The 55,609-nt window shown below is 64.2% G+C and carries 56 protein-coding genes and 1 pseudogene (1 of these 57 cut by a window edge); 30 read left to right on the top strand and 27 right to left on the bottom strand.

Going from position 1 to position 55,609, the window contains the following annotated elements; translation table 11 throughout:
* Positions 1-88 precede the first annotated feature (88 nt).
* Complete coding sequence (locus tag AC1DGP_RS15955) at positions 89-1,336, bottom strand: NAD(P)/FAD-dependent oxidoreductase (RefSeq protein ID WP_441506204.1); 1,248 nt, start codon at positions 1,334-1,336, stop codon at positions 89-91.
* A 263-nt stretch (positions 1,337-1,599) separates the two neighbouring features.
* Here AC1DGP_RS15955 and AC1DGP_RS15950 point away from each other — a divergent pair, with 263 nt between their 5' ends.
* From AC1DGP_RS15950 to AC1DGP_RS15925, 6 genes are all read left to right on the top strand, one after another.
* Complete coding sequence (locus tag AC1DGP_RS15950) at positions 1,600-2,580, top strand: hypothetical protein (RefSeq protein ID WP_476832305.1); 981 nt, start codon at positions 1,600-1,602, stop codon at positions 2,578-2,580.
* 45 nt (positions 2,581-2,625) lie between these two features.
* On the top strand, positions 2,626-3,303 hold the full coding sequence (locus tag AC1DGP_RS15945; RefSeq protein WP_441506202.1) for a glutathione S-transferase family protein: 678 nt from the start codon (positions 2,626-2,628) through the stop codon (positions 3,301-3,303).
* Positions 3,304-3,356: 53 nt separating this feature from the next.
* Positions 3,357-4,040: a ribulose-phosphate 3-epimerase gene (gene rpe / locus AC1DGP_RS15940; RefSeq protein ID WP_441506201.1), complete on the top strand. Its 684-nt coding sequence runs from the start codon at positions 3,357-3,359 to the stop codon at positions 4,038-4,040.
* Between the two features lie 146 nt (positions 4,041-4,186).
* Positions 4,187-5,488: an adenylosuccinate lyase gene (gene purB / locus AC1DGP_RS15935; RefSeq protein ID WP_441506200.1), complete on the top strand. Its 1,302-nt coding sequence runs from the start codon at positions 4,187-4,189 to the stop codon at positions 5,486-5,488.
* A gap of 9 nt (positions 5,489-5,497) precedes the next feature.
* Positions 5,498-5,650, top strand: coding sequence for a hypothetical protein (locus tag AC1DGP_RS15930; RefSeq protein ID WP_441506199.1), 153 nt, complete (start codon positions 5,498-5,500; stop codon positions 5,648-5,650).
* A gap of 78 nt (positions 5,651-5,728) precedes the next feature.
* Entirely contained in the window at positions 5,729-6,280 is a 552-nt protein-coding gene (locus AC1DGP_RS15925; RefSeq protein ID WP_441506198.1) for an RBBP9/YdeN family alpha/beta hydrolase, read from the top strand.
* Between the two features lie 77 nt (positions 6,281-6,357).
* On the opposite strand, the gene AC1DGP_RS15920 is transcribed toward AC1DGP_RS15925, so the two are convergent.
* The 8 genes and pseudogenes from AC1DGP_RS15920 to AC1DGP_RS15885 all read right to left on the bottom strand — a co-directional run bounded on the left by AC1DGP_RS15920 (position 6,358) and on the right by AC1DGP_RS15885 (position 14,013).
* Positions 6,358-7,473, bottom strand: coding sequence for a branched-chain amino acid ABC transporter substrate-binding protein (locus AC1DGP_RS15920; RefSeq protein WP_113514109.1), 1,116 nt, complete (start codon positions 7,471-7,473; stop codon positions 6,358-6,360).
* Between the two features lie 150 nt (positions 7,474-7,623).
* Entirely contained in the window at positions 7,624-7,977 is a 354-nt protein-coding gene (locus AC1DGP_RS15915; RefSeq protein ID WP_441506197.1) for a DUF6867 family protein, read from the bottom strand.
* Positions 7,978-8,048: 71 nt separating this feature from the next.
* Positions 8,049-8,780, bottom strand: coding sequence for an ABC transporter ATP-binding protein (locus AC1DGP_RS15910; protein WP_113514113.1), 732 nt, complete (start codon positions 8,778-8,780; stop codon positions 8,049-8,051).
* Between the two features lie 26 nt (positions 8,781-8,806).
* Positions 8,807-9,616: pseudogene (locus AC1DGP_RS15905) on the bottom strand (ABC transporter ATP-binding protein); the annotation flags it as partial.
* A complete protein-coding gene (gene livM / locus AC1DGP_RS15900; protein ID WP_113514117.1) occupies positions 9,616-10,998 on the bottom strand; it encodes a high-affinity branched-chain amino acid ABC transporter permease LivM in 1,383 nt (460 codons plus the stop codon). The gene livM and the pseudogene AC1DGP_RS15905, both read right to left, overlap by 1 nt.
* Positions 10,999-11,001: 3 nt before the next feature.
* Complete coding sequence (locus AC1DGP_RS15895; RefSeq protein WP_113514119.1) at positions 11,002-11,919, bottom strand: branched-chain amino acid ABC transporter permease; 918 nt, start codon at positions 11,917-11,919, stop codon at positions 11,002-11,004.
* A gap of 538 nt (positions 11,920-12,457) precedes the next feature.
* Positions 12,458-13,690: an NAD(P)/FAD-dependent oxidoreductase gene (locus AC1DGP_RS15890; protein ID WP_476832304.1), complete on the bottom strand. Its 1,233-nt coding sequence runs from the start codon at positions 13,688-13,690 to the stop codon at positions 12,458-12,460.
* The gene (locus tag AC1DGP_RS15885; RefSeq protein ID WP_441506195.1) at positions 13,687-14,013 is read right to left on the bottom strand and encodes a cupin domain-containing protein; all 327 of its coding nucleotides are present in this window, start codon (positions 14,011-14,013) and stop codon (positions 13,687-13,689) included. Before AC1DGP_RS15885 ends, AC1DGP_RS15890 begins: the two co-directional genes overlap by 4 nt.
* Before the next feature lie 509 nt (positions 14,014-14,522).
* Here AC1DGP_RS15885 and AC1DGP_RS15880 point away from each other — a divergent pair.
* Entirely contained in the window at positions 14,523-15,221 is a 699-nt protein-coding gene (locus AC1DGP_RS15880) for a GntR family transcriptional regulator (RefSeq protein WP_441506194.1), read from the top strand.
* Between the two features lie 145 nt (positions 15,222-15,366).
* Positions 15,367-15,885 (top strand): flavin reductase family protein, encoded by a 519-nt coding sequence (locus AC1DGP_RS15875; RefSeq protein ID WP_441491450.1) that lies wholly within the window; start codon positions 15,367-15,369, stop codon positions 15,883-15,885.
* A 7-nt stretch (positions 15,886-15,892) separates the two neighbouring features.
* On the opposite strand, the gene AC1DGP_RS15870 is transcribed toward AC1DGP_RS15875, so the two are convergent.
* Genes AC1DGP_RS15870 through pcaB form a run of 5 tightly spaced genes read right to left on the bottom strand, consistent with a single transcriptional unit; the run spans position 15,893 to position 20,124 of the window.
* Entirely contained in the window at positions 15,893-16,288 is a 396-nt protein-coding gene (locus AC1DGP_RS15870) for a carboxymuconolactone decarboxylase family protein (RefSeq protein ID WP_476832303.1), read from the bottom strand.
* Positions 16,289-16,298: 10 nt separating this feature from the next.
* The gene (gene pcaD / locus AC1DGP_RS15865; RefSeq protein WP_476832302.1) at positions 16,299-17,078 is read right to left on the bottom strand and encodes a 3-oxoadipate enol-lactonase; all 780 of its coding nucleotides are present in this window, start codon (positions 17,076-17,078) and stop codon (positions 16,299-16,301) included.
* Positions 17,079-17,097: 19 nt separating this feature from the next.
* Positions 17,098-17,508: an aconitase X swivel domain-containing protein gene (locus AC1DGP_RS15860; protein WP_476832301.1), complete on the bottom strand. Its 411-nt coding sequence runs from the start codon at positions 17,506-17,508 to the stop codon at positions 17,098-17,100.
* Positions 17,499-18,758: an aconitase X gene (locus tag AC1DGP_RS15855; protein ID WP_476832300.1), complete on the bottom strand. Its 1,260-nt coding sequence runs from the start codon at positions 18,756-18,758 to the stop codon at positions 17,499-17,501. Before AC1DGP_RS15855 ends, AC1DGP_RS15860 begins: the two co-directional genes overlap by 10 nt.
* Position 18,759: 1 nt before the next feature.
* Positions 18,760-20,124 (bottom strand): 3-carboxy-cis,cis-muconate cycloisomerase, encoded by a 1,365-nt coding sequence (pcaB, locus tag AC1DGP_RS15850; RefSeq protein ID WP_476832299.1) that lies wholly within the window; start codon positions 20,122-20,124, stop codon positions 18,760-18,762.
* A 166-nt stretch (positions 20,125-20,290) separates the two neighbouring features.
* Between pcaB and AC1DGP_RS15845 the strand changes: the two genes are divergently transcribed.
* Complete coding sequence (locus AC1DGP_RS15845) at positions 20,291-20,743, top strand: SRPBCC family protein (protein ID WP_069880024.1); 453 nt, start codon at positions 20,291-20,293, stop codon at positions 20,741-20,743.
* A 106-nt stretch (positions 20,744-20,849) separates the two neighbouring features.
* On the opposite strand, the gene AC1DGP_RS15840 is transcribed toward AC1DGP_RS15845, so the two are convergent.
* On the bottom strand, positions 20,850-22,193 hold the full coding sequence (locus AC1DGP_RS15840; RefSeq protein WP_441506187.1) for a methyl-accepting chemotaxis protein: 1,344 nt from the start codon (positions 22,191-22,193) through the stop codon (positions 20,850-20,852).
* 358 nt (positions 22,194-22,551) lie between these two features.
* On the opposite strand from AC1DGP_RS15840, the gene AC1DGP_RS15835 reads away from it, so the two are divergent.
* The 7 genes from AC1DGP_RS15835 to AC1DGP_RS15805 all read left to right on the top strand — a co-directional run bounded on the left by AC1DGP_RS15835 (position 22,552) and on the right by AC1DGP_RS15805 (position 29,463).
* Positions 22,552-23,052: a (2Fe-2S)-binding protein gene (locus tag AC1DGP_RS15835; RefSeq protein WP_476832320.1), complete on the top strand. Its 501-nt coding sequence runs from the start codon at positions 22,552-22,554 to the stop codon at positions 23,050-23,052.
* A gap of 84 nt (positions 23,053-23,136) precedes the next feature.
* Positions 23,137-25,500 (top strand): xanthine dehydrogenase family protein molybdopterin-binding subunit, encoded by a 2,364-nt coding sequence (locus AC1DGP_RS15830; protein ID WP_441491444.1) that lies wholly within the window; start codon positions 23,137-23,139, stop codon positions 25,498-25,500.
* Between the two features lie 17 nt (positions 25,501-25,517).
* Positions 25,518-26,321 carry an FAD binding domain-containing protein gene (locus AC1DGP_RS15825; protein ID WP_441491443.1) on the top strand — a complete coding sequence of 268 codons (804 nt, stop codon included), beginning with the start codon at positions 25,518-25,520 and terminating at the stop codon, positions 26,319-26,321.
* Between the two features lie 79 nt (positions 26,322-26,400).
* Entirely contained in the window at positions 26,401-26,784 is a 384-nt protein-coding gene (locus AC1DGP_RS15820) for a RidA family protein (RefSeq protein WP_441491442.1), read from the top strand.
* Positions 26,785-26,814: 30 nt separating this feature from the next.
* Positions 26,815-27,723: an AAA family ATPase gene (locus AC1DGP_RS15815; protein ID WP_113514152.1), complete on the top strand. Its 909-nt coding sequence runs from the start codon at positions 26,815-26,817 to the stop codon at positions 27,721-27,723.
* Between the two features lie 108 nt (positions 27,724-27,831).
* A complete protein-coding gene (locus tag AC1DGP_RS15810) occupies positions 27,832-28,206 on the top strand; it encodes a nuclear transport factor 2 family protein (protein ID WP_162768090.1) in 375 nt (124 codons plus the stop codon).
* A 54-nt stretch (positions 28,207-28,260) separates the two neighbouring features.
* Positions 28,261-29,463: a vWA domain-containing protein gene (locus AC1DGP_RS15805; protein WP_441491441.1), complete on the top strand. Its 1,203-nt coding sequence runs from the start codon at positions 28,261-28,263 to the stop codon at positions 29,461-29,463.
* On the opposite strand, the gene AC1DGP_RS15800 is transcribed toward AC1DGP_RS15805, so the two are convergent.
* On the bottom strand, positions 29,460-30,107 hold the full coding sequence (locus AC1DGP_RS15800) for an esterase/lipase family protein (protein WP_441491440.1): 648 nt from the start codon (positions 30,105-30,107) through the stop codon (positions 29,460-29,462). The two genes, AC1DGP_RS15805 and AC1DGP_RS15800, sit on opposite strands and share 4 nt — an antisense overlap.
* Before the next feature lie 210 nt (positions 30,108-30,317).
* Here AC1DGP_RS15800 and AC1DGP_RS15795 point away from each other — a divergent pair, with 210 nt between their 5' ends.
* The 6 genes from AC1DGP_RS15795 (at position 30,318) to AC1DGP_RS15770 (ending at position 34,730) form a co-directional block, all read left to right on the top strand.
* On the top strand, positions 30,318-30,641 hold the full coding sequence (locus tag AC1DGP_RS15795) for an XdhC family protein (RefSeq protein WP_441491439.1): 324 nt from the start codon (positions 30,318-30,320) through the stop codon (positions 30,639-30,641).
* On the top strand, positions 30,641-31,270 hold the full coding sequence (locus tag AC1DGP_RS15790) for a LysE family translocator (RefSeq protein WP_441491438.1): 630 nt from the start codon (positions 30,641-30,643) through the stop codon (positions 31,268-31,270). The genes AC1DGP_RS15795 and AC1DGP_RS15790 overlap by 1 nt, the downstream gene beginning before the upstream one ends.
* Before the next feature lie 3 nt (positions 31,271-31,273).
* The gene (locus AC1DGP_RS15785; RefSeq protein ID WP_441491437.1) at positions 31,274-31,966 is read left to right on the top strand and encodes an XdhC family protein; all 693 of its coding nucleotides are present in this window, start codon (positions 31,274-31,276) and stop codon (positions 31,964-31,966) included.
* Positions 31,963-33,564, top strand: a complete 1,602-nt coding sequence (locus AC1DGP_RS15780; protein ID WP_476832298.1) for an NTP transferase domain-containing protein — start codon at positions 31,963-31,965, stop codon at positions 33,562-33,564. The genes AC1DGP_RS15785 and AC1DGP_RS15780 overlap by 4 nt, the downstream gene beginning before the upstream one ends.
* A 222-nt stretch (positions 33,565-33,786) precedes the next feature.
* Positions 33,787-34,056, top strand: a complete 270-nt coding sequence (locus AC1DGP_RS15775) for an usg protein (RefSeq protein ID WP_043237212.1) — start codon at positions 33,787-33,789, stop codon at positions 34,054-34,056.
* A 77-nt stretch (positions 34,057-34,133) separates the two neighbouring features.
* Positions 34,134-34,730, top strand: coding sequence for an exopolysaccharide biosynthesis protein (locus AC1DGP_RS15770; protein ID WP_113514166.1), 597 nt, complete (start codon positions 34,134-34,136; stop codon positions 34,728-34,730).
* A 12-nt stretch (positions 34,731-34,742) separates the two neighbouring features.
* Here AC1DGP_RS15770 and AC1DGP_RS15765 read toward each other — a convergent pair whose 3' ends face one another.
* The 5 genes from AC1DGP_RS15765 to AC1DGP_RS15745 all read right to left on the bottom strand — a co-directional run bounded on the left by AC1DGP_RS15765 (position 34,743) and on the right by AC1DGP_RS15745 (position 41,246).
* A complete protein-coding gene (locus AC1DGP_RS15765) occupies positions 34,743-36,968 on the bottom strand; it encodes a putative bifunctional diguanylate cyclase/phosphodiesterase (protein WP_441491435.1) in 2,226 nt (741 codons plus the stop codon).
* Positions 36,969-37,053: 85 nt separating this feature from the next.
* On the bottom strand, positions 37,054-37,803 hold the full coding sequence (locus tag AC1DGP_RS15760; RefSeq protein WP_476832297.1) for a proteasome-type protease: 750 nt from the start codon (positions 37,801-37,803) through the stop codon (positions 37,054-37,056).
* 100 nt (positions 37,804-37,903) lie between these two features.
* Positions 37,904-38,731 (bottom strand): transglutaminase family protein, encoded by an 828-nt coding sequence (locus AC1DGP_RS15755; RefSeq protein WP_476832296.1) that lies wholly within the window; start codon positions 38,729-38,731, stop codon positions 37,904-37,906.
* 84 nt (positions 38,732-38,815) lie between these two features.
* On the bottom strand, positions 38,816-39,757 hold the full coding sequence (locus AC1DGP_RS15750) for an alpha-E domain-containing protein (RefSeq protein WP_069882628.1): 942 nt from the start codon (positions 39,755-39,757) through the stop codon (positions 38,816-38,818).
* Positions 39,758-39,830: 73 nt separating this feature from the next.
* On the bottom strand, positions 39,831-41,246 hold the full coding sequence (locus tag AC1DGP_RS15745) for a circularly permuted type 2 ATP-grasp protein (RefSeq protein WP_476832295.1): 1,416 nt from the start codon (positions 41,244-41,246) through the stop codon (positions 39,831-39,833).
* Between AC1DGP_RS15745 and AC1DGP_RS15740 the strand changes: the two genes are divergently transcribed.
* Complete coding sequence (locus AC1DGP_RS15740; RefSeq protein ID WP_476832294.1) at positions 41,245-41,466, top strand: hypothetical protein; 222 nt, start codon at positions 41,245-41,247, stop codon at positions 41,464-41,466. The genes AC1DGP_RS15745 and AC1DGP_RS15740 overlap by 2 nt on opposite strands.
* On the opposite strand, the gene AC1DGP_RS15735 is transcribed toward AC1DGP_RS15740, so the two are convergent.
* Positions 41,463-42,047, bottom strand: coding sequence for a TetR/AcrR family transcriptional regulator (locus tag AC1DGP_RS15735; RefSeq protein ID WP_476832293.1), 585 nt, complete (start codon positions 42,045-42,047; stop codon positions 41,463-41,465). The genes AC1DGP_RS15740 and AC1DGP_RS15735 overlap by 4 nt on opposite strands.
* 128 nt (positions 42,048-42,175) lie before the next feature.
* On the opposite strand from AC1DGP_RS15735, the gene AC1DGP_RS15730 reads away from it, so the two are divergent.
* Positions 42,176-43,183, top strand: coding sequence for an NAD(P)-dependent oxidoreductase (locus AC1DGP_RS15730; RefSeq protein WP_476832292.1), 1,008 nt, complete (start codon positions 42,176-42,178; stop codon positions 43,181-43,183).
* A 146-nt stretch (positions 43,184-43,329) separates the two neighbouring features.
* Here AC1DGP_RS15730 and radC read toward each other — a convergent pair whose 3' ends face one another.
* The 4 genes from radC to AC1DGP_RS15710 all read right to left on the bottom strand — a co-directional run bounded on the left by radC (position 43,330) and on the right by AC1DGP_RS15710 (position 47,053).
* Positions 43,330-44,067 carry a RadC family protein gene (gene radC, locus AC1DGP_RS15725; protein ID WP_476832291.1) on the bottom strand — a complete coding sequence of 246 codons (738 nt, stop codon included), beginning with the start codon at positions 44,065-44,067 and terminating at the stop codon, positions 43,330-43,332.
* Positions 44,064-44,888, bottom strand: a complete 825-nt coding sequence (map, locus tag AC1DGP_RS15720) for a type I methionyl aminopeptidase (protein ID WP_476832290.1) — start codon at positions 44,886-44,888, stop codon at positions 44,064-44,066. Before map ends, radC begins: the two co-directional genes overlap by 4 nt.
* A gap of 112 nt (positions 44,889-45,000) precedes the next feature.
* Entirely contained in the window at positions 45,001-45,618 is a 618-nt protein-coding gene (locus AC1DGP_RS15715; protein ID WP_476832289.1) for a hypothetical protein, read from the bottom strand.
* 40 nt (positions 45,619-45,658) lie between these two features.
* On the bottom strand, positions 45,659-47,053 hold the full coding sequence (locus AC1DGP_RS15710) for a selenium-binding family protein (protein ID WP_476832288.1): 1,395 nt from the start codon (positions 47,051-47,053) through the stop codon (positions 45,659-45,661).
* A 206-nt stretch (positions 47,054-47,259) separates the two neighbouring features.
* Here AC1DGP_RS15710 and AC1DGP_RS15705 point away from each other — a divergent pair, with 206 nt between their 5' ends.
* The 4 genes from AC1DGP_RS15705 to gpt all read left to right on the top strand — a co-directional run bounded on the left by AC1DGP_RS15705 (position 47,260) and on the right by gpt (position 51,896).
* Positions 47,260-48,117 carry an FkbM family methyltransferase gene (locus AC1DGP_RS15705; protein ID WP_476832287.1) on the top strand — a complete coding sequence of 286 codons (858 nt, stop codon included), beginning with the start codon at positions 47,260-47,262 and terminating at the stop codon, positions 48,115-48,117.
* A 220-nt stretch (positions 48,118-48,337) separates the two neighbouring features.
* Positions 48,338-49,096, top strand: a complete 759-nt coding sequence (locus tag AC1DGP_RS15700) for a competence/damage-inducible protein A (protein WP_441491425.1) — start codon at positions 48,338-48,340, stop codon at positions 49,094-49,096.
* Positions 49,097-49,435: 339 nt separating this feature from the next.
* Positions 49,436-51,271 carry a methyl-accepting chemotaxis protein gene (locus AC1DGP_RS15695; protein WP_476832286.1) on the top strand — a complete coding sequence of 612 codons (1,836 nt, stop codon included), beginning with the start codon at positions 49,436-49,438 and terminating at the stop codon, positions 51,269-51,271.
* 115 nt (positions 51,272-51,386) lie between these two features.
* Positions 51,387-51,896 carry a xanthine phosphoribosyltransferase gene (gene gpt / locus AC1DGP_RS15690; protein ID WP_069880047.1) on the top strand — a complete coding sequence of 170 codons (510 nt, stop codon included), beginning with the start codon at positions 51,387-51,389 and terminating at the stop codon, positions 51,894-51,896.
* A 71-nt stretch (positions 51,897-51,967) separates the two neighbouring features.
* Here the strand turns inward: gpt and AC1DGP_RS15685 are convergent, their stop codons facing one another.
* The gene (locus tag AC1DGP_RS15685) at positions 51,968-52,897 is read right to left on the bottom strand and encodes a DMT family transporter (RefSeq protein WP_476832285.1); all 930 of its coding nucleotides are present in this window, start codon (positions 52,895-52,897) and stop codon (positions 51,968-51,970) included.
* A 454-nt stretch (positions 52,898-53,351) separates the two neighbouring features.
* Between AC1DGP_RS15685 and AC1DGP_RS15680 the strand changes: the two genes are divergently transcribed.
* Both AC1DGP_RS15680 and AC1DGP_RS15675 read left to right on the top strand, forming a co-directional pair.
* Entirely contained in the window at positions 53,352-54,239 is an 888-nt protein-coding gene (locus tag AC1DGP_RS15680; protein WP_476832284.1) for a hypothetical protein, read from the top strand.
* Between the two features lie 286 nt (positions 54,240-54,525).
* Positions 54,526-55,609: the 5' portion of a hypothetical protein gene (locus tag AC1DGP_RS15675; RefSeq protein WP_476832283.1), read on the top strand. Its footprint extends 242 nt past the window's final position; only the first 1,084 of its 1,326 coding nucleotides appear in the window; its start codon is at positions 54,526-54,528; its stop codon lies off the right edge, out of view.

The raw sequence follows: 55,609 nt of genomic DNA, 5'->3' as shown, positions 1-55,609 counted from the left end.
GGCGTCAGGCCCGAGCCTGACCCGGTCTCCTGGCGAAGCATAATTCCCGGCGGCGGCAAGCGCCCCCGGGAATGACGGCATCTTCGCCTCAGGTGAAACGGGCCGGTGCAAACGGGGCAGGATCGACGAAGACCTTCTCGCCGGTCACCATCTCGGCAACCATGCGCCCGGTCACTGCGGCCAGCGTCAGCCCGTGATGGGCATGACCGAACGAGAACCAGAGATTGCGGTGCTTCGGCGCCGGGCCGATGATCGGCATCATATCAGGCGTGCAGGGGCGGTTGCCGAGCCAGGGCTCGGCATCGACCCGCTCGCCGAGCGGGAACAGCGTCTTGGCGATCGGTTCTGCGCGAGCGAGCTGAACCGGCGTCTTTGGCGAGTCGCGCAGCGCGAACTCGGCGCCCGTGGTCAACCGAATGCCCTTCACCATCGGAGCCAGGAAATAGCCGCGCTCGGTGTCGAGGACAGGGTGGTTCAGCACGGCGTTGCCGAGCGGCTTGTAGTGCATGTGGTACCCGCGCTTGACCGCGAGTGGCAGGTGGTAGCCGAGCCGGTTGGTCAGGACATCGGCCCAGGGGCCGAGCGCGATCACTGCGTCATGTGCGCTGGCGCGGGTGCCGTCGGCGAGCGCGATGCTCCAACCCTGGCCGTCCTGCGCGAGCGTGCCGGCATCGCCCTGCGCAAGTTGTCCGCCGAGCTTTTCGAACAGAGCGACATAGGCCTTCGACAGGCCAAGCGGGTCGATCACCGTGACCGGGTCGGTCCAGTGCAGGCCGCCGATCAGGCTCTGGTCGAGATGGGGCTCCTCGGCTCGCAGCGTCGCGACATCGAGCGGGCGGTAGTTCAGCCCGAATTCCTTGTTCCACTTGGCCGCCTCGGCCAGCCTTGCATCCTGCTCGGCCGCAGAGCGGAAAACCTTCATCCAGCCCTTGCGGCGCAGCAGATGCGTCGCCCCGGCTTCGGCCGCGAGCGCGTCATGCTCGGTGACGCAATGCTCGATCAGGGTGGCGTATTGGTGAGCGATCGCCTCGTGCTTGGAGGGGCGCGAATGCAGCCAGTAGGACAGCAGGAAGGGCGCGAGCTTGGGAATCGCGTTCCAATGATAGGACGCGTCGATGGTGTTGTTCATCGCGTAGCGGAACAAGGCGCCGAAATCATGCGGGAAGCCGTAGGGATAAACGCCTTCGCGCTGGATCAGTCCGGCATTGCCATAGCTGGTTTCCTCGCCTGGTCCGCGCCGGTCGACCAGCAACACGGACCGGCCGGCCTTCTGCAGGTGCAGCGCCACCGAGATGCCGACGATCCCCGCGCCGAGAACAATCGTATCGGTCCGCATTTTTACGCTCCTGTCAGCCCTGTTGCCGCGCTCAAAATACCGCTCTGCGCCGCGATGTCAGCGGCATGGTGTATCTTTGCGGTCGAACGGCGAAAGTTTCGCAAGTTTTGCGCCAACCAGGTGCGGATCGCGCGCTGCGCTTACAAACTGTTCCCTTCCGCGCAAGATTCTGCGCCACGCAGAACCGGTCTTCCCGAACGGCGGGTGACGCCGGCGCCGGGATCGGCCAGTGTGGCGCAGTTGTCGCACCGATTCAGGCCTTCATGCTCTCGCGTTTCGCCGCCTTCCTCGCTGCAGGCCTTGCCCTTCTCGGCCGCTACGGCACGCAGGGCTTCGCACTTTCAATCTTTCTGGGGCTGGCACTGCCGCAGTTCTCGGCGGCGGCGCGGCCGCTGCTGCCGGTCACTATCTTCTGTTTCACCACGGTCGTCTTCCTGCGCGCCGATTTCAGCATCATAACCGGGCTGATCCGCCGTCCCGGCAAGCTGATCGTCACCTGCCTGTGGCTCATTCTCGGCCCGGCGGTGCTGATCGGCGCTGCGTTCCTGCTCGTCGATCGCGCGGCACTCGATCCCGGCCTGATCCTCGGGCTTGCCATCATGGGCGCGGCGCCGCCGATCATGTCTTCGCCGGCGGTCGCGATCCTCTACGGCTTCGAGCCTTCGCTGATCATCGCGGGCGTGGTGGTGACCACGGTGCTCAGTCCGCTGGTGGCCCCGGTGGTGGTGGAGCTGCTGGCGGGGGCTGCCGTGCCGCTCGATCGCTGGGCGCTGACGCTCCGTCTCGTGCTGTTCGTCGGCGGCGGCATGGTGGTGGCGGCGATCCTGCGGCACTGGCTCGGCGCAGCCCGGATCCGGGCGATGAAGGCCAATCTCGATGGCTTTGGCGTGCTGATGTATTTCATCTTTGCCATTGCGGCGATGGATGGCGTGACGCGGACAGCCATGGCCAATCCCGGACAGGTCATGCTGTTCCTGGCCATCGCCTTTTCGGTTTCCGCCGCCGGCCTTCTGCTCACGACACTCGCCTTGCGGATGTTCAAGCGCTCGGAACGCTTCATGATCGGCTATGGCACCGGTCAACGGAACATGGGGTTGCTGGTTGCGGCGCTTGGGGCCGGCGTGCCGCAGACGACTTTCCTGTATTTTGCGCTGGCGCAGTTCCCGATCTACCTGCTGCCCTGGCTGCTGCGCGGCATCGCCGGGAAGATCAAGCGCGCTGAAACGCCTGCTGACGCGGGTTGACGATCCGGCCTGAGACGATCGCTCCAGCAATCCAGGAGCGATGCCATGATCACTCTCTATTCCGGGCCTCTGAGCCTGTTCTCCCGCAAGGTCGAGATCGCGCTGCGGGAGAAGGGCCTCGCCTTCGAGCGTATCATGGTGCCGTTCAACCAGGTGACTGGCTACGATCCGCGCCACCCCGAAGTGCTGGCGCTCAACCCGAAGCGGCAGGTTCCGGTGATCAATGACGAGGGGCTCGTCCTCTACGATTCCACCATCATTCTCGAATATCTCGACGAGGCCTATCCCCAGCCACCGCTCCTTCCCCGCAATCCAGCGGCCAGAGCGCGCTCGCGGTTGGACGAGCTTTTCGCCGACGAGATCCTGTTTGCCGCGCTGCGGCCGCTGATGCACCGTAACGAGCCGCCGACGACGGATCGCAACAAGCGCGCAGCACAGGAGACGGACGCGCTGATCGCCGAGGCCGAGCTCGAGCAGCGCTATTGCGGGCTCAACGAGAGGCTGGCGGGTCGCGATTATTTCGGCGAGGCCCTCTCGGTGGCCGATATCGGCATGTTCATGAGCGTGTTCTGGGCCGTGCGCCTCGGCGGCCCGGCGCTTGCACGCTATCCCGACCTCTCAGCCTGGTTCAGCCGGTTGGGCAGTCGGCCGGCCTTTGCAACAGCGGTGGAGGAGGTCGAGGAAGCGGACCGGCGACTGTCCTACCCCGTCAAACGCCGCTGAAAGCTCCCGGTTTCGATTGCAGCGCTGGCCTGCGGGCGCTAAACGCTTCGCGCATGACCAGCCCCATCCGCATCGCCCCTTCCATCCTCTCCGCAGATTTCTCGAAACTCGGGGAGGAGGTTCGCGCCATCGATGCGGCGGGCGCCGACTGGATCCATTGCGATGTGATGGACGGGCATTTCGTGCCGAACATCACCTTCGGCCCGGACGTGCTGAAGGCGATCCGCCCGCACACCAAGAAGTTTTTCGACGTGCATCTGATGATCGCGCCGGTCGACCCCTATGTCGAAGCCTTCGCCAAGGCGGGCGCTGACCTGATCTCGTTCCATGTCGAGGCCGGCCCGCACGCGCATCGGACCCTGCAGGCCATCAAGGCGCAAGGCAAGCAGGCCGGCATCGTGCTCAATCCCGGCACGCCGGAAAGCGCCATCGAGCCGCTCCTGAACGATGTCGACCTGATTCTGCTGATGACCGTCAATCCGGGCTTTGGCGGCCAGAGCTTCATCCATTCCGTGGTCGAGAAGATCGCGCGGGTGCGCGCCATGATCGGCGAGCGTCCGATCGCACTCGAGATCGATGGCGGCGCCACGCCGGAAACGGCACCATTGGCCGCGAAAGCCGGCGCCAACGTGCTCGTCGCCGGCTCGGCAGTGTTCAAGGGCGGGCCATCGGCCTATGCCGGCAATATCGCCGCGATCCGCCAGGCGGCGGAAGCCGCCCGCGGCGACTGGGTTTGAATTTGTAACTGCGCCGTCATTCCGGGCGCAGCGAAGCGAAGCTCCGGAGCCCATTGCAGTGCGCCTTGCTCTGCGATGGTGTCTGGATCGGCGTGGCTTCGCCGCTTGTCCGGAATCACGTCGCGCGCTGTCCTGAAAGGCCAACCATGATCCCGCGCTATTCCCGTCCCGAGATGGTCGCCATCTGGGAGCCGCAGACGAGGTTCCGGATCTGGTTCGAGATCGAGGCGCATGCCACCGACAAGCTGGCCGAGCTCGGCGTCGTGCCGAAGGAGGCCGCGGCGACGATCTGGGCCAAGGCCAGGGACGCGGTCTTCGATGTCGCCCGCATCGACGAGATCGAGCGCGTCACCAAGCATGACGTCATCGCCTTCCTGACGCACCTGGCCGAGATCGTTGGCCCCGAGGCGCGTTTCGTGCACCAGGGCATGACCTCGTCGGACATTCTCGACACGACGCTGTCGGTGCAGCTGGCCCGCGCCACCGATATCCTGATCGCCGATGTCGATGCGCTGCTGGCCGCGATCAAGCGCCGGGCGTTCGAGCACAAGTTCACGCCGACGATCGGCCGCTCGCACGGCATCCATGCCGAGCCGGTGACCTTCGGCCTCAAGCTGGCGCAGGCCTATGCCGAGTTCAGCCGCTGCCGGGACCGTCTGGTTGCGGCGCGCTCCGAGATCGCGACCTGCGCGATTTCCGGCGCGGTCGGCACCTTCGCCAATATCGACCCGCAGGTCGAAGCCCATGTCGCCGAGAAGATGGGCCTGGCCGTCGAGCCGGTCTCGACACAGGTGATCCCACGCGACCGTCACGCCATGTATTTTGCGACGCTTGGCGTCGTTGCCTCCTGCGTCGAGCGCTTGGCGACCGAGATCCGCCATCTCCAGCGCACCGAGGTTTATGAGGCGGAGGAGTTTTTCTCGCCGGGCCAGAAGGGCTCTTCGGCGATGCCGCACAAGCGCAATCCGGTGCTGACCGAGAACCTGACCGGTCTTTCGCGGCTCGTTCGCGGCATGGTGACGCCGGCGCTCGAGAATGTCGCGCTCTGGCACGAGCGGGACATCTCGCATTCCTCGGTCGAGCGCATGATCGGCCCCGATGCCACGGTGACGCTCGATTTCGCGCTCGCGCGGCTTACAGGCGTCGTCGACAAGCTGCTGGTCTATCCGCAGAACATGCGCAAGAATCTCGACCGGCTCGGCGGCCTGCATAATTCGCAGCGCGTCCTGCTCGCCTTGACGCAGGCCGGCGCCAGCCGCGAGGAGAGCTATTCGCTGGTTCAACGCAACGCGATGCGCACCTGGGAACATGGCGAGGATTTTCTCACCAATCTCAAGACCGACAAGGACGTGACGGCGAAGCTCTCGGCTGCCGAGCTCGAGGCGATGTTCGACGAGGGCTATCACTTCAAGCATGTCGATACGATCTTCGCGCGCGTCTTCGGGTAGCCTGAACCCATGCGGATTGCCGTCCTCGCCGATATCCATGGCAATCTCGCTGCGCTCGCAGGCGGAAGCCCGCATGCGCGCTACGGCATTACCGAGCGCTGCCGCGCGGGCTGGCGCTTTTCGTTTCACACCCTACGTTACGACCTGGTCCGCTGCGGCTGACCTTGCCCTGTCCCGGGGCCGACGCGACTAGGCTTATGCCCTGTCGCGTGGCCTCGCCCTGAAACCCGATTGATTGCAATGCGCTCGTCCGACGCCGACATCCTCATCATTCCTGGCTGGTCCGGCTCCGGCGCGGACCATTGGCAGAGCCGCTGGGAGGCCAAGCTCACCACCGCCCGGCGCATCGAGCAGGACGATTGGTACAAACCCGCCCGGGACGCCTGGGCAAACCGGATCGTCGCCGCCGTCCGCGCAGCCAAGCGGCCGGTGGTTCTGGTTGCCCATTCCGCCGGCGTCAGCGCGGTGGCGCATGCGGCAGAGCATCTGAAGCCCGGCGAAGTCGCGGGAGCTTTCCTGGTTGCGCCGGCCTCCGAGCGCGCGAAGCAGGCGATCCCCGGTATGGCGCACGACTTCATCGCGCATCGGCGCGAGAAACTGCCGTTCCCCGCCATCCTCATCTCCAGCACGACCGATCCCTACTGCACGCAGGATGAAGCAAGGGCGCTGGCCGAGGCCTGGGGCGCCGAGTTCGTCGATGCCGGCGATGGCGGCCATCTCAATTCAGAATCCGGGCATGGTCCCTGGCCGGACGGTCTGCTGCGCTTCGCAACCTTCCTCAAGACACTGTAGTACTGCCCGGCAAACGAAACCCGCCCCGGATCGCTCTGGGACGGGATGGTCGGATCAGGATCGATTAGCAGCCGAGATCAATTCTCGACGTAGGTTATCTTGCCGTCGGCGCCCTTCTTCCAGGTGTAGACGGTGTAGTCCGGACGGGTGATGTCGCCCTTCTTGTCGAAGGAGATGTCGCCGATCACGGTCTTCACGGCCTCCCCACCATGGAGCGCGGCGGCTATCTTCTTCGGGTCGGTCGAGTTCGCGCGCTTGGCGCCTTCGGCCATGATCTGCACGGCGGCGTAGCTGTACAGCGTATAGGCTTCCGGCTTGAACTTGCGCGCCTCGAACTTCTTGAGGACGGCAGCCGCCTCGGGTCGCTTCTGCGGGTCCGGCGGGAAGGTCATCAGCGTGCCTTCAACGCCGGGACCGCCGATCGTGGCGAACTCGTCGGTGGTGATGCCGTCGCCGGAGACCAGCACGGTCTTCAGGCCCTGGTCGCGCATCTGGCGTACGATCAGGCCGCCTTCGGTGTGCAGGCCACCCCAGTAGAGGTAGTCGGCACCGGCCGCCTTGATCTTGGAGACGAGGGCCGAGAAGTCCTTCTCGCCCGCATTCACGCCTTCATAGAGCACTTCCTTGACGCCGCCGGCATTGAGGCCCTTCTTGGTCTCGTCTGCGAGGCCCTGGCCATAGGTCGTCTTGTCGTGGACGACGGCGATCTTCTTGTCCTTGAAGTTCTTCAGAAGATAGGCGGCGGCGACGCTGCCCTGCTGGTCGTCGCGACCGCAGGTCCGGAAGGTGTTCCAGAGACCGCGCTCGGTAACCTTCGGGTTAGTGGCCGAGGGGCTGATCATCAGGATGCCGTTCTCGGCATAGACTTCGGATGCCGGCATCGTGACGCCGGAGTTGAAGTGACCGACCACCCACTTGACGCCGTCGCCGACGAACTTGTTGGCGACAGAGACGCCTTGCTTCGGATCGGAGACGTCGTCGCCGACCGAGACGGTGATCTTCTGGCCGAGCACGCCGCCGGCCGCATTGATATCCTCCACCGCCTGCTCGACGCCGTTCTTGAGCTGCGCGCCAAAGGCTGCGTTCGGGCCGGTGATCGGGCCGCCTACGCCGAGCTTGATCTGAGCATTGGCCACGCCGGAGAAGGCGAGGACCGCGCCGAGCGCGATACCGCCCAACAGCAGTTTCTTCATGAGATGAGACTCCCCTGTATTGTCACTATGAACGGGCCAAAGTTTCGGCCCGTCTCGGCGCGTGGTGCCACCGTGAAATGCAGTCTTGCGCTTTTTCGACGGTCTGTCACGCGGCAAGCTCGGTGTGGTTTTTCGCTCTTTCGGAGGGGGTTAGCCGCCTTCCCGGGGCTTCCAGCCGAAGGGTCCGGTGCGCTCATAGAGCCAGCGATATTGCGTCGTCATCTGCCGGGCGCGGTTGTAGCGCCAGCCGGCGAAGCCGAAGGCCATCAGCACGATCGTGTCGATGATATAATAGTGCAGGGTCAGCAGGGTGGCCTGGAACAGGGCAAAATGGATGAAGCGGACGAAGAGGCCCAGCACGAGAATATAGAGCACCAGCTGGAATGCCGGCCGCCAGGTCATCGCCACCGCCCGCCCGGTCATCCAGGCCGCCCAGCCGCCCATGATGACGGTGACCAGCAGGAACAACCAGATGGTCGGCTCCTCGTAGATTATGCCTTGCATCGTTGTGCTCCTAGGATCGTGAGCCTGATGTCGACCGCATGTCGCTCTGAAACGCGATACGTCATACGGCTCTAGTGCCGCCCGCCTTCGAGATAGGCGGCGCGCACCTGCGGGTTCGCCAGCAGTTCCTGGCCGGTGCCGCTCATGGTGATGACGCCGTTGACCATGACATAGCCGCGATGGGCGAGCTTCAGGGCGTGGAAGGCGTTCTGCTCGACCAGGAACACGGTCAGCCCCTGCGTCCGGTTGAGTTCGCGGATCGCCTCGAAGATCTGCTTGACGATCAGTGGCGCCAACCCGAGCGACGGCTCGTCGAGCAGCAGCAGCTTCGGCCGCGCCATGAGCGCGCGCGCGATCGCCACCATCTGCTGCTCGCCGCCCGAAAGTGTGCCGCCGCGCTGCTGCAGGCGCTCGCGAATGCGCGGAAAGAGCTCGCAGATCTTTTCGAGATCCTCTTCGAAATGGGCGAGGTCGCGCACTGCGGCGCCCATCTGCAGGTTCTCGAACACGGTCATGCGCGGGAAGATGCGGCGTCCTTCCGGCGATTGCGCGATGCCCAGCCGGGCGATCTCGTGGCTCGGCAGCTTCGTGATGTCCCGGCCCTCATAGGTCACTGTGCCTTCGCGGGCCTGCGGATTGCCGAAGATCGTCATCATCAGCGTCGATTTGCCGGCGCCGTTGGCGCCGATCATCGTCACGATCTCACCCTCATGCACGTCGACATCGACGCCCTTCAGAGCGATGATCTTGCCGTAATAGGTCTTGACCCCGCGAACGGAGAGCAGAGGCGCGGCGTCCGTCATCACAATCCGACCTCTGCTTCCACTTTGGCGACTTCCTCGTCGTCGACGCCGAGATAGGCCGCGATCACGCGCGGATCGGCCTGCACCTCGGCCGGGGTGCCGTCGGAGATCTTGGTGCCATAGTCGAGCACCACGACGTGATCGGAAATCTGCATCACCACCGACATGTCATGCTCGATCAGCAGCAGGGCCGTGCCGATATCCTTGCGGATCGAGAGCAGAAGCGTGTTGAGATCGTGGCTCTCGCGCGGGTTCAAGCCCGCCGCGGGTTCGTCCAGGCAGAGCAGCACGGGGTCGGTGCACATGGCGCGCGCGATCTCGAGGCGGCGTTGATCGCCATAGGGCAGGTCGGCGGCCGGATCGTCGGCGCGATCGATCAGGTTGATCTTCTCCAGCCAGAACTTGGCCTTCTCGATCGCTTCCTTCTCGCGCGCCTTGTAGCCGCCGATGCCGAGCACGCCGAGGAAGGTGAAGCCCGACGCGATCATCAGCGGGTTGTGCTGCGCGATAAGCAGATTCTCCAGCACGGTCATGCCGCCGAACAGGCGAATGTTCTGGAAGGTGCGGGCGACCTTGGCCTTCCAGGAAATCCGGAAGTCGGGCATGCGCTCGAGCAGGAAGCTCGCGCCGCTGTCCTGGGTCAGCGTGATCATGCCTTCGGTCGGCTTGTAGAAGCCCGTGATGCAGTTGAAGACGGTGGTCTTGCCGGCTCCGTTGGGGCCGATCAGGGCGGTGATGTCGCCCTTGCGTGCCTCGAAGGAAAGATCGTTGACGGCGGTCAGGCCGCCGAAGCGCATCGTCAGATGTTCGACCTGAAGCAGAGGAGGGGTTGTCATCAGCCGTGGCCTTCCTGGACCATATCGGCCGAGATCGCCTTCTTCTCCTTGAGAAAGGCTGTCGGCTCGCGTGTCGATATCAGTCCGCGTGGCTTCCAGATCATGATTACGACCATGGCGAAGCCGAAGATCAGCATGCGGTATTTGGTCGGATCGAAATCGGGGCCGAAGATCTGCTTCAGCCAATCGAGTTCGCGCAGGAGTTCGGTGCCGCCGATCATCACGCTGGCCGCGATGGCGACGCCCCAGAGCGAGCCCATGCCGCCGAGCACGACGATGGCGAGAATGATCGCCGATTCCATGAAGACGAAAGACTCAGGCGAGATGAAGCCCTGGCGTGCAGCAAAGAATGAGCCAGCGAAGCCACCGAACATTGCACCGAGCGAAAAGGCCGTCAGCTTGGTGTTGGTGGTGTTGATGCCGAGCGAGCGGCAGGCGATCTCGTCCTCTCGTAGCGCCTCCCAGGCGCGTCCGACCGGCAGGCGACGCAGCCTCAGCGTGACGAACGCTGTGAGCAGGGCCAGTCCGAGGATGACGTAGTAGAGGAAGATGGTGCGATAGAGCGGCGAGAATTCGAGCCCGAACACTGCGGCAAAGCCATCATCGGCGGCCGTGAACGGGATGCCGAAGAAGGTGGGGCGCGGAATCCCGGAGATGCCGGCATAGCCGTTCGAAAACTCGACCCAATTGATCAGGATGAGGCGAATGATCTCGCCGAAGGCGAGGGTGACGATAGCGAGATAGTCGCCGCGCAACCTGAGGACGGGGAAGCCGAGCAGCATGCCCCAGAAGGCCGCGAGGATCCCGGACATCGGCAGCAGGATCCAGAAGGACAGGCCGAAATTCTTGGCGAGCAGCGCGTAGGAATAGGCGCCGACGGCGTAGAAGGCGACATATCCGAGATCGAGCAGGCCGGCGAGGCCGACAACGATGTTCAGCCCCCAGCCGAGCATGACGTAGATCAGGATCTGAACGCCAAAATTGTCGATCCACTTCAGCGCGCCGCCCCAGCCCGCCAGCGTGATGGCAATGATCGGGAAAGTGACGAGAAAGCCGAGCCCGGCCAGTGAGAACAGGCGCGAATGGCGCTGGAAGAAGCCGATCGTGCCATGTGGCAGCAGCCGCACCACCGATTTGCCTTCGCCGCGCTTCTGCTGGCGCAACGCCATCAGGAAGCGGCCGACGAAGATGATCGCAACAGCCCAGGCGACGGCGTCCCAACGTGGATCGAGGACGAGGACGTTGTCGAGGTTCTGGCGTGTGCCCCAGGCGATGATGGGGATGCACAGGCCGAAGGTGACGACGGCGGCGAAGGCGGCTTCCTTCAGCGCCTTCATCATGTCGAGTTGGCGTGCGGCCGGTAACTGTGTGACGGGAGCCATGCGTCAGACCTTCTCGACTTCGGGACGACCGAGGATCCCGGACGGCATGAAGACGAGCACCACCGCAAGGATGCAGAAGGCGGCGACGTCCTTGTAGTCGATGGTGAAATAGGCGGACCAGAACACTTCGATCAGGCCGATCAGCAATCCGCCGATCACGGCGCCGGGAAGGGAGCCGATGCCACCCAGAACCGCCGCGGTGAAGGCCTTCACGCCTGGCGTGAAGCCGTCGGCGAAATTCACGACGCCGTAGAGCACGAGGTACATCACACCGGCGACGGCGGCGAGCGCTGCGCCCATCACGAAGGTGATGGAGATGGTGCGGTCGACGTCGATGCCGAGCAGGCCGGCCATCTTGCGGTCCTGTTCGCAGGCGCGCTGGGCGCGACCCAGAGAGGTCTTCTGCACGATGAACCAGAAGGCGGCGAGCAGGATCGCGGTGGTGAGGATGATGACGATCTGCTTGTAGGAGATCTGGACCGTGTAGGTCGCGCTGTCGATCAGCGTGATCGACTTGTTCAGCATTGGCGGGATCGACTTGTTGCGCGGGCCCTGCACGACCTGGACGAAATTCGTCAGGAAGATCGACATGCCGATGGCCGAAATCAGTGGGGCCAGTCGGAAGGAACCGCGCAGCGGCCGGTAGGCGACACGCTCGATCGTCCAGTTCCACAGCGACGTGAAGAACATCGCCAGCACCAGCACGAAGATCAATGCCAGGACGATGAGGCCGGCGCCGAACCAGGAGGCGATCAGCATGAAGAAGATCAGCGCAATGAACGCGGAGAGCATGAAAACGTCGCCATGGGCGAAGTTCACCATGCCGATGATTCCGAAGACCATCGTGTAGCCGATGGCGATGAGGCCGTAGATCGACCCCAGGGTCAGCCCGTTGATGAGCTGCTGGAGGAATACTTCCATTGACGACGTCTAACCCCTCGAACCAGCTCCCGTTCTCTTCGCCGGCATGACGCCGACGCATGCGGGATGCGATTGCTATGCAGAGCTACCAATGGCTTGCGCCTGCGACAATCCACCCATGCCATATTTCTGTCAAAAGCAATCTCGGACCGCTTGCTCTCGAAACAGGCAGAATTCTGTGCAGTGCAGCGCCAATTTGGCGCAAGATGATTGTCTGTTGTGCGGTGCGGCATCCTCCTTCGTGCAAGTAAAACGGGTGTTGGCAGGGGCTGTCGGGTGCGATCGGTCACCTTGCAGCCGCGGGTCTGCGGGGCGCGATCGTCGGTGACGATCGTGCTGTCGTCGATCATCCGGGGCCAGCCCTCGATCGAAGGTATAATAACGTCCTGGCACTGCCGCCCTTGGCGGCATGGTCGTGCGTCGGGGGATGTGAGGGGCGCGCCCAGCCGCTTCGCCAGCTCGCGGCCGATGGTCAGTTTCCCGCAGCCCGGCCAACCATTGATATGGATGATCAGGTCGGGATCAGCCATGCCGCCCCTCAGAACCGGTTCGGGCTGAAATGGCCGAGATCAATCGCCGACGGGCGACCGGCGATCAGATCGGCGACGAGGCCGCCGGTCACCGCAGATTGCGTCATGCCGTAATGGCCGTGTCCGAAGGCGAGCACGACGCTTGGGTTGCGCGCTGCCTTGCCGATCACCGGTAGGGAATCCGGCAATGACGGCCGGAAACCCATCCAGAGACGGCCACTGCCGAAGGCAGGCAAGCCGTCGACGAGGTTGGCGGCCTTATCATAGAGCGCCCGCGTCCGCGCGGGATTGGGTGGTGCATCGAGGCCACCGAACTCGACCGCGCCGCCAATGCGCAAGCCGCTGTCGAGCGGGGTCATGACGAAGCCATGCCCTTCGAAACCGATGGGCCGGGATGTCAGCCCCGTGCTGCCGGGGAAGCTGACATTGTAGCCGCGCTCGGTCTCGAGCGGCACAGCGTTTCCGAGAGCGGCAGCGAGCGGCCTCGACCAGGCTCCTGCGGCGATCACGGCGCGGTCGACCACGCGCTGCCAGCCGTCGCGGCCGATCAGGGCAGGGCGCGCGGCCATTGAGAGGTTGATGACCTCGGCCTTCTCGAATTGGGCGCCGCGCGCCAGCGCCGCCTCGAAAAGGGCGAGCGACAGTTCGAGCGGGTCGCTGATATGGGCGGTCTCGGGGTGGAACGCTGCTCCGACGAAGCGGTCCTTCAGGGCGGGTTCGAATTGGCGAAGCACGTCAGGGCCGATCATCTCGACCTTGATGCCAAATTCGGCCTGCCGCTGCGCAATACGCCTAGCTTCCGCGAAGGCGGCGTTGTCGGTGAAGGCGTAGAGACCGCCATTGCGATGAATGTGGCGGCTGAGATGCGTGGTCTGGGCCAGTTTCAGCCAGGCCGGCAACGCCTGTTGCTGCAGGGCGCCGAGGCCCTGGATCGAGCGTTCATAGGCGGCTGGGCGCGCGGCCAGGATGAAGCGGACGAGCCAGGGCAGGAGCTTTGGCAGATAGACAGGGCGGATGGCGAGCGGTCCAAGCGGATCGGCCAGGAATCTCAGCACCTGCCGCAGGTTCTTCGGGCTCGCAATCGGCAGGATGTCCGTGTGTGCCATCCAGCCGGCATTGCCGCGTGAAGGGCCGAAGGCCGGCCCTTCCTTATCGATGATCAGAACCTCGTGACCGTCGTCAAGCAGGGCATGCGCAGTGGCGATGCCCACAATGCCTGCTCCGACGATCGCGATCTTCATGAAAGGCTGAGCTCCTTCAGGGCGCCCGGCTTCTTCACCTCGATCTCGATAAAGGCGATCGGATGGTCCGAGCCGTTCATCACGTCATGCTGGATGCCGGCCGGGCGCATATAGGCCTGGCCCTGAGCCAACGGAACGTCGGTGACATTCGTCCCGTCATGGATGCGCAGCGTGCCGTCGAACAGCATGATGACGAAATAGGGCCAGCCATGGCTGTGCCAGCCGGTCACGGCACCGGGCTCGAAGTCCCAACGGGTGATGCGGATCGTCTCGTCGTCCTGCTGGACGGTTGGAACGGCGGGTGTCGTGCAGGTAAAGGCCACGGTACCTCCCGGAGAATGGATCAGAGTTTCGGCAGGCTAGCCACTTGGCTTTCGCTGCCTTGACGACGGCCGCAAGGCAGGCGCGCTCCGCACCCTCCCGTGCGATACATGTGGCGATCACGCGAGTTGATCACCGCCGCCTCGACCAGCTTGATGTTCTGGCCGAGTCGCGCCGCGACGTCGAGCCGCGAATAGGTCCAGCGACGGATTGCTCCGGTCTCGGCCCTGCAACCAGATTTGGCGAGAGATCGTCGACGCCGATATGCGCCGCGAAGCGATCGGCGCGGGGCGATCTCGGCGAAGTCGAGCTCGTCAGTGGGGCGTGAGCCTGGTGGTCCGGAAGGCAGGGCGCTGATGCATTTCGTCATCGCAGAATGCTTCTTGCGTATGAGGACGTTTCGCTTGCAGATTGCATTGCGGCTGCGGCCGGCCCGTATCGGTCATGGTGATATATCAATGCTGGATGTCGCGTCAATMCTCGCCTTCCGTCCCGCGGGAGCGAAATGAGCATGCGCTCCAACGAAGAAACCCAGCTGCCTCCCGAGACGGATGTGCGTGTTCCGCCCGGCGCTGCGACGAGCCTCTCGGAGACCGCCTATCGCCGTCTCGAGGAGGCCATCGTGACGCTCTCCCTGAGGCCCGGCGCGGTGCTGACCGAAGCCCAGTTGATCGATCTCGTCGGGGTCGGGCGCACGCCGGTTCGCGAGGCCCTGATCCGCCTCGCACAGCAGGGGCTGGTCGACATCCTGCCGCGCAAGGGCGTCGTCGTCACCGGCATCAACGCCATCGACATCATGGCTGCTCTGGATGCGCGAGAGGTGCTGGAGAGGCTGATCGCATCGGATGCGGCGAAGCGGGCGAGTCCGCGCGAGCGCATCGTCATCATCGAGAAGGCGCGCGCCATGCGCGTTGCAGCCGAGGCCGGCGATGCCAATGCCTATATGCGGCTCGACAAGGAGCTCGATGCGGCGGTCGCCGCCGCCGCACGCAGCCCCTATGCGACACGCGCCGTCGAACCGCTGCAGGCCCTGATCCGGCGCGCCTGGTACTATTTCGAGCGCGAGGACGATCTGGTGCCCGCGGCGGGGCATCATGTCGCCTTCGCCCAGGCCCTGGCAACGGAGGATCCTGCCGCGGCGAGTGCAGCCAGCGATGCCCTGATGCAGCACTTGCGCGCCGGCTTGCTGGCGACGCTCGGCCGCGACTGAGAATTGAGGGGCGCGCGCCATTGATATATCTATTTCGAGGGCCGTGGAGCCCATGACGGCATGACATTGCGGCTGTGCGCTGGCCATCGCGCCGGAAAATCCCTACATCAGCCGGCGAAGACCTCCATTCCTGCAGATCGGGCTGATGACCAAGACGTTCCAGGCCGTGCCCCATGTAACGGCCATTCCTGATGCGCCGGCCTTCCGTCAGGCAATGGCGCAGGTCACGAGCGCCGTGCATATCGTCACCACGCGGGGCACGACGGGCCGCGCGGGCCTGACTGCGACCTCGGTCGCCTCGGTGTCCGACGCGCCGCCGACCATGCTGGTCTGTGTCGACGGCATCAGCCGCACGCTCGCCGCGATCGAGGCGAGCGGGACTTTCTGCATCAACACGCTGGCGGGCGATGACGGGGATCTCGCCGAGATCTTTGCGCGGCGTCGGGGCATCGAAGGCGAGGCCCGTTTCGCGACGGCCGAGTGGACGACGCTCGTGACCGGAGCGCCGGCACTCGTCGGCTCGCTTGTCGCCTTCGACTGCAGGCTGATCGAGGTGCACCGTGTCGCGACCCACCGCATCCTGATCGGAGAGGTCGTGGCGATCGGCGGCCGGGGCCAGGGCAGCGGGCTGGTCTACCGGCGGCGCGGCTTCTCCGAGGTCTGAAGGGCCGTCAGACCTTTCCCGCTTCCTCGTCGACCTCGGCGAAGACGATGGCTGCTTCCTTGAAGGCGTGATTGGCGGCTGGCACGCCGGCATAGATCGCCGTCTGCATCAGCACTTCCTTGATCTCGTCGCGCGTCAATCCGTTGCTCAATGCGCCACGGACATGGATTCGGAATTCGCCCCAGGAGCCGAGCGCGGCTGCAATCGAAAGCACGATGAGCGAGCGCTCACGCTTGATCAGCCCCGGCCGGTTCCAGATGTCGTTCCAGGCGGTTCGGGTGATGAACTCCTGCCAGTCGCGGTTGAACTCGGTGACACCGGCACTGGCCTTGTCGACATAGGCCTCACCAAGCACGGCGCGGCGGGTCTTCATGCCATTGGCATAGCGGGTGGCGTCGTCCATGGCGGCCTCCTCAGGCGTTCAGGAAGTCGAGAACAGCCCGGCCGAAGGCCTCGGGCTGCTCCAGATTGGAGAGATGGGCGGCATCGAGCGTGACAAGCTCTGCACCATGGATGGAATCGGCGATCTGCTGGCCGACGGCGGGCGGTGTGGCCGGGTCGAGCGCGCCGACAATCACCAGCACGGGCAGGACGATTGCCGAGATCGCCTCGCGCTGATCCATGTCGCGGATCGCGGCGCAGCAGCCGGCATAGCCGAGCGGTGGCGTGGTGGTGAGCATCGCACTCACGGCCTCCACGGTCTTTCCGTCGCGCTCGCGGAAACCCGGGCTGAACCAGCGTTCCAGCGTCGGCTGCACCAGCGGCCCCATGCCATTGGCGCGGACATTGCGGATGCGGCCGTTCCAGAGATCGGGCGGTCCCATCCGGGCGGAGGTGTTGGCCAGCACCACGCGGTGGAGCCGCCTGGGGGCATGGGTTGCGAGCCATTGCCCAACCATTCCGCCCTTGGAGACGCCGCACCAGTGCACCTTGTCCAGGCCGAAATGGTCCATGATGCCGATCGCGTCGCCGGCGAGTTCGGCCAGCGAATAGGGCCGGTCTGGCGCCGTCGATTTGCCATGGCCGCGCGAGTCGTAGCGCAGGACGCGGAACTGCTTGGTCCATTCGGGAATCTGCGGATCCCACATGTGCAGATCGGTGCCGAGTGAGTTCGAGAGCATCAGGACAGGTGCGTCCTCAGGCCCGTCGAAGCGGATATTGAAGGGCTCGCCCCGGATGGTCTCGATCGGCATCGTCCTGTCTCTCCCTGGCCTATTGTACCGCGATGTTGCCGTCGCTGCTGATCAGAAGCGTCTTACCTGCAAGCGCCGCTTGCTGCGATGCGGGCAGCCTCAGAGCCGGCGGCGTCGGCCAACCCATCTCACGCGCGACGACGAGGCCGAGCAGCAGGATCGCATCGGGCGCATCCATCAGGATCGCCGCGGGCGCGTTCCCGGCATGGACGAGTTCGAGCAGCACGGCCGAGGCAGAGGACGAACCGATCGTGCCGGGCAGGGCGAGCACAGTGCCAGCGATGTTGCGGTCTCGCTCGGGATGGCGCGCATCGATGATCAGGCCCGTGCGCGGATCGACGCCGCCCCAGAAGCTGATTGCTGCGCTGAGCGCCAGGCACTCGCCCTTCACGTCGCCGCCGGGGATCAGGATTTCGCCCTTCAAGACCATGTCCGGGGCTCCCTGACGAGGCGACCGGCGACGGCGCTCTCGACGCATTCGGAGAGCGAGCCGTAGGTCACGGCGTAGCCGGTATTGCCCGGAGCATATTGCGCGAACTTGCCGGAGTTCGTCATCAGCACCGCGCCTTCGATCTCGGGCAGGATCGGCGTCACCACCACGCAGGTATCGACGACGAAGATGACGCCGGCGGCTTCGAGGCGCTTGCGGCGCCCCTGCGCTTCCAGAGGTTGGAGCACGTGGCGACCGGTATTGGCGTAAAGCGGGCGAGAGAGCGTGCGGTCCGCGAGCAGGTTTTCCAGCTCACCCATCTCCTTCAGGGAAAGGTGTGGCGAGCCGATCGCGACTGCGTCGATACGGTCGGTGGTGCCTGCCGTGGAGAGCCGCGCAAGGGTCGCCTGCACCTCCAGATGCGTCAGCACGATGCGCTGTTTCGGGGGGCGGTCCCCGAGTGCCGTGGCGAGATCAGGAGCTTCGGGCGTGACACCGGCGACATGAAACAAGCCGACGCCTCCGGCCGAGGCAGCAGCCGCACCGAGCGCCTTTAGACGGTCCTCGGTCGTACAATCCTGAAGCCCCTCGATTACGACGACCGTGCTCCCGGCAGCGCGTCCAAGAAAGGTGCCGAGCACGGGATAGAACACATCCGACCGGCGCAGCTCCTTCGAGAGCCCTCCGACGTCGAGCAGCAACTCCGCGACACGGTTCTCGGCGCGGTGGAGGCCGTAATCCGGGGCGCGCCCGGCAATCGCGCAGGCGATGTCGAGGAAATCGCCATAGCGGTTGGTGCGCGCGCCCAGCACCGAGTTGCAGAAGACGACGGCATTCGACTCGCCCCAGGCGACGTCGCTGCCCTGTGCGGGGCGGTGTCCGGCCTGATAGGGCGCACAGGTCCAGCTCGGTTCGCAGCCCATCGCCTCATAGGCGCGCATCATGCGGGCCGCCATATCGCGCTGATGTGCGGCGAGGCGGATCACGGCACAGCCGGCGGGGGCGAGGGAGCCGACATTCAGCGTCGCCCGCACAGCGACCCTGGCGCCGCCCTCGACCAGTTTCTCCGCGAAGAGCGTGCCGGAATCACCGTGGTAGAGCGCGCCGTCGATATGGGCCGAGGCAACGGGTATCAACCTCCGTGCACCCATCAGGCGAGCGGCTTCGGCGACGATACGCAAGGCCATCGCTGAGCCACCGCCTCGCGCGCCGGAGGCAATCGCCCGCTCCTCGTCGGTCAGTTGCAGCATGTCAGTCCTTATACTCGCGCTCTTCTTCGTAGAGCGCGAGTATCCGGTCGATGATGCAGTCGCTCGCTCCGCGATAGGTCGCCGGATCGAACAAGATGTCGAGTTCGTTTTCACCAAGGCGGCCGGCGAGCGCCGGATGCTCGGCGAGAATGGACTTGAGATGCCTGCCGCTGGCCACGCAGTCGCGGCTTGCCTCCTCGAGCAGGTGATGCGCCTCGGCCCGGCCGATCGACGCCGCAAGCGCGAGCGAAACCCGCTCGGCCATGACCAGGCCGTGGGTGAGCTCGAGATTCTGCCGCATCCGTTCCGGAAAGACCTGCAGGCCCTCGATCAGCGCCACACTTTGATGGAGTGCCGTACCGGCGATGATGAAGAGTTCGGCAAGCGTGCGCCATTCGGCATGCCAGCCGCCCATGGCGCGCTCGTGCTCCTGCGGCATCGCTGCGAGCATGGTCGAAACCAGCCCCGGAGCGCGCTTCGCTCCGGCGAGGATCAGCGTGCACAGCACCGGGTTGCGCTTGTGCGGCATGGCGGAGGAGCCGCCCTTTCCGGGCGCTTCCGGCTCGGCCAGTTCGCCGATTTCGGTCTGCGCCATCAGCGCCGTGTCCTGGGCGATCTTGCCGAGATGCCCCAGGACGATGCCAAGCTCGGCCGCGATCCGCGCCGGCCGGTGCCGCTCCGTGTGCCAGGGCGTCAGGACTGCGCCGATCGCCGGCATCGTCCTGCAGAAATTCTGGAGCACGGCTTCAGCCTTGTCGCCGAGCGAGGCCAGGGTCCCGGCTGCTCCGCCCAACTGATGCGAAGCCTGGCCGTAGATCATGAAATCGTCGTGGAAGCGAACGATCGGCCCAAGCCACTGCGCCACCTTGACGCCGAAGCTGATCGGCACGGCATGCTGGAGGAAGGTGCGCCCGATCATCGGAGTGTTTCGATGGCGCTTCGTCAGGTCGGCGAGGGCGTGGGCGAGACGGGCGGAGCGCCGGAGGATCAGCCGGTAGGCCGTGCGATATTGCTGGGCCTGGCCGGAATCGATCACATCCTGGCTGGTTGCGCCATAATGCACCCATTTGGCCGCTTCCGGATCGACCGCAGCGACCTGGGCGGTCAATTGCTTGACCAGCGGGATTGCGGGGTTGCCTGCAAGAGTCGCGGCCCTGCCGATGGCGCCGATGTCATAAAGCTCGGCCTTGCAGGCCGCCGCGATCACGTCGGCGGCGGCCGCGGGGATGACGTCGGCGGCCGCTTCGGCGCGAGCGAGCGCGGCCTCGAAATCCAGCATGCCTTGCAGAAGTGCCCGGTCTTCGAACAGGCTTGCCATCTCGTGATCGGCGAAGAGCTCGCCATAGAGACCGGGCAGGTCAGTCATGGCGGCTCCGCGTGTTCGGAAATGCGTGGCGCAATGCAGGCTCGCTCCCCTTGTCTAGGCTGGCGCTTTCCGATCAAGGATAGACCAATGGGTCCTTGGATAGACCCGAGGCGCGCTCGCCCGCAATATGGGCCGTTCGGCGCAGCCAAGATGGAGGAGTGACGCCGTGGCGATGACGATGAATGGCGAGGTCACCTTACCCGCCAGCAAGGATGTGGTCTGGGCAAAGCTCAACGATGCCGAGGTGCTGAAGGCCTGCATTCCCGGCTGCGAACAGCTTACCAAGGACGACGATACGCATTTCTCGGCGGTGGTGAAGGTCAAGCTCGGGCCGGTGAAGGCGACCTTCCGCGGCAAGGTCGAGCTTGCCGATCTCGATCCGCCGAATGGCTACCGTATCGCGGGCGAGGGCGAGGGCGGGATCGCCGGATTCGCCAAGGGCGGCGCCAAGGTCGTGCTCAGTGACGCGGAAGCAGGGCAGACATTGCTGAGTTACGAGGTCGAGGCGCAGGTCGGCGGCAAGCTGATGCAGCTTGGATCCCGACTGATCGATTCGGTCTCGAAGAAGCTTGCCGACGAATTCTTTGCGAATTTCGCCAAGGCGGTCAGCGAAGGCTGAGCGCGCCCAAAGCATCGGCCCGAAACGTGGATGCGGTTCTCGGAAAATCCGATGCAAACGCAGGAGGTTAGATCACCGAACCGGATACACTATCCGGTTCGGTGATCTACGAGGCCTTGCGCAGCGACGCGAGAGCCTCGCTGACGGACGCTTCCGCCGCTCCGATCTGGAGCGCGATGTCCGACGCGGCTGTGTTGGCACGCTCGAGCGCTCTTGCCGTCGTGGCAAGTCCGTCATTGACGGCGGTCGCACTGGCGATGGCTTCGTCGGAGCTGTTTGCGACTTCGGCCGCATCGCGGGCGATGCTGGTCGTGACGAAGCTTTGCTGGGCGACGGCATCCGAGATCGCTTCGGAATCGCCCCTGATCTCACCGATCGTCTTGCCGATCGACGCAGAGCGGACGCCGCAGACCTCGGCACTGGCGGCCAGTTCGGCGATCTGCCGGGCAATATCCTGCGTCGCGCTGGCGGTCTGGGTCGCCAGCGATTTCACTTCGGAGGCGACGACCGCGAAGCCTCGGCCAGCCTCCCCGGCGCGTGCGGCCTCGATGGTTGCGTTCAGCGCGAGCAGATTGGTCTGTGCCGCGATATCGGCGATGAGCCCGACTACGGTACCGATGCTGCCGGTGACCTCGCGCAGCCTTGCGACGGCCGAATTCATCGCCTCCGCGTCGTCGACGGCCCGATTGGCAATCGCGAGGCTTTGCCGGGCGCGGTGTCCGATCTCGGCGATGTTGGCCGACATCTCTTCTGTGGCGGCAGCCGTCTGGATCGCCTTTTCGCGCACGAGGGCGGAGGCGTGGGCGAGGCTACCGATCTGATTCTTGATGAAGGTGGTGGCTTCGGTCGTCTCGAACGAGGTCGAGACGAACTGGTCGACCGCGCCGCTGATCGTCGTATCGAGCTGACCGATGCGGGACTTCATCAGCGCAGCGGCGTTGTCGAGGGCCTGTCCGCGCCGTTCGGCCTCGCCAGCCTCGATCTGCTGATCGATCGTGATCGCGGTGTTGATGTCGTAGGTCAGGATCCGCTCGATGATGTAGAGATCGCGGCCCACCTTCTTCGGCGACAGGACAAGGCGCCAACGGCTGGCGACCGAGATCGCCTGGTACAATGCGAAGGCGATCGAGACCCGCGGGCGTGGACCGACCTTGGCCACGCGCTCCAGCACACATAAGCGCTCGATCGAATTGCAATAGGCTTCGCCGAACTCTCCATCGAACAGCTGCTTGAAATGTGCGGCTTCGGCCGGATAGAGCGTTTCGGCGACGGGCTCCACCGTGCTGCGCAGGGGCGCATGGATCACGAAGGCACGGGCAAAATCCTTGGCAACGAGGCCCTCGATCACACGGTCCACAATGGAGCGATAGCTTCGCAGGCGCTCGCGCTGGGCCTCGTCGAAGCCGATGGCGCGCAGGCGCCGCTGGATTTGATCAGAGATGGTCGACACCGACACGTTCATGATCCCGAGCAAGGCTTCGATAGCGATCAGCAAAGCTGTGATCTCCGGCGTTAACATTCTGCGAATGCAGGCCGTTCTCGCGCGCGTTTTCGTACGCGTGTGTTTGTTGCAGTGCAGCGTTGATGCTTGGCGAAAACAGCACTCAAAGTCCGCAAAATCGCCGCTTCATCTTGTCGCCATCGCGCTTGACCGCGCAAAATCCCGGGTCCACATTCCGTTTCGAGCTGTTCCAAGAAAAAACTGCCTGATGAGGCTAGAGGTTTCGCGAACGGCTCCGGCTCCGGATTTCAGTGGCTGGGAGGGTCACTGGCCGGGCGCCGGACGTAGGGTCCCAGGAGATGTGCTCATGGCCACGGTTTCGTTGACGGTGAACGGCAAGGCCGTCACCGCGAATGTTGATCCTCGCACCCTGCTGGTGCAGCTCATGCGCGAGAACCTACGACTGACCGGTACGCATGTCGGCTGCGACACCAGCCAGTGCGGTGCCTGTGTCGTCCATCTCGACGGCAAAGCCGTGAAGTCCTGTACGACGCTTGCTCTTTCGGTCGATGGCGCCACGGTGACGACGATCGAAGGGCTCGCCGTGAACGGCGTGCTGCATCCGATGCAGGAGGCATTTCGCGAGCATCACGGCCTGCAATGCGGCTACTGCACTCCAGGCATGATCATGGCTGCGGTCGATATGGTGAGCCGTCGTGGCCATTCGCTCGATGAAGCGACGATCCGTGATGATCTCGATGGCAATATCTGTCGGTGCACGGGCTACCACAACATCGTCAAGGCGATCGCTGCCGGGGCGGAGGCGATGGGCAAGGCGGCGGCGCCGACGCGCAAGGCTGCCGAGTGACGCCTTCGGCCGGCGCGCTCCCGCGCAGGCCGGTTCTCAAGCCATGAGGCGTCCGCCAGAGGCGCTGTGCGAGGAGGGAACACCATGTCCGCAACCGGAATCGGCGCCGCTGTCCGCCGCAAGGAAGATCACCGTTTCATCACCGGCCAGGGCCGCTACACCGACGACATCAACAGGCCGGGCCAGACCTACGCCTATTTCCTGCGTTCGCCGCATGCCCATGCCACGCTCAACAGGATCGACGCCAAGGCCGCGGCGACGATGCCGGGCGTGCTTGGGATCTATACAGGCGAGGATCTTGCCGCCGATAAGATCGGTGGGCTGATCTGCGGCTGGATGATCCATAACAAGGACGGTTCGCCGATGCGGGCCAGCCCGCACCCGGCGCTGGCGCAGGGCAAGGTCCGCTATGTCGGCGACCATGTCGCGGTCGTGGTGGCCGAGACGCTGGCGCAGGCCAGGGACGCGGCTGAGGCGATCGGCGTCGATTACGGCGTGCTGCCGGCGGTGGTCGACACGGCGAGTGCTGCGAGCTCGAAGACCCAGGTCCATGCCGAGTCTGCCGACAACACGGTCTTTAACTGGCATCTCGGCGACAAGGCTGCGACCGAAAAGGCGTTCAAGGCGGCCAAGCACGTCACGAAGCTCGACCTCGTCAATAACCGCCTGGTGCCGAACCCGATGGAGCCGCGCGCGGCCGTCGGCGATTACGACCAGGGCGAGGGCGCCTTCACGCTCTACACAACGAGCCAGAACCCGCATGTTGCGCGGCTCGTCCTTTCCGCCTTCATCGGCATTGCGCCGGAGAACAAGCTGCGTGTCGTCGCGCCGGATGTCGGCGGCGGCTTCGGCTCCAAGATCTTCATCTATGCCGAGGAGACGGTTTGCGTCTGGGCTGCGAAGAAGGTGGGCCGGCCGGTGAAATGGACCTCGGACCGTACCGAGGCCTTCCTCTCCGATGCGCATGGGCGCGACCATGTCACCCATGCCGAGCTCGCGACCGACGCTGATGGCAAGATGATCGGCATGCGGGTGAAGACGACGGCCAATCTCGGTGCCTACCTTTCGACCTTTTCGTCCTCGGTGCCGACCTATCTCTACGCCCCGTTGCTGTCGGGCCAGTACGATATCCCGGCGATCTATTGCGAGGTCGATGCGGTCTACACCAATACGGCTCCGGTCGATGCCTATCGAGGCGCCGGCCGGCCGGAGGCGACCTTCGTGGTCGAGCGCCTGGTCGAGATTGCGGCGCGCGAACTCGGCAAGGATCCGGCCAAGTTCCGGATGCAGAACTACATCAAGAAGTTCCCGCATCAGACGCCGGTGATCATGATGTATGACACCGGCAACTATGCTGCCTCGATGAAGAAGGCGCTGGAGATCATCGACTACAAGGGGCTCGCCAAGCGCAAGCGCGACTCGGCCCGCAACGGCAAGCTGCGTGGCATCGGCTTCTCCTCCTATATCGAGGCCTGCGGTATCGCACCGTCGGCTGCGGTCGGCTCGCTGGGGGCTGGCGTCGGCCTGTGGGAATCGGCGGAGGTGCGGGTCAACCCCGTTGGGACCGTCGAGGTGCTGACCGGCTCGCACAGCCACGGCCAGGGCCATGAGACGACCTTTGCCCAGCTCGTCAGCGACCGGCTCGGCATCCCGATCGAGAATGTCTCGATCATCCATGGCGACACCGACAAGGTGCAGATGGGCATGGGTACCTATGGCTCCCGTTCGGGCGCGGTCGGCATGTCCGCGATCGCCAAGGCTGTCGACAAGGTCATCGCCAAGGGCAAGAAGGTCGCGGCCTATGTGCTCGAGGCGGACGAGGCCGATATCGATTTCAAGGATGGCAACTTCCGCGTGAAGGGCACGGACAAGACGCTCGATTTCGGCTCCTGTGCGCTGCAGGCCTATGTCGCCCACAAGTTCAACGGGCAGGATCTCGAGCCGGGGCTGAAGGAAGGTGCGTTCTACGATCCGACGAACTTCACCTTCCCGGCCGGTGTCCATATCTGCGAGGTCGAGATCGATCCCGAGACCGGCATCACCAGAATCGAACGCTGGGCGGCCGTCGACGATTTCGGCATCGTGATCAACCCGATGATCGTCGAGGGCCAGGTCCATGGCGGCATTGCCCAGGGCGTCGGCCAGGCGCTGCTCGAAGGGGCGCGCTACAATCAGGACGGCCAGCTCGTGACTGCGAGCTTCATGGATTACTGCATGCCGCGTGCGGACGATCTGCCGTCCTTCGATGTCGGCATGACGGTGACGCCGTGCCCGTCCAACCCGCTGGGCATCAAGGGCTGCGGCGAGGCGGGCGCGATTGCCTCGCCGCCGGCCGTGATCAACGCCATCACCGATGCGCTCGGCCATGAGGAGGTCACCATGCCGGCAACGCCGCAGGTGGTCTGGCGCGCAGCGCAGAAGAGCATCAAGCGAATGGCCGCCGAGTGATCTGAAAGGACAACACGATGTACGCTTTCACCTATCATCGCCCGGCCACGGCCCGCCAGGCCGCTGGTCTCCTCGCCAAGAAGGAGGATGCCAAGCTGCTGGCCGGCGGGCACACCCTGCTGCCGACCATGAAGCAGCGCCTCGCGTCGCCGACACACCTCGTCGATCTCGGCGGTTGCGCCGATCTCAGGGGCATCGAGCGCAAGGGGCGCAATGTCGTCATCGGTGCGATGACGACCCATGCCGAAGTGGCGGACTCGGCTGTCGTCCGGGAGGCGATCCCAGCGCTGGCCTATCTCGCCTCGCATATTGGCGACCCGCATGTGCGCCATCGCGGCACGATTGGCGGCTCTGTCGCCAATAACGACCCGGCGGCGGATTATCCGGCGGCGCTCATGGCGCTCGGCGCCACCATTGTCACCAACAAGCGCAAGCTCACGGCCGAAGAGTTCTTCACCGGCCTCTACGAGACGGCGCTGGAGGAGGGCGAGATCGTTGTCAGGATCTCCTTCCCGCTGGTGTCGAAGGCAGGCTACGCCAAGTTCCGCAACCCGGCTTCCCGCTATGCACTGGTCGGCGTCTTCGTGGCCAAGCGGGGCTCGGAGGTCAGTGTCGCGGTGACGGGAGCCGGTGAAGGCGGGGTCTTCCGCTGGCCGGAGGCCGAGGCCGCCCTGAAGGCCCGGTTCGCTGCGAAATCTCTCGATGGCATCAAGCACACGGCCAAGGGCATCAATGCCGACATGCATGCCGATGCCGAGTATCGGGCCCATCTGATTGGCGTGATGGCACGGGAAGCAGTTGCCAGGGCGACGGGCAAATAGCCGAAGCCGATTGACCTGCGACGGAATCCTCCCCCACACAGGGGAGGATTTTTGCTGATTGGCTGGTTGCGAGCGGAACATGGACAAGATGGTCATCACGGCGCCCGAAGCGCCCGAAGCAGCCGGCGGCTATGCCCAGGCCCTGCTGGTTTCCGGCGCGAGCCGACAGCTCTACATCAGCGGGCAGATTCCGAGCACGCGCGATGGAACGGTGCCGGAGAGCTTTGCCGAACAATCGCGGTTGGTCTGGCGCAATATCGAGGCCCAGTTGCACGCTGCCGGCATGACGCTCGACAACCTCGTCAAGGTCACGACCTTTCTCTCCGATCGCCGCTTTGCCGCGGAGAGCCGGCAGTCGCGCAAGGAGATCCTCGGCGACCGGAAGGTTGCGCTCTCCGTCGTCATCGCTGGGATCTTCGACGAGGCTTGGCTTCTCGAGATCGAGGCCATAGCTGCCGCCTGACTGGCTCTGTTCTTTTGTCGCGAGAAGCCCTTGAAAACTCCCGGTTCCATCGACGCCACGCTTTCTCTCCTGCAATCGCAGGGCTATGTCGCCGATCGGGCGCTGGCGACTGTGCTCTATCTGGCTCTGCGCATGAAGCGACCGCTGCTGCTGGAGGGCGAGGCCGGCACGGGGAAGACCGAGATTGCCAAGGTGCTGGCGGCCGCGCTCGGGCGGCGCCTGATCCGGCTGCAATGCTATGAGGGGCTCGATCTCGCCTCCGCAGTCTATGAGTGGAACTATGCGGGCCAGATGATGGCGATCCGTCTCGCGGAGGCGGGTGGCGCTGCGGGGGATCGTGCCCGACTCGAATCCGACATCTTCTCGGAGCGCTATCTGGTCAAGCGCCCGCTCTTGCAGGCGCTGGAGCCGCAGGAGGGCGGGGCGCCAATCCTGCTGATCGACGAACTCGACCGCACCGACGAGGCCTTCGAGGCCTTCCTGCTCGAGGTGCTGGCCGACGCGCAGGTGACGATTCCCGAGCTTGGCACGATCAAGGCGGCGGAGCCGCCGATCGTGATCCTGACCTCGAACCGTACACGCGAGATCCACGACGCGTTGAAGCGCCGTTGCCTCTACCACTGGGTCGGCTACCCCGACACGGCTCGCGAGCTTGCCATCCTGAAAGCGCGCGCACCGGAGGCCCCGGCCAAGCTGGCAAAGCAGGTCGTCGCCTTCGTGCAGGCGATCCGCAAGGAGGAGCTGTTCAAGGCGCCGGGCGTCGCCGAGACACTCGATTGGGCAAGTGCGCTGGTCGAACTCGACGCAGTCGCGCTTGACCCCGCGATCGTCTCGGACACGCTGGGGGCGCTGCTCAAGTACCAGGACGACATCCAGGCGATGCAGGGCTCGAAGGTGAAGGAACTGCTGGACCAGGTGAAGGCCGACGTGCGGGGATAGGCGCGCCTGCCGTGAGGACAGGCCTTGTGTACCGACCCAGGTCTTTCCTCTCATTCGCGTCGCAGCAGGTGGATGCGCGGGACCGGCCCGCGCATGATGGAGCAAGCGATGAACGACGACATCAAGGCGATCGAAGCCGCTACCTGGACTTATCTCGACGGGCTCTATGAGGGCGATGTCGGCAAGCTGAGCCAGATCTTTCATCCGACAAGCGCACTGACCCAATCGCTCCACGGCGAACTGAAGATCGTGCCGCGCGCCGAGTGGTTCGAGGCCGTGCGCAATCGCCAGTCTCCGAAGGCTGCTGGGATGGAGCGCAGCGACCATATCCTGACCATCGATCTCGTGGGCCCGGCCCTGGCTCTGGTGAAGCTAAAATGCCAGATGCCGCCGCGCTATTTCACGGATCTGCTCTCCTTCGTAAAAGTCGACGGCAAATGGGTCATTGCGCAGAAGGTCTTCATGACCGAGACCGCAGCGTGATCGCGCGGCAAGCCCTGGCCGGCGATCCGCGTCTACCATGACGGTGAGAACCTCGTGACCGGCAAGCTGCCTGAGAACATCGTCTATTTCGCGCGGGCGCTGCGCATCGCCGGTGTGCCCGTTGGTGCGGGGGCGGTGGTCGAGGCCGTCGAGGCGCTGGCGGATGGTGCGCTCGGTGCACGCGACGACGTTTACTGGGCGCTGCATGCGATCTTCGTGAAGCGGCACGAGGACAGCGTGATCTACGACCAGGCCTTTCGTCTGTTCTGGCGGCGGCGCAATCTGATCGAGAAGATCATGGCGCAAATGTCCCCCGTCTCTCCGGGGGCGGATAGTCAGCCGGAGAAGGCGGAAGCGGGTGCGTTGCGGGTCGCTGAAGCATTTGCTCCGCCGCGAGACGAGCATGACGAACCCCCGGTCGAACTGACCGAGCTTTCGGCGCGCCTGACCGTCTCCGATCGCGAAATGCTGAAGTCACGCGACTTCGCCCAGATGAGTGCGGCGGAGATCGCCAAGGCCAAGCAGCTGATGTCCGAGCTGCGCCTGCCGCGGGATACCGTGCCGACGCGGCGTTTCCAGGCATCGCATGTCGGCGCGCGCATCGACCCACGCCGCACCTTCCGGCGTTCGCTCAGGGGGGGAGGCGGCTCGATCGACCTCGCATTTCGCGAGCGCGCCGAGATCCATCCCCCGGTGGTCGCGCTCGTCGATATCTCGGGCTCGATGGCAGAGTATTCGCGCATCTTTCTGCATTTCCTGCACGCGATCACGGAGAAGCGCCGCCGGGTGCATTCCTTCGTCTTCGGCACGCGCTTGACCAATGTCACGCGGAGCCTGAGGGCCCGGGACCCTGACGAGGCGCTGGCCCTTGCCGGCAGGGCAGCGCCGGACTGGGAAGGTGGCACCCGCATTGCCGATGCCCTGCACAGCTTCAATCGCGTCTGGTCGCGGCGCGTGCTTTCGGGCGGGGCGATCGTTCTGCTTTTCACCGACGGGCTGGAGCGACATCTCGATGGCGAGCTCGCCTTCGAGATGGACCGGCTGCACCGCTCCTGCCGCCAGCTCGTCTGGCTCAATCCGCTGCTGCGCTTCGATGCATTTCAGGCGCGGGCCAGCGGCATCCGGGCGATGCTGCCGCATGTCGATTCGTTCAGGCCGATACACAACCTCGCGGCGATGGCCGATCTCTGCGCCGTGCTCTCGCCGGACGCAGACCGGAGAAGTGATCCACGCCTGTGGTTGAAGAAGGCGGGCTAGGCGGGTCTGCTGAAGCGGCCATGCTGTAGGAAGTGCCGCGTCTGCTCGATCGCCTCGCGGTTGCGCATGATCAGTGGATGTGTCGCGTGCAGCGTGATGTGATCGCTCATCCCGGTGGCGCGGGTGCGCACAACCGAGACCCGGCCGTCATTTGGCCGCGGCAATAGCAGGGACGAGAGTGGATAGAACGAGCGGTCGCCAGCGATCACGCCGAGCGGATAGTCGACTGGGCCGAGGATGCGGAGCAACTGCTCCGGCCTTGCCGTAACCAGCTCCGCGCCGGCCGGACCGAAGAACGCGCGATAGAGCGGGTTTCCCTTCAGCAGATCGGCGATCTCGCTGCCCTCGTTGGGGGGCGCCAGCATCACGACATGGCCGAGCCGCTCTGGGCGGTGGCGGGTGATATAGGAGCGCGCCACTAGCCCTCCCATCGAATGAGTGACGAAATGCAGTCGGCCGTCGAGCCCGCCGCTGAAGCGCGCGATCGGCTCATGCAGTTGCGAGGCAATGTCGTCGAGGCCGTTGCTGCGCGCGGGATAGTCGAGGTTCAGTGTCCCGTAGCCATCGGCCTTCAGAATGCGTTCGAGCCCCGAGAGCGATCCGGAGCGCCGCGCAATGCCGTGCAGTAGAACGATGCCGTCCATGGGCCGCCATGCCTCAATGCGCGCTGGATAGAGGGATCGTTACCGTAGGTCGAGGAGGGGCACGTGTTTTCGCCATCCGGATGCCCGCCGCATGCTCGAAACCTGCGGCGACTATGCTTAAGTAGGCGGGGCTCGCGGCCCGCTCGCGCGTATGATGCGGTGCGTCTAAACTGCGCTCCGGCGCCGCGGGCCGAACAGGGACCGATAGCCATGATCAGTACCGACACCGATATTCTCGCCACGGCCGAGAGTTGGGCCAAGGCCGGGCGCGGCGTGGCGCTTGCCACTGTGATCGAGACCTGGGGCTCCGCCCCCCGCCCGGTGGGCTCGCATCTTGTCATCGATCAAGAGGGTAATTTCCTCGGCTCGGTCTCCGGAGGCTGCGTCGAGGGCGCCGTGGTGGAAGAGGCTGCCGACGTCATCGCCGATGGACAGGCGCGCACGCTTGAATTCGGCGTCGCGGACGAGACGGCCTGGAAGGTCGGTCTCTCCTGCGGCGGTCGCATTCGGGTCTATGTCGAGAAGGTGCACTGATGGCTTCCTGGGAAACACTTGCCGCCTTTGCGGTGTTGACGATCGCTGTCGCTTATTTCCCCGGCCCGGCTCTGCTTTACACGGCGGCGCAGACGATTACTCATGGCCGCCGCGCTGGCTTCATGGCGATGCTGGGCATCCATCTCGGCTGCTACCTGCATGTCATCGCAGCTGCCTTCGGCCTCTCGGCCGTGTTCAAGCATGTGCCGGAACTCTATGTCGCGGTGAAGCTCGCCGGCGCGCTCTATCTGGTCTGGCTCGGCATCAGCATGATCCGCTCCAGGCTCGGCGGAACGGATGTCGATGTCTCGCCGCCCAAGACCGTGAAACGGGCGTTGCTCGATTCCTTCATCGTCGAGGTGCTGAACCCCAAGGTGGCGCTGTTCTTCATCGCGTTGTTGCCGCAGTTCGTTGACCCCGCGGCGTCCCTGCCGGTCTGGGCGCAGTTCCTGATCCTCGGCACGATCGTGAATTTCGCCTTTTCCTCGGCCGATTTCGTGACGGTGCTGGGAGCATCGGCGGTCGTCAAGACGATGAAGAAGACCAAGGCTGGATTTGCCTTCGGCCGCTGGCTCGGTGGTTCTCTGATGATCGGCCTTGGCGTCAAGCTTGCGACCGACAGGGGCTGAGGCATGGATCTTTCGCTGCTCTCCGCGCTCAATGTCGAGCGCGCCGCCCGCCGTGCCGCAGTGCTGGTCACTGATATCGGCAGCGGTGCTCAACGGCTGGTAGGGGAGGCCGATCTCGCGACCGATCCGCTGGCGGACCTGCTCGACAAGCAATTGCGTACCGGCAAGAGCGGTACGGTCGAGACGGAGGGGACACGTTACTTCCTGACCGTGCAGGTGCCTCCGCCGCGCGTCGTGGTCACCGGTGCGGTGCATATCTCGCAGGCGATGGCGCCGATGGCGAAGTTGCTGGATCTCGATGTCGCCATCATCGATCCGCGGACCGCCTTTGCTACGCCCGAACGCTTTCCCGACGTGACGCTGCTGCCGGAGTGGCCGGATGAAGCGATCAAGCAGCTCGGCCTCGATAGCTATACCGCCTTCGTCGCCCTGACCCACGATCCGAAAATCGACGATCCCGGGCTGGAGGCGGCCTTGCGCTCGGACTGCTTCTATATCGGGGCGCTGGGCAGCCGGAAGACGCATGGCAGGCGCATCGAGCGCCTGACGGCGGCTGGCTTCGATGAGGCGACGCTGGCCCGCATCCATGCGCCGATCGGGCTGGACATCGGCGCGGTCTCTCCATCAGAGATCGCGCTCGCCATTCTCGGTGAGATCGTGATGACACTGCGTGGCCCGCGCAGGGCACTCTCATGAAATTCGGCCCGGTCGCTATCGCCGATGCCGTCGGCTCCGTTGCGGCGCATTCGGTGCGGGCAGGCGAGGTCATCGTCCGCAAGGGGGCGACGATCACGGAGGATGATGCGCGCCGCTTGGCGGGAGCTGGCGTCACCGAACTGGTCGCAGTCCAGCTCGAAGCCGGCGACGTCGACGAAAATGTGGCTGCCGAACGTCTTGCAAGGGCGCTCGCCGGGCGCGGCGTGGTGACCGAGGCTCCCTTTACCGGCAGGGTCAATCTCTTTGCCGCGACTGCGGGTGTTCTGATGCTCGACGTGCCGGCGCTCGACGCCTTCAACACGATCGACGAGGCCATCACCGTCGCGACGCTGCCAGCCCTCAGGGCGGTCGTTGCGGGCGAAATGGTCGCCACCGTGAAGATCATTCCCTATGGCGTCCCGAGTCAGCGCGTCGACGACGCGATCGGGCGGATCGGAGCGATCCGCCCGATCGCGGTCACCGAATACCACCTCAAATCGGTGGCCGTGGTTTCGACATTGCTGCCCGGTCTCAAGCCTTCGGTGGTCGACAAGACGCTGCGGGTAATGGCGGAGCGTCTTGCTCCGGCAGGTGCAAGGGTCGAATCGGACGAGCGTGTGCCGCATCAATCGGGACCGCTCGCGGAATCCATCCGCAGGGCGGTGGCGGGACCAGCCGATATCGTCGTCGTCTTCGGTGCCTCGGCGATCACCGATCGCCGCGACGTGATCCCGCTGGCTCTGCAAGAGGCAGGCGGCCGCATCGAACATCTCGGCATGCCGGTCGACCCCGGCAACCTGCTGCTGCTCGGCGAACTTGACGGCAAGCTGGTGATCGGCGCGCCGGGCTGCGCCCGTTCGCCCAAGGAGAATGGGTTCGACTGGGTGCTGCAGCGCGCGCTAGCCGGTGTTCCCGTGACCCGTGCGGACATTCAGAAGATGGGGGTCGGCGGCCTTCTGATGGAGATCGTCACGCGGCCGCAGCCGCGTGCACCTGGCCATCAGGCTGTGGCACCCGTTGCCGGGCTTGTGCTCGCGGCCGGGCGCTCGACCCGGATGGGGGAACGCAACAAGCTGCTGCAGACGGTCCGTGGCGAGCCTCTCGTTCGTCATGCCGTGAAAGCGCAGCTCGCCTCCCGCGCTACGCCCGTATTGGTGGTCACCGGGCATCAGGCGGCCGAGGTCAGGGCGGCGCTCGCGGGGCTCGATGTCGCATTCGTGGACAACCCCGATTTCGCGGCCGGCCTATCCAGCTCGGTCCGCGCCGGCCTCAGAGCCTTGCCGGACGATGTCCCGGGTGCGGTGGTCTCGCTCGGCGATATGCCGAACGTGACCCCGCAGGTGATCAATCGGCTGGCCGAGGCCTTCGCCGACCGGCCCGACGCTCTCGCCGTGGTGCCAACCTTGTTCGGTCAGCGCGGCAACCCGGCGCTGTTGTCGCGTGCGCTTTTCCAGGCGGTGGAGCGCCTCTCGGGCGACCAGGGGGCTCGCCGCCTGCTGGACGCCGCCGGAGAGTCGGTCGTGGAGGTGCCGCTCGACGATCCCGCGATTGCGATCGATGTCGATACGCCTGAGGCCCTGAAGGCACTGACGGGATAGAGCCCTGGTAGTCCTGACATTGCCCGCGGGCTGTACGCTGTAACCTAGATGCGCGCAGCCATGCGGGGGGCGCCCGCTCGCGCCGCGGCGACCAACGATGGTCGCGGATACACGCGATGTGCGGTCGCTTTGGCATTGGTTTTGCAAGCTTTTGTTAACCAAGCAGGCGCAGCCTCAAGAAATCGGCTACACTTTCATCGCATCGCGACGAGGGAGGGGGCGATGGTATCAGAGGACTTCATAAAGCAACTCAAGGGCTACGGGCTGACCACGGCGACGATCCTATACCGCATGCCGGATCATCCCAGCGTGCTGCAGACCTTCATCTGGCAGCATTATGATGTGGCGCCGCGCTTTCCGGTGCTCCGCGATTTCCTCGACTTCTGGCGTCGTGAGCTCGATGGACCGCTGCATTCAGTGGTCGTTGCGCATTCGCGTCTGCTCAGGCCGGCTGAGATCGTAAACGTGAACGGCGTGCTGACGCTGCATTGAGCGTCTGCGCCATGGGCGCTTGTTGGGCAAAGGGCGAGCGTGCTAGGTCGCAGCTCCCCAATGGCAGACCATCACGCTTGTCATCGCCCTTGCGCACATCCGGACTGCTGACGGCTCTCGCGACCTTACCCGGTGAGCGTATTCCCGTCGGAACCATCGTCGCCGCTCTGAAGGATCGGACCTACGCACTGCTCGTGGTCCTGCTCGGGCTGCCGAACTGCCTGCCTATGCCGCCGCCCATTCCCCTGGTCTGCGGGCTCGTGCTTGCCTTCGTGGCGGCGCAGATGCTGGCCGGGCGCGCCATGCCGTGGTTGCCCGAGGGGCTGCTCGACAAGACCATCGGCAAACCGGAACTGGCGAAGGCCGTGTCGCGCGCGTTGCCTCCGTTGGTCCGGCTGGAACGGATTTCGCGGCCGCGCCTGACGATGCTGGGAGGGACCGTCGCGATCCCGATCCTTGGCCTGCTGATCTTGATCCTCGCGCTTGGCCTCGTGGTGTCGGCACCGTTCATCGGACAGATCCCGCTCGGTCTTGCCGTGTGCCTGGTGGGGCTGGGGCTGGTCGAGCGCGACGGACTGTTCATCATCGCGGGGACGCTGGTCGGTATTGGCGGCCTTGTCCTGAGCGCCGGATTTGCCTACGCGATCGTCAGCGGAATCTCCGAACTGATCTGACGATCGGCCCGGTCAGGCCGCAACGAGACTGGCTGCGAATGGCATGTCGAGGGCGCGCAGCCGCTCGATCTCCTCAGGCGGAACTGCCTTGGAGAACAGGAAGCCCTGCAGTTCGTGGCAACCGATCGCCTGCAGAAAGCGGTGCTGCTCGGGCGTCTCGACGCCCTCGGCGCAGACCCGCAGGCCGAGAGCCCGGCCGAGATGCACGATCGAGTGGACAAGGATCGCGGATTCGCCAGTCGTCTCCATATATTCCAGGAAGGACCGGTCGATCTTGATCTTGTCGAAGGCGAAGCGCCGCAAGTAGATCAGGCTGGAATAGCCGATCCCGAAATCGTCGAGCGCGAGGCCGACACCATAGGCGCGCAGATCCATCAGCGCGGCCTCTGCGGCGTCGGCGTCCTCGACGACGACGCCTTCAGTCAGCTCCAGCTCGAGACGGCTCGGATCGAACCCGGTTTCCTCGATGATCCGGATGGTATTCTGGACGAAATCCTTGTGTCTGAACTGCACCGGCGAGACATTCACGGCAAGCCGCAACTCCGGCCAGTGCTTTGCCTCGAGGCAGGCGCGGCGCAGCACCCATTCGCTCAGCGGCACGATCAGCCCGCGCTCCTCGGCGATGGCGACGAACTCCGAGGGTGGAACCATGCCATGGAGCGGATGTGGCCACCGCACGAGGGCCTCGACACCGGTGATGACGGTCCCGTCGACGGAGACCTGCGGCTGGAAGTGCAACTGTAGCTCGTCCCTTGCTATCGCCTTGCGCAGGTCTTCCTCGACCACGCGCTTCATCTGGAGCGCACGGTTCATGCGCGGCTCGAAGAAGGAGTAGCGGTTCCGGCCCTCGTTCTTGGATTGGTAGAGCGCCGTATCGGCCAGTCTGAGCAGCGTCTCGCGGTCGTGCCCATCCTGGGGAGCGAGCGCGATGCCGATCGAGCAGCCGATCACGGTGTCGATGCCCATCAGGTTGAAGGGGCGCGTCAGCGCTTCGAGAATGCGCTCTCCCAGTGCAGCGCTGCCACTGGCATCGTGCAGGTTGGTCTGGATGATGCCGAACTCGTCGCCGCCAATGCGGGCGACGGTATCGCCGGTCCGCATGACGCCTGCGAGTCGTTCGGCGACCTGCCGGATCAATTCGTCGCCCGCCTTGTGCCCATAGGTATCATTGACGGATTTGAAGCGATCGAGATCAAGCAGGAGTACGGACAGCCCGGTCTTGGTCCGGGTGATCTGAGCCAGCTCCTGGTCGAGTCTGAGATCGAAGGTCCGACGGTTGGGCAGCAGCGACAGTTCGTCCTGTGCGGCAAGGCGCTGGATCTGCACTTCGCGCAGCCGGATTTCATTGGCCGCTCCGCGCAGACGGCGGATCGCATAGAGCAGGATACCGGCAAAGATCAGCCCGGCTGCCGCCAGCGCCCAGATGAACTGCCGGATCATGGCATCCCCGGGGCGCTCCGGTGTCCAGGTCAACCAGGCCCTGGTGACGCCGTCGGGGGCGGCGAGGTCGCGGCGCACCAAGGGATTGGCTGGCATCGTCCGGGTGATGCGCAGGCCGTTGATGCGATAGCGCGTGGCCATCTCGTCGAAGATCGTGCTCGTCACGCGCCGATAGCCGATAAGGTTGACCGGCGCGTCCGCCTTCAGAAGGTGGAGATTGAGAAGCTGCTCGAGATCGGCGGTCAAAATGGCCAGGACTTCGTGGCCATCGTAGATCAGGCTCGAACGAAAGCCTGGCATGAACCCTGCGCGGGTGGCTGCATTGTCGTTCGCTGGTTTTTGTGACGGGCTCGGGAGTGTGGGGTCAAAGAGACGCAGGCCCTCGTAGCCCGCCTGATAGGCTTCGACGTTGTTCTCGACGCCTGCCAGGACGCGGCCGCTCCTGGTGACGAGATAGACGCCGTCAAATTCCTCAAAGCGCTGGCTCAGCTTCGTGAAGGCCCACCTCAGTGTTGCCGCCGGAATGGCCGGGTGGAAGGCCGCCTGAAGCGTGCCGGTCGATGCCAGGCTTTCCAGCCGCAGGCGCCGCAGCCGAAGCTGGTTCTCCATCGCGGCCTCGATCCGGTCGCGCTGACGGGTTGCTTCGACGGTATTCGCGTTATGCGCAATCGTCAGGACGACGGTGATCGCTGCAGCCATGACCAGCAAAAAGGCACAGGCGAGCGTCGTCACGGTGCTGGTGAGCATCCGCGCCGAGGAGTCCGCGTTGGTCGTCTTCGCGACAAAGGGCGAATGCATCAAGGGTCTCAGAACCGTCGGAACCTGCACCTTTGCAGCCGATTCTTGATATCCGGTTGCTAAACGGGCAGGCAGACATCAAATTTCAACCTCCGGATGGTCCGTAAGGAGGTCGCGGGATCGCCTGATGCGCCGCGCGCAGTGCCGCGGACCAACGCTCGCGCAGGTCGTGGAAATAGGGTTCCCCCGCCTCGATACGCCGATTGAGCTCGGGCTCTTCGCCATCTCGCCGCATTACGATCAGGTCAATCGGCAGGCCAACTCCGAGATTCGAACGCATCGTCGAATCCATCGAGATCAGACCAACCTTCAGTGCGTCGTAGAGATGGGTCTTGAAGGTCACGGCGCGGTCCAGAATCGGCTTGCCGTATTTGTGCTCGCCGATCTGGAGGAAGGGCGCGTCCATGCCGCATTCGATGAAGTTTCCCGCGCCGTAGACCATGAAGAGCCGCATGGGCTGGCCCATGATCTGGCCTCCAAAGAGGAGAGAGATATCGAATTTCAGCCCGGCCTCCGCCAGGGCCGGACCGTCCATCTCCCTGACGGTGCGGACGGCGCGGCCGACGAGCTGCGCTGCTCTAAACATCGAGCCAACGCTCTGGAGCGTATCGGGTTCTCCGGTCTCGGGATTGAGAAGTCCTTCATGGAGCAGGCTCACCACCGATTGGGTGACGGAGAGATTGCCTGCCGTCGCCAGCGCGAAGCTGCGTTCGCCTGGCCAGGAAAAGACATGCAGCTTGCGGAAGGTCGAGATGTCGTCGAGCCCGGCATTGGTGCGGGTGTCGGCGATCATCACGAGCCCGTCCTGCACGAGAAGTCCGGCACAATAGGTCACGGGGTCGGTTCCTTCAGCTTGCCGGTCCAGGCGCGTTCATGCGCGCCGGGAAATCTTGATCGGGCCGCCCTGGCTGCTGTGGCGGTCGCAATCGCGTAGGCTATTGATTGGCGAGCTGTGCGTTCGCAGCGCGGGCGCTGACCAGCACGGCGAGGTTTTCGCCGCTGCCGCCCTTGCGTGCACCGCGGACAGGCGCCGCATCGGCGAAATCGAGGCCGGCTGCGATGCGGACATGAGTGTCGATCGGGCACAAGCCGTTGGCGCAATCGAATCCGATCCAGCCATAATCTTCGAGATAGACCTCGGCCCAGGCATGCGCCCCTTCCGCCTCGGGCAGGGCATCGGATTGCGCGACATAGCCGGAGACGTAGCGGGCAGGGACTCCGAGCTGGCGCGCGCAGGTCATGAAGACATGCGTGAGATCCTGCGGGATGCCGCCGCGGGCCGCGAAGGCGGCTGCAGCCCCTACGCCGGTACGCTGGCCGGAACGGTCGCAGGCAAACAAGTCGTGCAGCGCTTCTGTCAACGCGTGCATCTTGGCGAGCGGTGTCGAGTCGGCGCGCGTTGCCGCCACGGCGAAGTCGCGCAAGGCGTCGTCGGGCGTCGTCAGCAAGGTATCGCGCCGGAACACTTCGGGCGGCACGCGCTCGATCGTTCCGCGAATGACACCGGCCAAATCCAGAGTCTCGATGACGCCGCCGACATGAATCGCGAGATCCGAGATCGGGCCATCGGCCGAGAAGGTATGGACGATGTTGCCATGCGCATCCTGGCCCGCGCGCAGATTGCCGTCGACGGTCGGCTCGATGCGCCAGGACATCACATGCTGGCCGTCATGATCGCGCGGGGTCAGCCGCAGAATCTGCGTCAGCTGGCGTACGGGCTCGTCATAGGCATAGGTAATCGAGTGGGAAATCCTGATCCGCATGGGCGATCGCTGTCTCGACGGGCGCGTTGGTTTCCGGTCCATATCTAGTGTTCTGCGGGCGGGCAGGCGAGCCCGTCGCGTTCTTTATTGCAGATACTGCTCCGAGATCGTGAGGCCGAGGCGGCCGTTCTCGCTGATGAAGTCCTCGATGAATTCGTGCAGCCCGTGCTGGAAGACGGAGTCGATGCGCGCGTTCGAAAGGCTTGCCAGCGTCTTGCGAGCCTGGCGCTGAGCCGGGCCGTGCCGGCCATAGGCATCGCCGAGAGCGTCGAGGAAGCGTGAGATGTTCTCGTAGCAGGCGGCGAGCGAGCGCGGCATCCGGCGGTTGAGGATCAGCAGATCGGCGATCAGCTGCGGCTTCACGGCCTCGCGATAAACCCAGTGATAGGCAGTCAGTGCCGAGACCTCGCGAAGCACCGTGGTCCATTGGAAATAGTCGAGCGAGCCGCCGACCTGTTCGCTCTCGGGCAGCAGCACATGGTACTTCACGTCCAGGATGCGGGCGGTGTTGTCGGCGCGCTCGATATAGACGCCCAGCCGCGAGAACCAGTAGCTGTCGTCGCGCAGCATGGTCCGGTAGGCCGAGCCGTCGAAGACCAGCGAGACGTTCTTCACCCAGTCGAGGAAGCGGGCGAACTCCTCGCGGTCCATGCGCTTCTTCTCGAAGCGTTGCAGTTCCAGCCAGGCGCTGTTCAGCGCGTCCCACATTTCCGAGGTGAGCGCGGTGCGTACCGCACGAGCATTGGAGCGGGCCAGCGCGAAGCAATTGCGAATCGAGGACAGGTTATCCGGGTTGAAGGTGAGGAAATCGCAGACATTGCGCTCATTCGCCTCGCCATAGGCCTTGGCGAAGGTCTCTTCGCAACCGGCGGTCGCGACCGCACTGTGCCATTCGGTCCCGGCGCCGCCATAGGACGAGGGCAGGTTGGTGAGCCGCATCGTCGCATCGAGGATCCGAGCGAGATATTCGGCGCGCTCGACGTAGCGGGAGACCCAGTAGAGGCTGTCGGCGGTGCGGGAGAGCATGGTCAGTTCCGGCCTTTTCGCAATGCGCGGGGCTGCGTCCTGGAAGCGGGAATGCGGAAATGCGCTGTTGCCATCATGCATCGAGCACCCAGGTGTCCTTTGTTCCGCCGCCCTGGCTGGAATTGACCACGAGCGAGCCTTCCTTCAGCGCAACGCGGGTGAGGCCGCCGGGCACGCAGGAAATGCCGTTCGCGCCGGAGAGCACATAGGGCCGCAGGTCGACATGCCGCGGTGCGACGCCAGAGGCGACGAAGGTCGGGCAGGTCGAGAGGGCCAGCGTCGGCTGGGCGATGAAGCCTTCCGGCTGCGCCTTCAGCTTCTTGCGGAAGGTTTCGATCTGGGCCTTGTTGGCGTGGGGGCCGACAAGCATGCCATAGCCGCCGGAACCGTTGACCTCCTTGACGACGAGCTTGTCGAGATTGTCGAGCACATAGGCATTGGCCTCCGGCTCGCGGCAGCGGAAGGTCGGGACGTTCTTCAGGATCGGCTCCTCGCCGGTGAAGAACTTCACGATCTCCGGCATGTAGCTGTAGACTGCCTTGTCGTCGGCGACGCCGGTGCCGACCGCATTGGCGAGCGTAACATTTCCCGCCTTGTAGGCGCCGATGATGCCCGGCACGCCAAGCACCGAATCCCCGCGGAAGACCAGCGGGTCGATGAAGTCGTCGTCGATGCGGCGGTAGATCACATCGACGCGCTTCGGCCCCTGCGTCGTGCGCATGTAGACGACATCGTCCTTGACCAGCAGGTCCGAGCCCTCGACCAACTCGACGCCGAGCTTGTCGGCGAGGAAGGAGTGCTCGTAGAAGGCCGAATTATACTGTCCGGGCGTGAGCAGGCAGATCGTCGGATCTGACGAGGCGCGGCGCGGCGCGACCGAGCGCAGGGTCGCGAGCAACTGGTCGGGATAGTTGTCGACCGGTGCGACGCGGTGCATCGCGAAGAGCTCCGGGAAGAGCCGGAGCATCACCTCGCGGTTCTCCATCATATAGGAGACCCCGGAGGGGGTGCGGGCATTGTCTTCGAGCACATAGAATGTGTCGGCGTCGACGCGCACGATGTCGATGCCGGCGATGTGGCAGTAAATGCCGTGCGGCACCTGGAAGTCGACCATCTCCAACTGGTAGCAGGCGTTGCGGTAGACCAGGTCCGGCGGAATGATCCCGGCCTTCAGGCATTCCTTCGGCCCGTAGACGTCGGCGAGGAACATGTTCAGAGCAGTGACGCGCTGGCGCAGGCCCTTCTCGAGCTTGGCCCATTCCGGCTTGGTCAGGACGCGCGGGATGATGTCGAACGGGATCAGCCGTTCGGTGGATTCTTCGTCGCCATAGACGGCAAAGGTAATGCCGATTCGCCGGAAGAAGAGTTCAGCCTGGCTGCGTCGCAGAGCCAGCATTTCGGGTGGAGCTTCCTTCAACCAACGATCAAGCGCTGCGTAGGCGGGCCGCAATTCGGCACCGTTGCCGGTCATTTCATCGAAGGCGACCATGTCAGGCGTCTTTCCCCATTTTGACCAGCCTATGCGCATTCGTGACGGTTCGGAAAGGGGGCGCTTGATCACGGATAAATCGAGCCGTGCCCAATCCTTGGGCAGCATCCGGGCCGATTGCGACGTGGCCCAGGTTCAGGTGGTCCTGGGCGCTTTGGGCCTGGTGCGGGATGGTGCGGCTTACGATGCGTCCTCGCCTGAAGATGCGCTGCTCGACTAACCGATCAGCCGGACGATCAGCGCGGCCAGCAATTCGATCGCTCGTGCCTCATTGGCCTTGCCGCGCAGCACCTCGCCCGACACGGATTCGGCAGCTCCTAGGATCGCGACACAGCGCAGATGCAGGTCCTCTGCGGGGAGCTGGCCGGCATAAGGAGCCAGTGCCTCGCGATAGAGCGAGATATAGCCGTCGACGAGCTCCCGCTGGACGGCCTCCATCGCTTCCGTGCCCTTGAGGGCGGCTGAAAGGGAGTGCCATTCCGGGCCGATCGATGTTGCGCAGGAGAGATAGGATTCGGCGACTGCGCGCGCGAGCTGGTCGAGGCGCGGCTCCAGCTGGCCGAGGGCCTCCGCCAGCGCTCCGCCCTGTTGCTCGTCGATCCGGCGATAGAGCGCGATCATCAATGCCTCGCGCGTGCCGAAATGATCATAGGCCACCGGCTTGCTGACGCCGGCCCGTTCGGCGAGGCGCCCGAGCGTCAGCGCGTCTGCGCCGTCCTCGCGCACGATCGTCATGGCGCAATCGAGCAACTGCTCGCGGCGCTCCACCCTGGACAGCTTCTTCGCAGATCCCGTCGACATCGGCGTCTCCGCCTCTCCCTTTGCAGCGCAGTTGACAATGCATCGGTGTGATCCTACTAAAGGTAAGTTACTTTTAGTAGGCAATTGATGGGCCGATCGCGGCTTGGCACTCAACAGGAGAATTGTCCATGTCCCCCCCCCAACGTCCCGTCCTGATCATTGGTGGATCGGGCGTCGTCGGCGGTCAGGCGGCCGCAGCGCTGCGCCGCTTGCAACTCGACCTGCCGATCGCCATCGGCGGGCGCGATCTCGCCAAGGCGCAGGTGGTTGCTCAGAGGGTCGGGGGCGCCATTGCGACGCGGATCGACCTTGACCGCCGGGACCTCGGCCAGCCGGAGGGAGCGCAGTACAGCGCCATAGTCGTCTTCGTGAAGGACGATGGCCTGAACTCGATGCGCTACGCGCAGGATCACGGTATCCCCTATATCAGCGTATCGAGCGGCACTTTCGAGATCGGTCCGGAGGTTGCGCAGTTCATTCACGCGGCAACGAAGGCCCCGGTGCTTCTCGCAAGCCAGTGGCTGGCCGGCGCTGCGGTGTTTCCGGCCCTGGTCTTTGCCAAGGATTTCCGCACGATCGATTCCATTGCGATCGGCGCACTGCTCGACGAGCAGGATATGGGTGGCCCGGCGGCCTTGACGGACTACAACCGCATCACGGGAGCGGCACCGGCCGCGCTGACGCTGACGGGCGGCAAGTTCAGCTGGGTCAATGGTGAGGATGCCAAGGCGCGCTATCGTAGCGTCGATGGTGTCGAGCTCGACGCAACCGCCTATTCTCCACTCGATATCGTCAGCCTCGCCGCGGTGACCGATGCCAGATCGGTGCGGCTCGACCTTGCCTTCTCCGAATCCGCCAGCCGCCGCCGTGGCGAGCCCTTCTCGACCGAAATCACGATCGCGATCGACGGCGTGCTGAGGAATGGCGAGCGCAGCATGATGCGCCACGAGATCGTCCATCCCGATGGCCAGGCGCCCCTGACTGCACTTGGCGTCGCGCTCGCCGTCGAAAGGATGCTGGGACTCGCAGGCGGCGCCGCTCCGCAGCCCGGCCTCTATCTGCCGGAATCGATCCTGGCTCCTGATTGCTATGTCGGCCGCATGAAGGAGTTCGGTGCTCAGTTCCGCCAGATCTGAGACAGAGACTGAGCAGGATCAAGGCGGCGCGAGGCTTCGCGCCGCCTTGATCATCGGATCGGTTATCGTATCCAATCCAATGACCTAACCTTCTGTGATTGCATCGGCTTTCCCGAAAACCACAATCCACTTTTCGGGCCGATGCGTTAGATCAGCCCGAGCCCCCGGAAGCTCGCATGGCCATCGCGGCCGACGATGACGTGGTCGTGGATCACGATGCCGAGGGGCTTTGCGATATCGACGAGTTCGCGCGTCATCTTCACGTCGGCACCCGAGGGGGTCGGGTCGCCTGACGGATGGTTGTGGACAAGGATGATCGCACTTGCTGAGAGTTCCAGGGCGCGGCGCATCACCTCGCGGGGGTAGACGGGAGTGTGGTCGACCGTTCCGGTCTGCTGGACCTCGTCGGCGATCAGCGCGTTCTTCTTGTCGAGGAAGAGGATGCGGAATTGCTCGCGTTCGGCAAAGGCCATCGCCATTCGGCAATAGTCGAGAACCGCCGACCAGGATGACAGCACCGGGCGTTTCCCCACCGCTCCCCTCGCCATGCGCTGCAGGGCGGCCGCGACGATCTTGAGATCCTGCGCAACGCCGGAGCCGACGCCCTTGACCTCAGTCAATCGCGCGGCCGGCGCGCCAAGCACCTCGGCGAATGAGCCGAAGCGCCGGATCAGGTCCTTGGCGAGCGGCTTCACGTCGCGCTGCGGGATGGAACGGAACAACAGAAGCTCGAGAAACTCGTAATCGGGCAGGGCGTCGGCGCCCGACTCCTGGAAGCGGTCGCGAAGCCGTTGGCGATGACCGTGGTAGTGCGGCACGGCAACGGCCGTGGGTTCTTCCGGCAACGGGACTTGTGATCCGCGCTGACCGCCCTCTTGCTTCATTGTGCCGCGAGCGGATTGTCGCGGCCTGCCGGCGACAGCGTGAAGATCTCGCAGCCGGTCTCGGTGACACCGACCGTGTGCTCGAACTGGGCCGAAAGCGAGCGGTCGCGGGTGACCGCCGTCCAGCCGTCGGAAAGCACCTTCACGCCCGCCTTGCCTAGGTTGATCATCGGCTCGATGGTGAAAAGCATCCCGGGCTTGAGCAAGACGCCTTCGCCGGGACTGCCGTAATGCAGGATGTTGGGTGCATCGTGAAAGACCTGGCCCAGACCGTGGCCGCAGAAATCGCGCACCACCGAGCAACGCTCGGCTTCGGCATAGCGCTGGATGGCGAAACCGATATCGCCGGTCGTCGCGCCGGCGCGCACGGCCTTGATTCCGCGGAGCAGGCTTTCATAGGTGATTTCGACCAGCCGCTCGGCCTTGCGGGGAATGTCGCCGACCCCATACATCCGGCTGGAATCGCCATACCAGCCATCGACGATCAGCGTGTAGTCGATATTGAGGATGTCGCCTTCGCGCAGGGGTTTGTCGTCCGGGATGCCGTGACAGACCACATGGTTGATCGAGGTGCAGATCGATTTTGTATAGCCGCGATAGAACAGGGTCGCCGGGTAGGCGCCATTGTCCATGGCGAACTGGAAGGCAAGCTCGTCGAGGCGTTGCGTGGTGACGCCCGGCCGGACGTGCTCGCCGAGCATGTCGAGGCCTTCTGCCGTCAGGCGGCCGGCCTTGCGCATGGCCGCGAAGGCTTCGGGACCATGAAGTTTGATGGCCGGTTCGCGCATCCGCGCCCGTCCCAGATTTTCGTCGAATGTCATGATGGGCAAGAAGCTCCTTGCCCATCATATCTATTGCGTTTGGCCGGCTGCGCAAGATGATTGCGCCCGTGCCAGCTCGAACTGGAGGGTGCAAGCGCTGTTTTGTCGGTGCTTAGCGGACCATGTTGAGGCCTGTCGCCGCCAGAACGATGATCCAGAGTGTGTCGAGATTGATCCAGCCCCGCCGCAGGAACGCCAGCCCCAGCCATTCATAGACGATCGCCGCAATCGTTGCTGTCACAGCCAGCATTGCAGCCATGTGCAGGGCGATGGCGGCCAGCGAGACCGGCAGCGAACCCGCGGCAGTCAATTCCCGCGCCGGCGTCGCAGCAAGGCAGAGCGGGATGATGACCGGTACAAGCATCAGGCCGGCCCCGTGGCTGGTCGCCATCAGGAATGACCAGGCGCCGAGTCCGGCAAGCCCCGTCTGCATGCCGACCCGGACGCGATGCCGGTGGCCGAAGACGGCGTGGGAGGCCGCCCACCCCAGAAGCAGAAGGCCCGCGAGCCTTTGCAGCGCTTCGTGGTCAATGATGGTCCCGAGGGCAACTACCGCCGCGACCACCACGGCGACCGAGGCCGCATGCCCCAGCGCGATCGGAAGGAGGGACAACCACACAACGCGACGGCTCTCGCGATGCAGACCGAGCGCAACCGCAAAGAGCCAGCCCATGGCCGGGTTCAGGCCATGGAAGGCACCGAGCCCGGCGAGCATGAGCCAAGGCGACATCTCAGCCTCCCGTTCGAGCGATCATGCCGGGGCAGGGGCGTCAGGGGTAGCAATAGGAATCGGACGAGCAGTCGCCGCCCTCCAGCCTGACCTGGTGAGGCCGGTGCCCCTTGGGCCAGTCGACGAAGAACCTGTCGTCGAAGCGGATGCCGCCCTTCTCCCCGACATCGAGCTTTACCATCCAACCGTCGATTCCATTGGGATAGAATTGCGGATCGATGGCCCCGTAGAGCGAGTTCGTGAAATAAACCCGCTTGCCGTCGCGGCTGATCTCGACCATTTGCGGGCCGCCGTTGAGATGCCCGTTCTTCGCTCCGGGGTGGGAGGCGCGGGAAACGATGCCGCCGATGCGGACCCGGCCGGTTTCCACAGGCTTGAACGGATCCGACACATCGTACTGAATCATGTCGCCGGTGCCCCAGCAGGACACGTAGAGGTAGCGATCGTCCATCGAGAGGTCGATGTCGGTGACGAGGGGCGCAACCGCCTTGAACCCCTTCAGGACCGGTGGCAGGAGATCAGGATCAGCCGGCTCGGCAGGGATCTCGATGACTTTCCTGACCGCCCATTTCGTACCCTCGCGATACCAGGTCCAGATCGAGGCGGAGAGATCCTTCAAGCTGATGACGCAGCCGACGAAGCCATAGGCCTTCCTCGGGTCATGGGCTGGGCGCAGTTCAAAGACGAGCTGATGCTCCTCGCCGAAATCGATCTCCTGTTGATGCTTGCGCGTGTGCAGGTCCCAGAAATGCAGCCGCCGCCCGTATTTGCTGCTGAGCAGAACTTCCGGAACCAGTCCATTCTCGAACGTATCGGGCGTGCCCCATTCGCTGGTCACCATGGTGTCGTGGCCGAGATGCCACCAGAAATCATAGGCGAGCTTCTGGGAGCCACGATCCATCTCCCATTGCCCCAGTACGTCGAAGCTGACGGGGTCGAGGAGGAAGATGCCGCCGGGTTCCTTGCCTTCGGCATTGCCAAGTGCATTCACGTAAATGCCCTCCGGCCCGCAATGAATGGTGTGCAGCCGCGAATACCTGGCCTTCTCGGCGATCTCCTCCGGCTCGATGACCCGCGCGATCGTCGGTTTCCTCGGATCGGGCCTGGTGTCGATGATATGCAGCCGCGATGAGCGCAGGCCGGGAACGACGAGGTAGCGTCGCTCCATATGGGGGTGCGGCGCATTCGGGCACAGACAGGACGAGCAAGCATTCCAGCCGAAATGATGCAGCTCATCGCCGGTATTCGGCATCTCGACCTGACCGACGATCTGCGCATAGCTCAACGACGCGGGATCGACGTCGACGACGGCGATCGCGTCGGGTTTCCTGCGCTCCGGATCGAAGGAGGCCACGTAGGCCAGCCGCTCGGCGGGAGCCTTGGCCGCCAGCCGCGGCGAGGGGTAAAAGGAAGGATCGGGTCGCCAGCTTACCATGATCATTCTCCCGAGCACCCCAGCACCCCGGACAACAGGCCTCTCTATAGCCCAGACCTTGCGTTGCGGCTTGCTGTTTTCTGGCTCGACGTTGAAGCGGTCTGCCTGATCCGTGGGGGCCCGCTGCACCATGGCGGAGGGCCTGGTACCCCTCGATCGATCAAGTTGCTGGCGCGCGACGGCTTTGACGTGTATCAGGCGCTCCAATGGCAATGAACGATATCCAATCGACGGAAGCCCGTCCCTTCGGCGCTTTCGCACCTCAGGGCCTCGTGGCCCAGATCATCAACTGGACACGCGGGGCTCCGGACAGCTACCTCGGTCGCAAATTCGCCTATGCGCTGCGCCGCATCGGGCTGAGTTCGCTTGCGGGCCAGCCCGTCGATATCGAAGCGCTTGGCGTGCAGATGCGCCTCCATCCAGACGGCAATGTCTGCGAGAAGCGCGTATTGTTCACGCCGCAATATTTTGATCCTTACGAGCGGGAACTGCTGACGGGGCGGGCGCGCCAGCGTGAAGGTTTCCGCTTCATCGATATCGGCTCGAATATCGGCGCCTATTCGCTTTGCGTTGCGGCGGCAGCTGGCCCGGGAGCGCGTATCCTGGCCGTCGAGCCGCAGCCCGAGATCTTTTCGCGCCTGACGTTCAACATTGCGCAAAATCCGTTTGGCTCGGTCAAGGCCATTGCGTGCGCGCTGGCCGATAAGCCGGGCGAGTTGACGCTGTTTCTCGACCCGAACAACCGTGGCGAGTCGAGCGTCCGCATCCTGCGCTCCAGTTCCGGCAGCACGGTTCGGGTGCCGGCGACGACACTGCTCGCCCTGATGGAGAACGAGGGCTATGACCGCCTCGACGCAGTCAAGCTCGATGTCGAGGGGGCTGAGGACCTGATCCTCGAGCCCTTCCTGCGCGATGCGCCCGAAGCGCTCTGGCCCGAGCTGATCATCATCGAGGATTCGCGCAACCGTTGGCAGAGCGATCTCATCGCCCTCCTGACCGCGAGCGGTTATGTGCTCACAGCTCAGACACGCATCAACCTCATCTTCGAACGCAAGCGCGGCTGACGTTTTCGCTGCTGTTCAGCGCCTCATGCATAGCGGGCAGGCCATACACGGCGTTTCTGCCGCTTGAGCCGTTTGCGCCAAGGTCCTAGCTCTAAAGCGTGATCAGGAAAGCTCATGTCGCAGCGCTCCTAACCCGGCGCGGCATGAGCGGGCGGCGGATCAGCATCATCGTCACGAGCTGGCGGCATGTCTTGCCGTCCGGCACCTGGAGGAGCCGGCCATGACCGACGCACCGCTGAATCGTCCACCCGTCACGGCCGCAATCCTGGTGATCGGCGACGAGATTCTGTCGGGGCGGACGAAGGACAAGAATATCGGCTACATCGCCGAGTATCTGACCAATATCGGCATCGAGTTGCGCCAGGTTCGTGTCGTGCCCGATTCCCTTGACGAGATCGTCTCTGCGGTCAATGCATTGCGCTCTCGCTATACATATGTCTTTACCACGGGCGGCATCGGCCCGACCCATGACGACATCACGGCCGACTCGGTCGCTGCGGCTTTCGGCGTGCCGATCAATGTCGATCCGCGCGCGGTTGCGATGCTGTCAGAGCGCTTTCCGCCGGACCAGCTCAACGAAGCGCGCATGCGCATGGCGCGCATCCCCGAGGGCGGGGAGTTGATCGCGAACTCCGTCTCGAAGGCTCCGGGCTTCATCATCGCCAATGTCATCGTCATGGCGGGCGTGCCGGCGATCATGCAGGCGATGCTTGACGTGGTCGGACCCACTCTCAAGACAGGAACGCGCATCCTGTCCGACACGGTGCGGGCCGGACTGCGTGAAGGCGATATCGGCACGGCTCTCGGCGAGATCGCTCAGGCTCATCCGCAGGTCGCGATCGGCTCCTATCCCTTCTGGTCCGAGACTGGTCCTGATACGAATGTCGTGGTGCGCTCGCGCGATCCTGAGAAATTAGATCAGGCGATGGCGGCGGTGAAGCAGATGATCGAGCATGAGCGCGCTCGATTACGTCGGTGATCTCTTTCCTTCTTTAGTTATTTTTGATCATATATTTTAAGATTATTATTTTTATTGCATTGGTTGCTTTTGATAATTGTCAGAATCAATTGATTTTAAGTCTTTATGAATAGAAAACTATAGTTTTTGATGTATTCGTTGCCGCGAATACATCGCTAATAGTGCCTGTTAAGCCATTTATAAACCGTCATAATTCATCCTCGACTTGCGGTCGGCTTGCCGGCAGCGCTCATGTCGACGCGGCGGTTCCGGGGGGAACGGTGTCGGTGTGGGCTGCATGTGTCCGGCCCGTGCGGAGTGCTCTGCGCTCCCGTGCCGGAACAGCGATCGGGAGGTTGTATGTCGCGCCTTTCCAGCCTGTTCTCCAATCGACGCCTTGCCGCCCAGGTCGCGGCGATCAACCGCTCACAAGCCGTCATCGAATTCGATCTGAACGGCATGATCCTCAACGCCAACGAGAATTTCCTGAACGTGCTGGGCTATACCCTCGACGAAATCAGGGGGCAGCACCACCGCATGTTCGTCGATCCGGCCGAGCGGGAGAGCGCGGCCTATCGCAGGTTTTGGGAGGATCTCGGGCGTGGTGAATTCTCGACGGGCCAGTACTTGCGTGTCGGCAAGGGAGGCAAGGAGGTCTGGATCCAGGCCAGCTACAACCCGCTCCTTGGTGCCGGTGGCAAACCGCGAGGCGTGATCAAATACGCCTTTGATGTCACGGCACAGAAGAACCGCCTCGCTGATCTTGAAGGGCAGCAGGCTGCCATCAGCAAGGCGCAGGCGGTGATCGAATTCGACCTCAAGGGGCATGTGCTGACGGCCAACGAKAACTTTCTTGCTGTACTCGGCTATTCGCTTGGCGAGATCCAGGGGCAGCATCACCGCATGTTCGTCGATCCGGTCGAGCGCGAGAGCTTGGCCTATCGCCAGTTCTGGGAGCGCCTCGGGCGTGGCGAATACGATGCCGCGCAATATCGCCGCATCGGCAAGGGCGGCAAGGAGGTCTGGATCCAGGCATCCTACAATCTGATCTTCGACGCCAAGGGCACGCCCTTTGAGGTCGTGAAGTTCGCAACCGACATCACTGCGACCTTCCGCGGTCAGCAGCTCGAGGCCGCGGTGAAGGAGACTGGCGAGGTCATCGCTCGTGCCAAGTGCAAGGACCTGACGGGGCGCATCGCGCTCGCGGGCAAGAGCGGGGAGGTTGCGCAGCTCTGCGCCGGCGTCAACGATCTGCTCGACACCATGTCCGAGATGGTCGGCTCGGTCCGCGACATCTCGCACCAGATCGCCAGCGCATCGAGCAAGATCTCGTCCGACAGTGCCCAGCTCGCCGAGCGCACGGAAGCCAATGCCTCCAGCCTGCAGGAGACTGCGGCGACAACCGAGGAACTCGCAGCTTCCGTGAAGCACAGCGCGGGTCACTCCCGCACCGCCGTCAGCCTCGGCCACGAGGCGCGCGACGTCGCGGAGCGTGGCGGCACGATCGTTGCCGAGGCGGTGAGTGCGATGACGCGGATCGAGCAGGCTTCGGCCGGCATATCCGAGATCATCTCGATGATCGACGGCATCGCGTTCCAGACCAATCTGCTGGCGCTGAATGCCGCGGTCGAGGCGGCCCGCGCGGGGGATGCCGGGCGCGGGTTCGCGGTCGTGGCAACCGAGGTGAGGGCTCTTGCCGCGCGTTGCAGCGAATCCGCCAACGGGGTCAAATCGCTGATCGCCAATTCGAGCGACCAGATCCATACCGGCGTCAGTCTGGTGAAGAATGCCGGCGCGACGCTTCAGGAAATCGTCTCGGCTGCGAGCCGCGTCGCCTCGACGGTCAACGAAATCTCGGAAGCAACGGCCGAGCAGGCCAATGGTATCGATGAGATGGCCAGGACGGTCGCTCATATGGACGAGATCACCCAGCAGAATGCCCTGCTTGCCGATGAGAGCGCGAAGGTGGCGCAGGAGCTGAGGCAGGATACAGAGCGCTTGAGCGCGATGGTCGCAGCATTCCGGCTGCAAGATGGCGGACCAGGTTTCGAGACCGTGATTGCGCGCCAGATCGAGCAGTGGGCGCCCCATCTCACCAGGGCCATTACCGCTCCGCTTTCGCCGCCTGCCAAGGGGGCACCGAAGCTGAGGCGCGTCATGTCAGGCGGCACTGCCGATGGCTGGTCGGAGTTCTGATACCCGCTGAAACACGACCGATTGGGGATGAAGCGGGACGCGCCTCTTGCCAGCGCCCCGCTTATAGGCTTTCCGGATTGTCACAGAAACCGTGACAGCCGCTCCGGAGCCCCCAATGGCCGAACCGACCTCCAACAAGGCCTTCCCCGTCTCCTGGGACCAGTTCCATCGCGATGCGCGCGCGCTCGCTTGGCGGCTGGCCGAGAAGGGGCCCTTCGAGGCCATCGTCTGCATCACCCGCGGTGGTCTGGTACCGGCGGCGATCATCTGCCGCGAACTGGGCTTGCGCCTGATCGAGACGGTCTGCGTCGCGAGCTACCACGACTACAAGAACCAGTCCGAGCTCAAGGTGCTGAAGGACGTCGCTCCCTCGATCAGGGCGATCGGTGACGGCAAGGGGAAGGGCGTGCTGGTGGTCGACGACCTCACCGACACCGGGAAGACGGCACGTGTCGTGCGCGAAATGCTGCCCAATGCCCATTTCGCAACGGTCTATGCGAAGCCGGCCGGGGTGCCGACGGTCGACACCTTCGTTACCGAGGTCAGCCAGGACACCTGGATCTATTTTCCTTGGGATATGGGGCTGGCCTATGTCGAGCCGATCGCCAAGGATCACAAGGGCTGAGCCCCGGGCTTCGCCGCTTGAGCGGTCATTCCGGGCGCGGCAACCTGTCTGGAATGACCGGCAAGGGCTCGTTACGCCAGACTGCGCGCGCGCAGCGCGATCAACATGCCGGTGATTGCGAGCGCCATGCCGGCGATCTCGACCGGGGACGGTCGCTCGCCGAGCAGGAGCGTGCCGGAGAGCGCGGTTACGACCGGTACCAGCGGCAGGAACAGGGCCGCCCGTCCGGCGCCAAGGATGGCGATGGCCTGCGTGTAGAGAAACAGCGCGAGGGCGCCGACCAGCAATCCCTGATAGATCGCCTGCAGCGCTATGGCTGAAAGTGCCGCCTGCGTCAGATGCACGGGCATGACCAGTGCGACGAGCGGCAGGAGCGGCGCCGACAGCAGGCATGTCGCCATGGTGACTTCGATCGCATCGGCGCCCCAGCGCCGGCACAGCAGGCCGAAGGCCGACCAGAGCAAGGCGATCAGCACGAAGAGCATGTCGCCGATCCAGGCGCCTTCGCGCGTCGGCGTGTTGGCCAGGGCCTCCATCGAGAACAGCGCGACGCCGAGAACGATGACGCTGAGACCGGCGAGGCGGGCCATGCTCGCGCGCTCGCCGAGCACCCACCATGCGAGCAATGCGGTGCAGACCGGGATCAGTCCGGGCGAGATGACCGAGGAATGCAGGGCGGGGGCGAAATGGGCGCCGCCGACGAGGATCAGGCTGTAGGTCGGGCCTACGATCGCGGTCAGGATGATGGCTCGCCGCCAGCCGAGCTTGCCGACCGGAAAAGGCTTCATGTGCCTGAGCGCGAAGGGCAGCAGCACGAGTGCGGCGGCTGCAAAGCGCAGGATCGTGACATCGGCTGCGGTCATGCCATCTGCGACCGATTGCCGTGAGATCACGGCCTGAATGCCCCAGATCGCTGCCGCCAGGATGCCGCAGGCAAAGCCGAGCCAGGGGCGTTGCTGCCTGGCGAGAGACAGCGATTGCGGCCGGACGGCTTGGTTCACGCGAAAACTCTCGGAGGGGCGGCGAGGCAGCGCCATATGCGGGCTCTAGCCATCGCGCGACAAGCGCGGCGGACAGGCGACGGGGCTGTTGACGGCGCATGGCGCAGCAACACGAGTTTGCCTGGCATGGAGCCGTCGCGACGATGGAGCCTGCTCTCTGCACTGCTTCTTCAGGCCCCTCACACGGGCCCGCTAACTCAGGTCGGACGAGCGCTGGGGAGGAGAGGAAGCCCTGCACGAGGGACGCAACTCCTCCGTTAGTTCGTCATTGCCTTAACAGCTTTTGCATTGTTTGCCGTTACGTCATGGCGGCGGCGACCGGGCTATGAGCGTCGATGGTACAGGCGCGGCGGTGCGTGCGTTTTCGGGGGGCATATTGTTCCCCTCTGTTTGCAGCGCGATCCCGCTGATGGCAGCCCGAAATGAGATGAGCAGGACGGCGAGGGGAAGGGCAATGCAGCAAAGGCCAGGATTTCTGGAGAATTCCGTCATCATCGGCGCCCACCCCGACGATGAACTGCTCTGGTTCAATTCAATCCTGCGCGACGCTGACGAGGTCATCATCGTCTACCGCCATTTCTGGGGGAAGCCCGGGATTGGCGAAGCGCGGGTGGCCGCAATCGCCGAATATCCCCGCGGCAACGTCACCTGTCTCGATGTCGACGAGTCGGGCGCCTATGGCTGCGCCAACTGGGCCGATCCCGTGCTGACCGGAGCCGGTATCGGTTTCGGCATCGAGGCCGAGCGCCGGGCAATGACGCGCCTCGCCCGCAAGTCCGTTGCAGCCCTGCCGGCGGTGAAGCTCGAGCGCATCGCCGCCGCCAGCGTGTCCAGGGCCTATGAAACGAACTTCCAGATCATATGCGAGTTGCTGAGACGGCGCCTGCGGCCCGAGATGAACGTCTTCACGCATAATCCCTGGGGCGAGTACGGGCATGAAGAGCATATCCAGGTGTTCCGCGCCCTGAATGTGCTGCGCGAGGAAATCGGCTTTCGGCTCTGGATGTCGAATTACTGCACTGAACGCGCCTTGCCCCTGGCGATGCGTCATTTCTCGCGTGCGCCCGGCGGTTACATCAGATTGCCGACCGACAAGGTCTTCGCCAATGCGGTCGCGGACGTCTACCGCAAGCACAATTGCTGGACCTGGGACGATAACTGGGCATGGTTCGACGAGGAATGTTTCATGGAAGCGCCGAGGGAGGCCTCGGCGACGGCAGCGCACCGGCACCTCTTTCCGCTCAATTTCTTCACCATTGGCGAGGAGCGGCCGAGGAATTGGCTACCCGTGGCCATGACGATATCGGCGGCGTTCGCGTTCACCCTTGCCGAAGCAATCTGAGTCGGATCGATTTCGGGTCGGGTGCTCGTTCCAGCAGAACGTTGGCGGTGCAAATCCGGTGGGCGCCCGGTCGTTCGCGGCGCATGCAACCGTTCCGGCGATATGGGTGAGGAGAACCAATTAAGGTCTTGCGACATCGTCGTTTCCTGGACGCGCGACCATCCCTCTCACTGCACTGCTTCGACTTCATTGTGACATAACATTTGTTGCGGTGCACATTTTTGCCGTAAACCAAGGTTAGTGAGCGGTCGTCCGGCAGCGTTTGCAAATTGAATTTGCCAACTCTGTGCCTGCGCTTAAGCCTATCATCGCTACCTATGCCTTCCTCTTGGTCATAAGTCCGAGATCCTTCTCTCTATGGTCGATTGACGTTCCCCGCGAAGGGTGGTTCGCGGTGAATTATATTGTCAATCATCATAAGAATAAAGAAAGGGGCGGAATGATTTCATTCCTTCAACTTAAGTCGCGCAGTATCGGCGCTGGTGCGTTGCTGCTCCTGGCAGCCTGCCTGGTTGTCACATTCAGCTTTACTCAGGCGCCGGCTGAAACCCGGTCTCGCTCCGGAGCCGGCGCTCCGCCTCCGGCAGCCTCATCACATTCGGCGCGCGATTGGCTGCCTTACGATCTACCGGAGACGGCCCCGCCTCGGCGCGATAGCAGCCTTCGGCTCACGGTAGATCGCCCAACTGCGGGAGCTACCAATGCCGGTCGTCGTCCTGCCGTCGCGGCCAATCGCGGTCGCCCTCCTGCACCGGCGACCATTGCCGGTCGTGCTCTTCCGGCAGAGACGATTGCCGACCATCCGCTTGCGGCAGAGGCCAGTGCTGAGCGCCCTCTGGTGGCAGAGACCATTGCTGATCACCCTCTCGCGGCAGAGGCCAGCGCCGATCATCCCCCCGCGGAAGCGACCAATGCTGTTTCAAGCATCGCCGCGGACAGTGTCACGGCGCCGGCCGTCAAGTTCATGAGCTCGGCGCTACGGCCGATCACTTTCAGCCTTCTGATCGCCAAACCCGGGGAACTGCTGAAATCGGCCATCAAGGTGATGCATCTGCTCGGCATCATTCTGGGATTGGGCGCCGCGACGGTCCTCGATCTCGTGATCGTCAAATTCCTCGTCTCCGGAAAGATCAAGGCTGAACAGGTTGCGATGGTCAAATTCATGACCGGTATCGTATCGGCTGGCCTCGCGGTGCTCTGGGTTTCCGGAATTCTGTACCTGGCGCATTACGCGATGTTTGACCCGGTCAAGCTCGGGAACCAGAAGGTCTGGGCCAAGATCGCGATCGTCGGCGTTCTCACGATCAACGGCTACTTCATCCACAAAACGGTACTGCCGTTGATGGAAAAGCAGATAGGACGGTCGCTCT

Source organism: Allobosea sp. 05T433 (assembly GCF_056396065.1).
This window is presented reverse-complemented; position numbering and strand designations above follow the sequence as displayed.

Bases quoted from the DNA above. Each gene is read 5' to 3' on its own strand.
- AC1DGP_RS15955 (WP_441506204.1), bottom strand. From the start codon at position 1,336: ATGCGGACCGATACGATTGTTCTCGGCGCGGGGATCGTCGGCATCTCG.
- AC1DGP_RS15950 (WP_476832305.1), top strand. From the start codon at position 1,600: ATGCTCTCGCGTTTCGCCGCCTTCCTCGCTGCAGGCCTTGCCCTTCTC.
- AC1DGP_RS15945 (WP_441506202.1), top strand. From the start codon at position 2,626: ATGATCACTCTCTATTCCGGGCCTCTGAGCCTGTTCTCCCGCAAGGTC.
- rpe (WP_441506201.1), top strand. From the start codon at position 3,357: ATGACCAGCCCCATCCGCATCGCCCCTTCCATCCTCTCCGCAGATTTC.
- purB (WP_441506200.1), top strand. From the start codon at position 4,187: ATGATCCCGCGCTATTCCCGTCCCGAGATGGTCGCCATCTGGGAGCCG.
- AC1DGP_RS15930 (WP_441506199.1), top strand. From the start codon at position 5,498: ATGCGGATTGCCGTCCTCGCCGATATCCATGGCAATCTCGCTGCGCTC.
- AC1DGP_RS15925 (WP_441506198.1), top strand. From the start codon at position 5,729: ATGCGCTCGTCCGACGCCGACATCCTCATCATTCCTGGCTGGTCCGGC.
- AC1DGP_RS15920 (WP_113514109.1), bottom strand. From the start codon at position 7,473: ATGAAGAAACTGCTGTTGGGCGGTATCGCGCTCGGCGCGGTCCTCGCC.
- AC1DGP_RS15915 (WP_441506197.1), bottom strand. From the start codon at position 7,977: ATGCAAGGCATAATCTACGAGGAGCCGACCATCTGGTTGTTCCTGCTG.
- AC1DGP_RS15910 (WP_113514113.1), bottom strand. From the start codon at position 8,780: ATGACGGACGCCGCGCCTCTGCTCTCCGTTCGCGGGGTCAAGACCTAT.
- livM (WP_113514117.1), bottom strand. From the start codon at position 10,998: ATGGCTCCCGTCACACAGTTACCGGCCGCACGCCAACTCGACATGATG.
- AC1DGP_RS15895 (WP_113514119.1), bottom strand. From the start codon at position 11,919: ATGGAAGTATTCCTCCAGCAGCTCATCAACGGGCTGACCCTGGGGTCG.
- AC1DGP_RS15890 (WP_476832304.1), bottom strand. From the start codon at position 13,690: ATGAAGATCGCGATCGTCGGAGCAGGCATTGTGGGCATCGCCACTGCG.
- AC1DGP_RS15880 (WP_441506194.1), top strand. From the start codon at position 14,523: ATGCGCTCCAACGAAGAAACCCAGCTGCCTCCCGAGACGGATGTGCGT.
- AC1DGP_RS15875 (WP_441491450.1), top strand. From the start codon at position 15,367: ATGACCAAGACGTTCCAGGCCGTGCCCCATGTAACGGCCATTCCTGAT.
- AC1DGP_RS15870 (WP_476832303.1), bottom strand. From the start codon at position 16,288: ATGGACGACGCCACCCGCTATGCCAATGGCATGAAGACCCGCCGCGCC.
- pcaD (WP_476832302.1), bottom strand. From the start codon at position 17,078: ATGCCGATCGAGACCATCCGGGGCGAGCCCTTCAATATCCGCTTCGAC.
- AC1DGP_RS15860 (WP_476832301.1), bottom strand. From the start codon at position 17,508: ATGGTCTTGAAGGGCGAAATCCTGATCCCCGGCGGCGACGTGAAGGGC.
- AC1DGP_RS15855 (WP_476832300.1), bottom strand. From the start codon at position 18,758: ATGCTGCAACTGACCGACGAGGAGCGGGCGATTGCCTCCGGCGCGCGA.
- pcaB (WP_476832299.1), bottom strand. From the start codon at position 20,124: ATGACTGACCTGCCCGGTCTCTATGGCGAGCTCTTCGCCGATCACGAG.
- AC1DGP_RS15835 (WP_476832320.1), top strand. From the start codon at position 22,552: ATGGCCACGGTTTCGTTGACGGTGAACGGCAAGGCCGTCACCGCGAAT.
- AC1DGP_RS15830 (WP_441491444.1), top strand. From the start codon at position 23,137: ATGTCCGCAACCGGAATCGGCGCCGCTGTCCGCCGCAAGGAAGATCAC.
- AC1DGP_RS15825 (WP_441491443.1), top strand. From the start codon at position 25,518: ATGTACGCTTTCACCTATCATCGCCCGGCCACGGCCCGCCAGGCCGCT.
- AC1DGP_RS15820 (WP_441491442.1), top strand. From the start codon at position 26,401: ATGGACAAGATGGTCATCACGGCGCCCGAAGCGCCCGAAGCAGCCGGC.
- AC1DGP_RS15810 (WP_162768090.1), top strand. From the start codon at position 27,832: ATGAACGACGACATCAAGGCGATCGAAGCCGCTACCTGGACTTATCTC.
- AC1DGP_RS15800 (WP_441491440.1), bottom strand. From the start codon at position 30,107: ATGGACGGCATCGTTCTACTGCACGGCATTGCGCGGCGCTCCGGATCG.
- AC1DGP_RS15795 (WP_441491439.1), top strand. From the start codon at position 30,318: ATGATCAGTACCGACACCGATATTCTCGCCACGGCCGAGAGTTGGGCC.
- AC1DGP_RS15790 (WP_441491438.1), top strand. From the start codon at position 30,641: ATGGCTTCCTGGGAAACACTTGCCGCCTTTGCGGTGTTGACGATCGCT.
- AC1DGP_RS15785 (WP_441491437.1), top strand. From the start codon at position 31,274: ATGGATCTTTCGCTGCTCTCCGCGCTCAATGTCGAGCGCGCCGCCCGC.
- AC1DGP_RS15780 (WP_476832298.1), top strand. From the start codon at position 31,963: ATGAAATTCGGCCCGGTCGCTATCGCCGATGCCGTCGGCTCCGTTGCG.
- AC1DGP_RS15775 (WP_043237212.1), top strand. From the start codon at position 33,787: ATGGTATCAGAGGACTTCATAAAGCAACTCAAGGGCTACGGGCTGACC.
- AC1DGP_RS15765 (WP_441491435.1), bottom strand. From the start codon at position 36,968: ATGCATTCGCCCTTTGTCGCGAAGACGACCAACGCGGACTCCTCGGCG.
- AC1DGP_RS15755 (WP_476832296.1), bottom strand. From the start codon at position 38,731: ATGCGGATCAGGATTTCCCACTCGATTACCTATGCCTATGACGAGCCC.
- AC1DGP_RS15750 (WP_069882628.1), bottom strand. From the start codon at position 39,757: ATGCTCTCCCGCACCGCCGACAGCCTCTACTGGGTCTCCCGCTACGTC.
- AC1DGP_RS15740 (WP_476832294.1), top strand. From the start codon at position 41,245: ATGTCAGGCGTCTTTCCCCATTTTGACCAGCCTATGCGCATTCGTGAC.
- AC1DGP_RS15745 (WP_476832295.1), bottom strand. From the start codon at position 41,246: ATGGTCGCCTTCGATGAAATGACCGGCAACGGTGCCGAATTGCGGCCC.
- AC1DGP_RS15735 (WP_476832293.1), bottom strand. From the start codon at position 42,047: ATGTCGACGGGATCTGCGAAGAAGCTGTCCAGGGTGGAGCGCCGCGAG.
- AC1DGP_RS15730 (WP_476832292.1), top strand. From the start codon at position 42,176: ATGTCCCCCCCCCAACGTCCCGTCCTGATCATTGGTGGATCGGGCGTC.
- radC (WP_476832291.1), bottom strand. From the start codon at position 44,067: ATGAAGCAAGAGGGCGGTCAGCGCGGATCACAAGTCCCGTTGCCGGAA.
- map (WP_476832290.1), bottom strand. From the start codon at position 44,888: ATGACATTCGACGAAAATCTGGGACGGGCGCGGATGCGCGAACCGGCC.
- AC1DGP_RS15715 (WP_476832289.1), bottom strand. From the start codon at position 45,618: ATGTCGCCTTGGCTCATGCTCGCCGGGCTCGGTGCCTTCCATGGCCTG.
- AC1DGP_RS15710 (WP_476832288.1), bottom strand. From the start codon at position 47,053: ATGGTAAGCTGGCGACCCGATCCTTCCTTTTACCCCTCGCCGCGGCTG.
- AC1DGP_RS15705 (WP_476832287.1), top strand. From the start codon at position 47,260: ATGGCAATGAACGATATCCAATCGACGGAAGCCCGTCCCTTCGGCGCT.
- AC1DGP_RS15700 (WP_441491425.1), top strand. From the start codon at position 48,338: ATGACCGACGCACCGCTGAATCGTCCACCCGTCACGGCCGCAATCCTG.
- gpt (WP_069880047.1), top strand. From the start codon at position 51,387: ATGGCCGAACCGACCTCCAACAAGGCCTTCCCCGTCTCCTGGGACCAG.
- AC1DGP_RS15680 (WP_476832284.1), top strand. From the start codon at position 53,352: ATGCAGCAAAGGCCAGGATTTCTGGAGAATTCCGTCATCATCGGCGCC.